Origin of the sequence: Endozoicomonas elysicola (assembly GCF_000710775.1) — a bacterium.
Taxonomy (GTDB): Bacteria; Pseudomonadota; Gammaproteobacteria; order Pseudomonadales; family Endozoicomonadaceae; genus Endozoicomonas; species Endozoicomonas elysicola.
Map to the genome: position 1 here is coordinate 3,448,254 of NZ_JOJP01000001.1, position 57,671 is coordinate 3,505,924.

The following is a 57,671-nucleotide window of genomic DNA, read 5'->3' on the forward strand; positions in this document are numbered from 1 at the left end:
CCGCAGCCAAAATTCTGCCGCCCCAAAAGGATAGAAACGCCCTGATAACGTGGCTGATTCAACACAAACCCCGGATTAAGCGGACGCTTCGAACAATCCTGTCCCGGGTAACCTTCATCCTGATAACGAAGCTCATCAAACAGGTTAACGCCAAAGCCTGTGCGCTTAATGGACTTCAGAAACTGTTTGGGAATGATCATGTCCGTATCAACATTGGCACGATCCAGAGGAGCCACTAATCCTTTATGTACAGTGAAAGCCTGCATGATAATCCTGCCTCCCTTACGCTACTGACTCTTGAACATCAAAAGTACGAACATCCACAAAATGACCCGCAATGGCTGCTGCCGCTGCCATCGCCGGGCTCACCAAATGGGTCCGTCCGCCAAAGCCCTGACGCCCCTCAAAATTACGATTGGAGGTGGATGCACAGTGCTCACCCTGACCCAGCTTGTCCGCATTCATCGCAAGACACATAGAGCATCCCGGCTCACGCCACTGAAGGCCAGCAGCCACAAAAATCTGATCCAGCCCCTCGGCTTCAGCCTGGGCTTTTACCAGACCGGAACCAGGCACCACCAATGCTTCTTTCACGGAGCCGGCAACACGTCGCCCCTTCACAACAGCTGCGGCTTCACGCAGATCTTCAATGCGTGAATTGGTGCAGGAACCAATAAAGACACGATCCACCGGGATATCCGTTACTTTCTGACCTGCGGTCAGCCCCATGTATTCCAATGCCCGGGCATAGCCCTCTTTACGGGTTTCATCTGGAGCATCTTCTGGAGAGGGAACATTGGCATCGACCGGCAATACCATTTCCGGTGAAGTGCCCCAGCTTACCTGCGGCTTGATATTCTCACCGTTAAGAACCACGACTTGATCGAACTCAGCATTATCATCAGAGTGAAGAGTTTCCCAGACCTTAACGGCCTCCTCCCATTGATCCCCCTGGGGGGCGAATGGTCTGCCATGAACATAGTCAATCGTGTTCTGATCAACCGCGACCATACCTGCCCTGGCCCCCGCCTCGATGGCCATATTACACAGCGTCATCCGGCCTTCCATGGTCATATTGCGGATCACATCACCGCCAAACTCAATAGCGAAACCGGTGCCCCCTGCAGTGCCAATTCGACCGATAATGGCAAGAATAACGTCTTTAGGCGTAACCCCAACACCCAGTGCACCATCGACACGCACCAGCATATTTTTCATTTTTTTGGCAACCAGACACTGGGTCGCCAATACATGCTCGACTTCTGAGGTGCCGATACCATGGGCCAGGGCACCAAAAGCGCCATGGGTTGACGTATGAGAATCACCACAGACTACGGTCATACCTGGTAAAGTCGCACCCTGCTCCGGGCCAACCACATGGACAATACCCTGCCGCTGATCCTGCATATTAAACTGGGTAATACTGAAATAATTACAGTTTTCATCCAGCGTCTTTACCTGGATTTTTGAAACCGGGTCTTCAATACCCTCAATTCCGTGTTGCCGCTCATTGGATGTGGTGGGTACGTTATGATCAGGCGTTGCCAGGTTGGCATCCAGTCGCCAGGGCTTACGGCCAGCTATCTTCAAACCTTCAAAAGCTTGGGGTGATGTTACTTCATGGAGCAGGTGTCGATCGATATAGATCAACGCAGAGCCATCATCACGCTGACGAACAAGATGGGCATCCCATAACTTGTCATAAAGCGTTTTGCCTTTAGAAGCCTGGCCAGCCATCGAGCAATCCTCTCTGATCAAACAGTAAATAGACTGTTTTTTGTTTGATTTATAAGCAATTTCACTAAGTTGCTTTCAGCTTATCCTTAACACTGCATATCCTAGTCGCTCACAAAAAATTACTCAAATTCATCTTTTTTATGCTATTGATAACTTTCAGGAATCAGTCAGCTGAAAAAGCGTATTATGGATACCACCAACCTCACGGCCTTTCTGGCCATTGTCGATACCGGGTCCTTTTCCGAGGCCGGCGAAAAATTATTCCTAACACAACCTGCAGTCAGTAAACGCATTGCAGCACTGGAAGAGCAGTTGGGCTGCTCAGTGTTTGACCGGATTGGCCGTCAGGTGACACTCAACGAAGCCGGTAAAGTCTTACTTCCCCGTGCTCGAAGAATGATGGAGCTGGTTCATGACACCAAACTGGAAATCATCAATCTTAGTGGAGAGGTTAAAGGTCCATTATCCATCGCTACCAGTCATCACATTGGTTTACGACGACTACCCGGTATTTTAAAAAACTTTACCCGAGCCTTCCCGGAGGTGAAGCTGGATATTCGGTTCGTCGACTCAGAAGCCTCTTATGAAATGCTGAGCCGGGGTGAAATTGAGTTGGGTATCATTACCTTATCACCAGAAAACCAACCAGCTATTCACTCAGAGAAGCTCTGGCATGACCCTTTGGGTTTTATGGCAGCAAAAGATCACCCTCTGACAAAGCTGAAAAATGTTTCAACAGAACAGCTGAGCCAGTATCAGGCTGTATTACCTGGCAGAAATACCTTTACTTACCAGGTAGTACAGCACCTGTTTGATCAGGAAGGGTTGAAACTACAGACGGCCATGTCCACAAATTATCTGGAAACCCTTCGCATGCTGGCAGCCATTGGCCTGGCCTGGTGCATCCTGCCCCTCACCATGCAGGATAATGACCTTGGCATTCTTAATGTCAAACTGAAGGGTACTGTTACTCCACCCAGCCGGGAGCTTGGGTATATTCTTCACTCGAAGAGAACATTATCTAATGCAGCCAGTGCTTTTGTTGAGTTGCTTCAGCAACATAAAGATGATGCTTAAAAGAAAGTTTAAGCATTAGTTTATTAGGGCCTGTTGACGTTTTGTTGCAAGCTCAGCGGATGAAGGGGTATGACGAGGCGCGGCACTGCAGGAAGAATGCTTGCATTATTTCAGCTCAGTCACTACCACTTCAATAACTCCAGGGCCATCATTTACACAGGCATGCAATTGACCAGGAGGATCAGCATCCAGCCAGTAGGACTCTCCCACTGTCCAGTGGCGAATGGCTATCACCTCACCAGACTCTAAAACAGACTTTAGTGTCCCTCCCCGCAGAACGGTAACAACTCGGGGGTAATCATGGCGGTGGAGTTTCAGCGGCTGGTCAGGCGCAATAATGGTACGCCAGGTACGTACACGATCATTATTGATTTGGGAAAATCGTTCAGACTGAATTCTTGATTTGAGAGGCTGTTCACAGGCCAAAGCAGATCCCTGAAAAACAGTCACCAACAAAAAGAACGGATAAAAATAGAGATTCATAGCTGGTTCTTATTTTTAATCGATCACACACCCCGCCGCCACAAAAAGATGATTTTCTGACTCGTCAGCTATATAAAGCCGCAAGACAAAACAACCGCAAGTTCAGGCAGCAAACACCACAAAACCATAGCTTATATAAGTTTTTTCACAAGTCGTCAGTTGGAATATATAGCCGCAACCTCAACTAAACTGCTCAGCTTAATCACTACGGCACCACAGATTCAAGTCTGTAGCAAGGTGATTTCCATCGTTGAATGAACCAAAGAATAGACATTTAAGCGTGCATTGCTTTTGACAAAAAATACTGCAATCACAACCATTTACCAAAATCTATACAAACTAAAAACAAGCCTCGCCACCTATTCTGTGCAGGAGTATAGTTCACGCTCTTTCCTTTACTATGAGATTGTCGTTTATGTTCAAGGCTCTGGTACTTAATCAACAGGACACAAAAACGGTAGCCTCCGTAGAACAGCTGGATGACACCAGCCTGCCTGCCGGAGATGTGGTTGTCGGTGTTGAATATTCATCACTGAACTATAAGGATGGCCTGGCCATTACTGGCAAGGGCAAAATTATTCGCCAATTTCCGATGGTACCGGGTATTGATTATGCCGGTAAGGTACTGTCATCCAGGGATGACCGTTATCAAACTGGAGATTCTGTCATTCTGACCGGCTGGGGCGTTGGTGAAAACCACTGGGGCGGCATGGCAGAAAAAGCCAGTGTACCTGCCGACTACCTGGTATCCATGCCCGCAGGACTGGATAGTCGTAAGGCGATGATTATCGGTACTGCAGGCCTGACCGCCATGCTCTGCGTCATGGCTCTTGAAGACGCCGGTATTACGCCAGAAAAAGGTGAAATTCTGGTGACAGGTGCCAGCGGTGGTGTCGGTAGTGTTGCCGTAACACTGCTGGATCAGCTGGGTTATCAGGTAGTTGCCGCCTCTGGCCGCCCACAGAACAGTGATTGGTTAAAGTCCATCGGTGCTGACCGCGTGATTGACCGGGCAGAGTTGCTGGAACCTGCTCGCCCCTTGGAAAAACAGCTCTGGGCTGGCTGTATAGATACCGTTGGCAGCAAAATTCTGGCCAAAGTACTGGCCCAGGTCGACTATGAAGGCGCTGTTGCAGCCTGTGGTCTGGCTGGCGGCTTTGATCTGCCGACTACCGTAATGCCTTTCATTCTGCGAGGCGTAAAATTGCTGGGTGTTGATTCGGTCATGTGCCCATTTGAACGACGCACACAGGCCTGGAATCGAGTGACCGAACTTCTGCCGGAGTCTTTCTATACAGAAGCCGCCACAGAAGTCGAGTTGAAGGCCGTACCAGAACTGGCAGAGGCCATTACAGTTGGTCAGGTTACTGGCAGAACGCTGATCAAGTTGTAATACCACCCGCAGCTTCTAAACTTCCCCATGACTTATCAGATGTCATTACCCAATGCCACCTGATGTTTCCCTCAGCGCCTTGAGTCTTTGTTCAAGGCGTTTTTCTCACATACATGTCCTTGAAAAATAATGAACCACCGTCCGGTACTCTATGTAATTGGTCTGTTTCTGACAGCTATGGCCAAGTTTATGCTGATACCTGTCATCTATGACCTGTTGACCGGGGATTCTGATATCTGGGAATTTGTGGCCGCCGCCGCCGTTACTCTGGTCACCGGGGGCGCACTGACCATCAACTTCAAGCCTGAACACTTTAATATGAAGCCCCGGCAGGTTTTTGTATTAACTACCTTATGCTGGATAGCAGTCAGCACCTTTGCGGCCCTGCCACTCTGGTTCAAACTGCCAATCAGTTATACCGATGCTTTTTTTGAAACCATGTCGGGTATTACCACCACAGGCTCAACCATCCTGACAGGTTTGGATCATATGGATCCCAGTGTATTGATCTGGCGCTCACTGCTTCAATGGTTTGGGGGCATTGGTTTTATTGTCATGGCCGTTGCAGTACTGCCATTTTTAAAAGTGGGTGGTATGAGGCTGTTTCAGAGTGAGTCGTCCGACTGGTCCGAAAAAGCCATGCCCCGCTCGGGCAGCATTGCCAAGCGTATCGTGACAGTCTATCTGATCATGACGGCCGCCTGTGCATACTTGTACTTTCTTGGGGGAATGACGGGATTTGAAGCGATAAACCACTCGATGACCACTGTATCCACCGGAGGTTACTCCACCTCTGATGCTTCCATGGGCCTCTTTAAAAACCCTTTCATCATCTGGACAAGTACTCTCTTTATGATTCTTGCCAGCCTGCCGTTCGTACTCTTTGTTCGCAGCATGCGTGGCGAAGTAAACTGCTTTCATAGAGATACACAAGTGCAGGCTTTCATTGGATTCTTATTAATCGTCTGGGTTGTTCTGAGTATTTGGCTCTGTGTTCACTCAGAATATACTTTTCTTCAATCCCTCACTCTGGTCTCTTTTAATACCACATCCACCGTTACAACCACTGGCTTTGCCTATGGTGACTACACGCTGTGGGGAGGCTTTTCCAACCTGACATTTTTCTTTCTGCTATTTGTTGGGGGTTGCTCAGGTTCAACCGCAGGAGGCATTAAGATCTTCCGGTTTCAGATTGGCGGTAAACTGCTGAATATCCAGTTGAAGCAACTGGTACATCCAAGGGCTTGTTTTGTGCAAACTTACAATGGTCAACAGATCAGCAGCGAAATCCTCCGCTCATTGATTGGCTTCAGTTTTTTCTTTATTTTGCTGATTGCCATAATGAGCCTCTTACTGGCCCTGTGTGATCTTGACCCGATCACCAGTATTACCGGAGCCACAACAGCCGTTGCCAATGTTGGCCCGGGTTTAGGCACAATCATCGGCCCTGCAGGCAACTTCAGCTCTCTTCCCGATGCTGCAAAATGGGTATTAAGTGCAGGAATGCTGCTGGGCCGACTGGAGGTAATTACTGTTCTTGTGCTTTTTACCCCTGCGTTCTGGAAAGGGTAACTTATCGCTCTATACTCTTAAGATGCCTCTTCTCACTTGACAGGCTTGCTCGGAAGATATCACCTTTAGTTTTGCATCATTTGCTAACTCGGCCATGGCATTCTTTCTGGTGGTTCGGTTTAGGTTCAACCAATTAGCCAGAGACCGCATTCTATCGCTAATATCCTTGTGTTTAGGATACACATAAGCCAATGAACTTAAGTAAGCTGCTACATTTAATCCCACTCTAGAACAGGGCTTGATAGCAGGATACGTTTTTACTTTGCCCAACCACTCTTCGATATTACCACTAATTGTACTGGGCAAACCGCGTTGGATCTCTGGCAAGTTGCAAAGACATTCATGTAAACCTTTAAGCAACAGCTGAGCTGATTTTTTTTCATTGCCAATAAGGTGGAACCCCCAGCCTGCAGAGTGAAGAACCCATATATCCTGTGAAAAAGCCTCAAATGCCTCCTGAGACAGCTTATCTATATCATCTCGGCACCTGTGTGGTACAAAATAAAAATCCTCAAATAGTTCATTTAATTTTTTGCAATAGTACGAAGAACTCTTTACCTTGATGGTAGACTCATCCATTTCTGCACGATAGTTACAAGCGTCTGACTTAGATGCCCTTTCAGCATCAGCCCTAATAGGTCGCTGCTTTGGCTTACAGCTGTTCTTTTGTATGGCGGCGTCCTGATCATTGTGTTGAGTATGTCTTCTTTCAGGGGGGTTCTCTGAATCAATTGAAGGCTGTGTAACCTTACGACTCACTTCGCACATAGAATCATGCACAGTTGAGCATACCTTAGCTCCGTCAGATGGTAGCTTCGCTTGCATTGAAGAGCGTGACTTCTTCTTTGCTTTTTTTCTTTCAGCCTTTCTCAAAGCATCCCTCTCCAAGGGATCTGACTCTTTTAAATTAGAAGATCCGAACTGCTTCCCATCCAGACTTTTTAGATCCAGCGATAAAACAGCCGCTTTATGAGCATAATACTCTTCTTTTCTAGAAAGGCCTTTCTCACGATAATACTCTGCCGCATCATTACATGCACAAATCACAAGTTCCATCTCATCCATTTCTTTTAAGCAACGTATCCACCGATCAAAAACAGGAACCTGACTTGGACTACATATCAATTCTCGATAAATTTTCTCAGCTTCTGAAAAATTCCCTTTATTTTCCTCAACCCTGGCCTGAAAGTATCTTTTATGAATTTTGGCTGAACTATCCAGCTCTGATTTAAAATCAGAACCTGATTCAAAATAGCTATAGCATTCCAACAATCGAAAATCACTACAATCAGCTTCAAGCATTTTTATAGTCGCTGTATGCAAAACCTCAAAAAGCACCACAGTCTCTTCAAAGCTCATCTGGCCTGATCTAAGCTTTTGGCACCCAGCTTTTACTTTATCAATGACTTCTGATAATTTTACTCCCCGCCTTGTTAGCAATCCGAACTGATAATCCAATAAAGCCAAATCATCCGTAAATCGATCGCCACACATAGAACCATGGTAATCAACTCTATATGACTCAGCATTTCTACCACATAAAGAGAAAATTTTTAAATATACTTTTACCGGTAATTCTGGATAGAAACCCGGGAAACAGCCACTATTTCCTTGAGTCGTACAACAGCCGACGACATAGCGCATATAGTACATACCTAGTGCATCTAGCAATTGTCGTGAAACAAAATCACGCTTAAAAGCCCGACTTTGTATAACTGTATTAAAAATGATTTCGAAAACTTCCGCACACTCATAGCTACTAGCAACATGCTGAACAGAAGTAATATCATTACATGATTTAAGATCTTCAAGGATTTTAAAAAAAAGGAACAAGATAAATTTATAAAAATACTCTTCATTATAAAAATCGGACAATATACTTAAGAATTGATTTACATATTTTTGAACATTACCTTCATCGCCACCTTTAAATTCATCCAGTATTTTTTTATAGAGACACTCCAGCTCTCCACACTTAATCCGCCCTTTGCTTTCAGCCTGCTCTTTTAACCTCTGCAATTCAGCCAGTCTCCCCTTTCTTTTTGATGCAGGATTCAGCTTGACCTGATTATAATCAGGCCCTTCTTCAAATACCTTCAGGGCATCTATAAACTTATGATAAGATTCGGTTCCTGTTTTAAAAAAGGAAACACAAAAAGGAACAGCCGGAGCTAAGTATCGAGTTGGCGCAATAGACTCCATAGATCGATCAGCGACATGAATTGAAATCACTTGATCACCATGGTCAGTTTTCTTCAATACCGTATCAGCATCTTCAACAAAGGTTAAATCTAACGAATTCACACCATCGAACTCATAAGAAGAAGCAGTACTCCCAAGAAAAACAACACTGTTTTGGATCATAAAAAAAACCTTTACCCATAAATAGAACTATTATTATCAATAATCCTTTCCTAAGAAAAAAAGCAACCTATTAAAACAATCACAACCTTTTCAACACCTATTCTTAATTACATTTAAAAAGAATATGGAGAATCGATCATTCTAAAAAGCTAATATTGATGTGTAGGCTTCATACGAATCATGTTCAAATCACTATATTTCATTTAGTCAGAGTTATTTTCTATTTAAGTACTAACACTCAGAATATATGCACATTCACCGCCAGCAACCTTACTGTCTAATGAGTAGTGACTATATTCATTAAGAATCCAGACTTTAGGACGATCTGAGTACTCTTCAGCTGGTTTTGTAAGGTTCAGTACTGTATCACCACTGGCAAGATTCACCACAAAGGTTTCTGAATTCAGTTGTCCTATCAGAAAAGGGTTCGGTCATTAGCTCTTCACTTATCTGAACCTTATACAGTATTACCTTGCCTTTTCTAGTCGACATTTCGGACAACAACCGATGTTTGCTGATCAACTACTCTTGCCATTGGCTTATCCGCCATTAGCTGATGGATATTCTGGGAAGCAGTCCGTTCCATCAATGTTATTCGGCCAGAAGTCTTCAGTATAAGTAAGTGCATCCTGTGATGCTGAGTACAATTCACACGGATGCAGTCATAAGCATCACTGAACACAATGTGCTGGCAAATAAACGGGTAAACAAGCTTGATACAGGCATCATCACAAATTTGCCTCTCGACAGAAAATAAAGTTAAAACATAGCAGAGGAGGACTGTGCACTGAGTACCAGGCTCACTCTTTCATACGATATAAAACAGATTCTGCAGACTCAGTGATGGTATAATCTACAGCTGTTTCACAAAAATGACAGAGTCTGTTTACATCCAGTAATAATCGTTACTAACCGTTACATTTTCCCGCTCTGGATTTAACCAAAAATGATCTGGATCAATTTTGGTATTCCAAGCCATCCTGTAACATCAGGCTTCCATCATTTTGTTGTCTACATTTTCATCCAGCTGTTGAGAATACTTTCTGTGCCGATGAACTCCCCCTTGAACATGCACCTGATCAGCCAGATCCGTGATCGTGCCCAGCGCAGCCCGGAACATATCGCCATGCGCTTCGCCACTCAAAGCTCTGATCAAGATGCTCATCAAAACGAGTGGCAGGAAGTCAGCTGGCATCAGCTCAGTGAAAAGATTGACCAGGCTTCCCGCGCACTGCTGAAACAAAACCTGCGTGTACAGGCGAAAGTAGGTATATGGTCCCAGAACATACCTCAATGGACAGTAGCCGACCTGGCCTGCCTTCAGGCACGACTGGTTACCGTGCCATTGTACCCAACCAGCACAACTGAACAGGTCAAATACATTCTGGATGAAACAGAAGCCTCTCTGCTGTTCGTGGGTGAACAGGCACAATACCAGGGTGCGCTTGAGCTACTGGCTCAGTCATCCACGTTAAAGACCATCGTTATCTTTGACCGATCAGTTGATATTGCAACCTGCCCGCAGGCAATCTACTTTGATGACTTTATCCAGCATGGTGTAGAACAGGCCATTCTTGAAGAAAGACTGGCTGCCCGCTGCATGGAAGACCTATTTACACTGATCTATACCTCCGGTACTACTGGCGAGCCCAAAGGCGTTATGCTGGACTTCGCCAATATGGCGGCCAGCTTCCGAGGTCATGACCAGATCATCCATCTGGACAGTCTGGATACATCGCTCTGCTTCCTGCCACTCAGCCATATTTTTGAGCGCGCCTGGAGTTTTTATGCGCTGGCCCGTGGGGCCACCAATGTTTATCTCAAAGACCCCCATCAAGTCAGTGAAGCACTTAAAACTGTAAAACCAACGGTACTCTGTGCAGTACCCAGATTTTTTGAAAAGGTCTACACCACCATCCATGGCAAAGTCTCCTCCGCTCCATTTGCCCGACGCATGATCTTTAACACCGCCGTTAAAATTGGCATGGCGCATATGGAGCATCGTCGTCAAGGTACTGAAGCTCCAATTTACCTCCAAAAACTCAACAATATTGCAGACAAAATGGTCTTTAGCAAAATTCGAGAGGGACTGGGTGGCCGCATTCGCTTTATGCCCTGTGGTGGTGCTCGTCTGGATGATGATATCAACCGCTTTTTCCATGCTATTGGGGTGGATGTGAAAGTGGGTTACGGTATGACCGAGACCGTAGCAACTGTCACCTGTTTCCGCGATACCGAATTTGAATTTGGCTCCTGTGGTATGCCACTTCCGGGCATTCAGGTTCGTATTGGTGATGAAGGCGAAATTCAGGTTAAAGGCGACACAGTAATGCGCGGCTATTACAAGAAGCCTGAAGAAACCGCCAAAACCTTTACCGCAGATGGCTGGCTGCATACCGGTGATGCAGGTCTGGTTGATGAAAACGGCGCTCTGAGAATGACCGAACGCATCAAGGAATTGATGAAAACGTCAAACGGCAAATACATCGCCCCACAGTATATTGAAGGCACGATAACCAAAGATCGCTTTATTGAGCAGATTGCCATTGTTGCCGATGCCAGAAACTATGTAACAGCATTGATTGTGCCTGCTTTCGAGGCCCTTGAGGAACACGCAAAAGCCCTAAACCTGAAATACCAGAATCACAAGGAACTGATTCAACACAGCAGCATTCAGGAACTGATTCAGGAACGGGTCAACAAAATTCAGGAAGGTCTGGCCAAATTTGAACAGGTCAAGAAATTCACGCTGCTACCCAAAGAGTTCTCCATTGAACTGGGTGAGATCACACCCACACTGAAACTGCGTCGCAAAATTATCATGAAGCGGTTCCGGAAAGAGATTGAGGCCATGTACGTCACCAAGGCAAAGGCCTGACACTCGCCCAAGTGATAGCTCATTGTTTCAGCGTTCCCGTACTGACTCTTAATGACCAGAAAACTGCCTGATCATTAAGAGTCATTCGTCTCTATCTGTGAAAATTCAAACCGTCTCCCACCACTGAGTGCCATGTCCGTTACCTCTTGTTCATATACCCAGCATTTTCATAGCGAATAAGACCTGAACCTTTTACAAACCTCCAAGTCAATATCAGCAAGTGCAAGAATGCAATGGGTATGCACAGAAAGCCAAACTGATACTCCCTTAGTGAGGATACTTTCCAATGCAACCAGAAATAGTCGGATATCCCAGCCCCCCAGGGCCCAATACACCTGGAAGCAGTTTCAGCCCCAACCCTGATCGATTGGAACCCAGTCAGTCAGGGGATGGCAGGGTTAAGCATGCAACACCTGACCCAGCCATGATCCCTCAGGATTCCCCCCAGCCCCACAGCCACAACGAACAAAAACCATTATCAACACTGAAAAGCTCTCCCGTAGACAGCCCCAGTCCATTTATGACGGGTCCCTTGAAAGAAGAGAGCCCTGCCGTAAACACATCACCTCTATCAACTCCAGTTTCATCAGCAACGCCTGAATCAACTGTTTTTTTTGAATTGCTTGACCGACTGGATGAACGTGCCCGGAGCATCCCGCAGCAAACCGCGATTCGCTCCGCTACCCCGAGTGCCAATCTACGTCCGGATCAAGCTCAATGGCAGGAAATCAACTGGCAGCAATTCAAACAGAAGATAGACCAGACCTCCCTTGCATTGCTCAGGCATGATCTGCCGGCACAGACGAAGATTGGGATCTGGTCCCCAAACATGCCCCAGTGGCCAGTTGCGGATCTGGCATGTCAACAGGCAAGACTCGTATCTGTCCCCTTATACCCCACCGACGCTGCCCAGCAGGCCGAATACATTCTGAATGAAACCGAAACTCCACTGCTCTTTGTCGGGGAGCAAACACAATATGACAACACTGTTAAATCACTTTCCAGTCTCCCTGGATTAAAGACCATCGTAGTCTTTGACCCTTCTGTGGACCTTAAGGACTGCCCTCTGGCCATCTATTTTGACGAATTTATCCAACAGGGTTCTGATGCTGAACAGGCAGTGCTTGATGAGAGACGCTCAACCCGCTCAAAAGATGATCTCTACACCCTGATCTATACCTCGGGTACCACGGGGGACCCCAAAGGGGTTAAGCTGGACTATGCGAATATGGCAGCCAGTTTTCGGGCTCATGATCAGATCATCAATCTTAGTCCCGAGGACGTTTCTCTCTGCTTTCTGCCCCTCAGTCATATTTTTGAGCGCGGGTGGAGCTCCTATGTACTCAGAATGGGAGCAACCAACGTCTATCTGAATGATCCGAAACAGGTCAGTGATGCTCTGAAAGCCGTCAAGCCAACCGTTATGTGTACTGTGCCCAGGCTTCTGGAAAAAGCTTACGATGGCATTCATAAAAAAGTAACGACTGCATCCCCGGTTAAACGAATGATATTTAATAAGGCCATGCAGGCTGGTGCAGCCAATATGGAGACACTCCGTGAAGGTTCGAACCCAACCGCTTTCCGTAAACTGGTAAACCGCGTTGCAGACAAGGCAGTGTTCAGCAAGATACGTGACAAGCTGGGAGGGCAAATTCGCTTTATGCCCTGTGGAGGAGCCCGTCTGGATCCAGATATTAACCGTTTTTTCCATGCCATTGGCATCAATATAAAGGCTGGTTATGGCATGACCGAAACCTGTGCGACAGTCACCTGCTTTCCCGACAAAAAGTTTGAATTCGACACCTGTGGAACTTCATTACCGGGGATTCAGATCCGTATCGATGACACCGTTGAGACTGAAACTCCCGGGGCAGGTGAAATTCAGGTCAAGGGTGACACTGTCATGCGTGGCTATTATAAAAAGCCGGAAGAAACAGCCAAAGCCTTCACCAATGATGGCTGGCTACATACCGGAGATGCGGGTTTAATCGAAAAGAGTGGTGCACTGCGCATGACCGGACGTATCAAGGAGCTGATGAAGACATCAACCGGAAAGTATATTGCACCAGGGCCAATTGAAGGCATGCTGGGCAAAAATCAATATATAGAACAGGTTGCCGTTATTGCCGATGATCGAAGTTTCGTTACCGCACTGATTGTTCCAACGTTTGAGGCTATTGAGGAGTATGCCAGAGCCCACAACCTGAGCTACCAAGATCGTAGAGAGCTGGTTCAGCACAGCAAGATTCAAGCACTGCTTAAAAAGCAGCTGGACACTGTACAATCCGGGTCAGATCTGGCCAGTTATCAGCAGGTTAAAAAATTTACCCTGCTGCCTGCAGAATTTTCCATTGAGCAGAAGGAACTTACCCCAACACTGAAGCTGCGCCGAAACGTTATTGCAGAAAACTATAAACAAGAAATTGCAGATATGTATAAACAGGAGGCAAAAGTCTGAATTATCCCCTTCAGGTGAGAATGAAACGGCAGGCTATACCAGATACCCGTTTCATTCTCATGCCATGAGACAGCGTTTAGCGTTTATGCCATGCCTTCATACTTCCTGAAGGGCATCATTTAATGAACCAAAGAACTTCACAACCCCATCAACAGGCTTAACGCCTGCCCGAGCCAGGGTTCTCAATGGCTGGAACTGCAAATCACTGATCAGGAGCCGGGTATGATGCTTGCGGAATTGCTCAATCAATCGAGTGAGTGCAGAGAGGCCTCCAGCATCCAGCAAATAGACATTCTCCATTTGCAAAACAATCGTACTTTTATTCTGACTTAAACGACTGATCTCACCAAACACATGATCAGCGGCAGCAAAAAACAGAGGACCTTCAATTCGCAATACCGCAACATCTTCATCAAGCACTTTGTTTACATAGCGCTGATCATCCTTGATATCTCTGACCTGAATCATTTCCGCCACTTCTTTCATAAACAGTAGTGCAGCCAGAACGACCCCAACACTGATGGCAATCACCATATCGAAGACCACTGTCAGGAAAAAGCAGACCAGAAATACCAGAACATCACTGCGTGGTGCAGTTTTCAGAAGATGAAGGGCTTTAGGTGCCTCACTCATGTTCCAGGCAACCATCAGCAGTAAAGCAGCCATAGCCGACATAGGGATGTAAGAAAGAATGCCCGTTAATGCCACCAGTGCCAGCAGGACAACTAACGCATGAATCATACCGGCAACAGGGCTTTGGGCTCCGGCTTTAACATTAGCCGCGGAACGGGCAATGGCTGCCGTCGCAGGTATCCCACCAAAGAAAGGAGTAACAATATTCCCAACCCCCTGCCCCAACAACTCACTGTTAGCACTGTGTCGTGTTCCAGTCATACCATCCAGCACAACAGCACACAGAAGAGACTCTATGGCTCCCAGCATGGCAATCGCAAAAGCGGAGGGTAACAGCGCCTGAACTAATGACCAGCTAATGCCTAATGGCTGACCATCAGCACCTGCCTGCTGCCAGGGCCATGCAAACTCTGGAAGAACCGGGGGAATCCCCATACCTGAAGAGCCGTCAGGCAACAGGTAATGAAAGCGGCTGCCAATGGTCTCAACATCGATACCGTAACTGCTCATAAACAGAGCCAGCACACTTCCGATGATAACCGCCGGTAAATGAGCCGGCACAGGTAGCCGAAGTCTTGGCCACAACAGCATAACAGCCAGCGTGACAGCTGCGATCGTAAAGCTTGGCCAGTGGCTCGTTGATGCGCCACCCACCAGAACCGCAACTTTATCCCAATAATGTTCTGGCATGGCAGTAACCGTCATGCCAAAAAAATCTTTTATCTGGAGCGTGGCAATCACAACACCAATACCAGCGGTAAAACCCAGCGTAATAGACTCAGGAATATATTGAATAAGCCGCCCCAGTCGCATTAACGCCATCAATACCAGAATGATTCCAGACATTACCGTTGCCAGTAAAAGTCCAGCAAGACCAAATTTTTCAGCAATAGGAAAGAGCAATACCACAAAGGCGGCCGTTGGGCCTGAAATGCTGTACCGGGAGCCACCCAATAGAGCAATAATAAAACCGCTGATAATCGCCGTATAAAGGCCGTACTGTGGCGGAACACCACTGGCAATCGCCAATGCCATGGATAATGGAATCGCAATAATCCCGACGGTTAGCCCCGCCAGCAGATCACTGCCAAAACGTTTGCCAGTGTACTGTTCTGCTTTACAGGCTTGATCCAGGGCGTGGCATAATTTCAATGATAATAGATGAACTCGGTGTGGCACGATAATGGCCTATCATCAGAAGATGAGGAAAAAGGTGTGGTAAGTAGTTGGCCATATGGAATCAAATATTTCTGGCTGAATGGATAGTTACAATGCAAGGCGCAAGATAGGGAGCATAGCCATAGCTATGTGACCGGAGTTGTAACGCCGCAGAGTGGCTGTCCAATAAGTCAGAAAATATGATTTCATTTGGTTAAGTACTTATGTTAGCCCCAATCTCAAATGCATTCTATGCGTATGAAAACCATTGATTTTCAACTCGACCAAATTAGCCTCAATTACTGATCAACATAATTTTCCGAAATACTATGGATCAAGTCCTGCATAACAGGACCAGGTTGATGGTCAATACGCCAAAGCAAACCGACAGGCCAGCGATACACAGCCTGAGGATGGTTAAGAATGACTAGTTCCCCTGAACGTATTCCTTCAATCGCTTCAGATTTTGGACAAACTGTCCAACCAATCCCGCGCTTGACCAGAGCCAGGGCAGACTGGTAATCAGACACCTGCCAGAAGCTATCTGATAAACGTATTTTTGAAGCGTCAGTAGATGGATGAAGACGAGCAGATATTTGCCGGTGGCTGTTCATGTCGGTTATTTCCAACTCGTCATGATTGGACAGCGGATGCTCCCGGTGGCAAACAGCAACAAAATCGTAATGCCCGATTTGCTGACATGTGAACCGGGTTACATCCAGTTGATTAAAACCTGTGTATACAAAATCAAGCTCTCCTGATTCGACCCCGCTGAGCAACTCATCATCAAATCCTTCCTTCATGGTGATGTTAACAGCAGGGTGCTGCCGTTCTATTTCCTGTAACACATCCCATATAAAGCCTTTCTCAACACCGTGATCTACCCCAAATGCCAGACTTTCTTCATCAGGTAAATGTAAACTGGCTACTTTACGTTCCAACATCTCTGTTGTTGTCAGCAACGACCGACAAATCATAAGCAACTTATCCCCCTCATGGGTTAGGACAGGCTTATGACCTGTTCGATCAAACAATGTTACACCCCACTCATCCTCAAGACTGCCAATCCAGTTACTGACCATTACCCGAGGCTTGCCCATTTTTTTGGCTGCCTCAGAAATAGAGCCCGACTCATGAGTTTGTAGAAACGCCTGTACTGCTTGAAGTTTCATCGAATTTTCCGTAATTACACTCAGTTAAATTATCCGTGACTGACACTATGCCTATGAGCTTTTTCGAATACCAATCCATTTTTCAATATCAGATTTGAACCAGTATGAAGTATTGGTGAATGGTATTTTCATCGGCTTTGGCAGTGCCGTGACAATTTGTTTAACTTCAACTGCTCCCGTCAACTGCCGCTTAATCAATCGACCTACCTGATCCAGAGAAAGTAAACTGTCTGCCATCACTACCACTCCATTCTGAACTGTACTTATTTCTACACATGACATTGCTACGAAAATAGCTGTATCGAACTGCAATATCCGATATTGCTAGAGATGATATCTTCAATTATTTGAACACTAAGGCTCTCTTAATTGACTCACCTGAATACAGCCCTATTCTGCTACCGTTCTGTTGCTTAAGTCACATCAGAATCTGTTATGAAATTATGACAGTGCAGAAAAGTTGAAGAATACCTACCCAAACCGTTCTTCTTTATTTGGCTCTTACATACAAGCTCTGGCTGGAAAATATTGCACAACGCTAACCACTTACATAAAATCTGCAGATTTATTTTCATATGGCCTGACGCCGACCTTATATGCCAAACATTCAGCAATACAATTTCACCTATAACGACATTCATAACACCATTCGCAATACAGCAAAAACCATTGCAGAAACCGGTTTTGAGCCCGATTTCCTGCTGGCCATTGGTGGTGGAGGCCTGATACCTGCACGCATCATGCGCACCTACATCAACCGTCCAATTTTGATCGTCTCCCTTTCCCGTTACAGTGATGAGACTGGAACGGCACCTTCCAGCCAGCCTATCAAACTGCAATGGCTGGAAACAGATATTGACCTGACTGGTAAAAAAGTACTGGTTATTGATGAAGTAGACGATGAAAGAACAACGTTGGAGTTTACGCTTCAGCACTTGTTCGAAAGCCATCCCGGTGCCGAGTTTTCTGCTTTTGTAGTACACAACAAAAAGAAAGAGAAAAAGGGTCAGTTACCAGAACAGCTTAAGCACTTCTTTGTAGGTGAAGAGATCGAAGATTACTGGATCAACTACGCATGGGATGCTGATAATATCGATATGTTTGGCAAGTAAACACTTATGAGCAGAAAATAAAAAAGGCTTCCTTATGGAAGCCTTTCTTTTAACTGTATTAAATGACGGGAGCAGGACTGACGACATCTGCATTCTGTGCCCGATGCCTCATAAAATGATCCATCAGAGTAATCGCCATCATCGCTTCGGCAATGGGAACCGCCCGAATCCCGACGCAAGGATCATGACGCCCTTTCGTGACCACTTCAACCGGCTCGCCTTGCATGTTAATGGACTTGCCTGGAGTGGTAATGCTTGAGGTTGGTTTCAGGGCAATATGAGCAATAACATCCTGACCTGAACTGATACCACCTAACGTCCCACCACTATGATTTGAAAGAAAGCCATCTGGCGTCATTTCATCACGATGATCCGTTCCATTCTGGCTGACACTGGCAAAACCATCACCAATTTCAACCCCCTTCACGGCATTAATACTCATTAATGAGTGAGCCAGATCCGCATCAAGACGATCAAAAACCGGCTCTCCCAGTCCTGGTGGCACACCGGTTGCCATCACGGAGACTCTGGCACCAACAGAGTTACCTTCTGAACGAAGACGGGTAATCAGCGCTTCCATTTCTGGCACCTTGCCAGCATCCGGTGAGAAGAACGGATTATTTCTGATTTCCTTCTGGTCAAACTGCTCAATACTGATGTCACCTATCTGGGATAACCAGCCAATAATTTCAATGCCCTGAGATTGCAGAAACTTACGGGCAATAGCCCCTGCAGCAACCCGCATGGCCGTTTCTCTGGCTGAAGATCGCCCACCACCCCGGTAATCTCGAACACCGTACTTATGGGTATAGGTGTAATCAGCATGCCCGGGCCTGAACAGGTCTTTAATATTGGAATAATCTTTGGAACGCTGATCCTGGTTTTCGATCAACAGACCAATGGGGGCTCCGGTAGTTACACCTTCAAAAACACCCGAGAGAATTTTTACCTGATCCGGTTCACGACGCTGGGTAGTAAACTTGGAAGTACCGGGTTTTCGCCGATCCAGATCACCCTGAAGATCAGCTTCAGCCAACGGTATCCCGGGCGGGCAACCATCGACAATACAGCCCAGAGCCAGACCATGGGACTCACCAAAGGTAGTGACCCTGAACAGCTGTCCTATACTATTTCCTGCCATACTTAAGCGATCTCATTCTTATTTTCAGAAAATTCTAAAAAAAGGGTTAAAGCCCCCTTAAAGGGCTTTTAACCGGTTCTTAAACAACGACTGATACTTTCTACAATCCTCAGCGGACAGAACCAGAACGCCATGGCCACCTTTTTCAAAGTCCGGCCAGACAAAAGGTACTTCCGGATACTCATCCTGCAATGCCCATTGACTGTTACCTACTTCCAATACCAGCAATCCCTGCTCATCCAGGAAGTCGCCGGCCTGAGCCAGAATGGAGCGGGCAAAATCAAGCCCATCATCACCGGCAGCCAATCCAAGCTCTGGCTCATGGGTGAACTCTTCCGGCATATCGGACATATCTTCAGCATCCACATAAGGTGGATTGCTCAAAATCAGTTGATACCTGGGTCGTTCGGGCAAAGCATCGAAAAACTCAAACAGATCTGATTTTATTGCCTGAACTCTTCCCCATAGTTCATGGCGATCAATATTAATATTGGCAACTTCCAGGGCATCCTCTGAAATATCCAATAAATCTACCTGGGACTCAGGAAAAGCATGAGATGTCGCAATACCAATACAACCGGAGCCAGAACACAGGTCGAGTACACGACTGACCTCCACATCCCCCAGCCATGGCTGGAACTGCTGAAGAATGAGTTCGGCAATGGGAGAGCGGGGAACCAGAACCCGTTCATCCACATAAAAAGGCATATCGCAGAACCACGCCTGATTGACAAGATAGGCCAGAGGTTTACGACTGGCTGCCCGCTCTTCAATCAGATTGGCAAGTTTGTCACGCTCACGATGCGTTAAACGACTGTCAAGATAGCTGTCGGGAAGATCCCAGGGCAACTGCAATACCTGGAAGACCAGATGAAGGGATTCATCCAGGGCATTATCACTGCCATGGCCAAAGAACAGACCCGCTTCGTTAAAACGGGTCGCTCCCCAGCGTACAAAGTCTCGAATCGACACCAGTCCTTCGCAGGACTCATTGGAACCTGTCACATTTGCTCCTTCGGACTCGATAGAACTCTGTAGTTCAAGATGCATCGAATCCTTACTGCCTCATATAGGTGGCATAAAATAGCATATTAAGTGGTCGCGGTTAACGACTGTTTAAATGTTAACTAGGGGGCGTTCTCAGTTAGCCATGAGACCAGTTGATCACACAAGCACTCAGGCAAGGCGAACGGCGCAGAGCATGGTGATTCCATGTTCAAGTTGTTCAACGCGGCATGAGTGTTTGTGCGATCAACCCGAAGGGCCGTCCATGATTTGCGCCATACCGCGTTACTCACTGCTTGAGGAATAGCCACACCGCGCAGTTCGCGCCTTACCTGACGAAAATCATGGGCGGCTGGCCACATGTCTAATTGAGAACGTCCCCTAATACCATTTTCACCTTCCAACCATGAGCTACAGGATAAAAAACACCTATTTAATCAGACAGATAGTACTCAACGGTAGAAACAACCCTGACTTTCTTGATATGGGGGTTGTTACGGTCACGGGTGCTAATAGAAAACTGCCCCTGGGAAGCTCTTTTGATTTTGCCAAGCTTACTTTCTGAATCAGTAGCAAACTTCTCTGCTACCTCCCTGGCTTTTCGGGTTGCCTCTTCAATCATTTCTGGCTTCACATCATTCAACCGAGTGAAGAGATACTCAGGCTGCGAACCGTAATTGCCACCCGTAAACACAATCCCTTCCTTGCCCAGTTCAGAGAGCCTGCTCATTACTGAGCGCACTACCACAATATTTTGCGAGTAGACCGTAATCGTTTGCAGTGCCGTATAGCGGAACTCGGGACGACTGCTGTTGCCATACTGGTTAGCTGACTTATCCGTAATATCAGGTGACATCAGACTGATTTCATCAGAAGCGATACCACTTTTCTCCAAAAAAGCCTTAATCCTGCCGTTATTGTTATCAATCGAAGCATAGAGAGACTTCAGATCATTGTCTGCAGCTGAGTACTGAATGGGCCAGATGACAATATCCGCCTGATACTCCCGCTCAGATAACCCCTTTACCGTGACACTTCGCTCATACTGCTTGTAATCAATGGCAGCATTCGCCATCAGATACCCCAGACAGGAAAGCCCCAGAAAAACAGATATGCCCAGTATCAGGGCACTGACTCTATCGGTACTCATGGTTGTTACACCTGATGTTTTTGTTTAAAAAATAACGAGCCCCGTCCTTGGGGGCCTTGATATAAGTTTGCCTTGGTAAATTATCAGATTTAGCGTCTATGTCATCTCATTTACCAGATAATCAATGAAACAGCGAAGCTGAGCCGGCATATACCTTGATCTGGGGTACTGAATATTAATCTTGCCCTGATAATTCCCCATCACTTTCCAGTCTGCAAGCACTTGCACAATTTTTCCGTCCCGCAATGCAGGCTCAGCCGTAAAGCTTGGCAACATCCCAATCCCAAGCCCCTGCAGAATACCATTTAACCGCATTTCGGTATGATTCACCGCATACTGACCATCCACAGTAACCCGGACTTTCTGATCCCCGTAAACAAACCCCCACTGGTTATCATCAGTCTTCTCTCCCAGGTAGAGGCAGTTATGTCTGACCAGATCTTTGGGATGCTCAGGCGTTCCAAATTGATGCAAATACTCCGGGCTTGCGCAGAGCTGCAGCTCTACCTGCCCCAGAGAACGTGAAACCAGCCCCTCTGTTGGGCTATCGGTAATGCGGAAGATCGCATCCACTTCATCCTTAATCGGATCCACATAATAATCCGTTATCTTCAGTTTGAGGCGAATATTGGGGTACTGGGCCAGGAAAGGAAAAATCAGGGGTTCGAGAACCTGTTTTCCAAATGCTTTTGGCACCGCTATTCGGAGATAACCTGCAGGATCCGATTCATCGTAACTCGAGGCATGAACGGCCTCTCTGGCTGAGTCCAGCATAACACGACAGTAATCATACGTTGCCTTACCGGATTCACTGATCCCGACCTGTCGCGTCGTTCTTTCCAGCAATTTTATTGAGAGGGCTGATTCCAGTCTCGAGATTTGTCGGCTCACAGCTGAAGGTGTGACTCCAAGCTTCTTTCCAGCAGCAGTGAAACTGCCGCAGTCAACGACTGTGACAAAAACAGCCAGATCTGGCATGAGCGATATCAGTTTATTTGTGTCCATACATCAAAAATCATGTTCTTTTAGAGGTCATTATAAACATGGAAAGCATTAGTTAGCATAAGCATTAAAATTTGCAACCGGATACTGCAAATAAAGTACATCAGGAGTAATGGCATGAGAAAAATCAGAAGTATTCAGGATTTGTCGTTTGTTGCTGACCAGACAGACCATGCACTCACACTTTTCAGCGGCGGCCTTGACAGCACCTATATTTTGAAAGTCCTGAGCACCATGAATATCAAGGTGACGGCACTGGCTGTTGATCTTGGTGACGGTATTGACAGAGCAAGACTTCAATCGATAACCGAGCACTATGGGGCCGACCTAATTATTGAAAATGCCACTGAACAGTTTATTGAAAGTGCAGTCATTCCAGCCATTCAGGCTCAGGCTCAGGCAATGTATATGAATATGTACCCGGTCAGTTCTTCCCTGTCACGCCCGGTTATAGCCCGCATAGCTGTAAAGACTGCAGCTAAACTGGGTTGTGGAGCTATTGTTCATACAGCAAACCAGTCGCAAAACAGTTTGCGCCGTCTTAATGGTGCCATAAAGCATAGTGGTTACCGTGGTTTTTATGGCTCCCCCTACGAATACAGTGCGATTACCCGCACGGAAAAGGCCTCACAACTGTCCATTTCCTGTATGCAGGATCAGCGTCAGGGGGATGTCAGCAGTGACAGTAATCTCTGGTGCAGAGAATATGAATCTGGAGTGTTAGACAATCCAGAAGATTTTATGATTCCAGAGTCTCTGTTTCTCTGGTCACAGGAAAACCCATCGAAACAGATTTCAGAAGCATCCCACCAGGTTCGCATTACTTTCCGTGAAGGGATTCCGGTTTCGGTTAATGAGCAGCCAATGCCCGTAGCTGAATTGATCAAGTTTCTTAACACCCGGGTAGGTGCCTACAAAATTGGCAGATACCTTGGACTGGAACATCTTGATCAGGATGAAAAAGTGTTGGAAATCCGGGAAGCCCCGGCAGCCAGAATGCTGATGGAAGCCTATAAGCACCTGGAAATGGCTGCCCTGCCGACCGGTTATCTGAACTACAAAAATCAGCAGGAGCAAATATGGACAATGGAGGCCGTCGAGGGTCGCTGGGGTAGCCCTCTGCAACAGGCGTCACGGGCATTTATTCAGTCATCAACTGAGAAAGTTTCAGGTTCCGTCACTTACAAGCTCGAAAAAGGCATGGCAACAGCGGTCTCTATCGTTGCCAGAGAAGCACTCTACCTTACCGATCGAGACCTCTGGGAAGTTCAGGCAGCCCGGGAGAGGAGCCAACGCACACTGTCCTGAGCACGTAACAAAACGTCAACAGGCCCTAACCCGATAACACCAATAATAATCAAAGGGAAATAGACATGGGTATCATGGTTGCCCCCTACCGGGAAATCAGGGAAGTCGTTCACAGTCTAAGCAACACGCTTTCTTCCAGGGAATTTATAACATCAGGCGGTTCAGACATCACACGCCTGCTTAATATTACCCGGGAAGATATTCAGCAGTTTGGCGCATTGTGGAGTGACCTCAAGCTGGACCAATACATGGCCGATGGAGGCTTCTACCGTTACCGTAGATATGGTCAGTTTGAGCTGAATCCACACACGCTGGAAAAACATCAACTCCCCCATGAGCCATATTTCCAGCCTGGTTACATCAATACATTAAATGGTGATCTTAAGCGAACTTTTGAACCATTGACTGTGGAGTTTGCCCGTCACCATGTTCTGGACCGACTGATACGGTTTCTGGCGGAAATCTGCAATGGTGCTTCAGGCAGAAAAATCCCCTGGAATGTCCGCCTGCACCCATACCGGATTGTGGCCAGAAAAGGCATAAATGGTATGCCAACACCCGAAGGGCTTCATCGGGACGGCGTTACCTTTATTTCTTCGATCCTGATCCGTCGGCACAATGTTCTGGGTGGTGTTACTACCATTACCGATGCTGACAGAAAACCTCTGACTGACGTCCAACTTACCCATCCATTCGACCTTATGCTGGCAAATGACGAAGCAACCATGCATTCAGTGTCGTCAATATCAATGGCCAATAGTGAACTGAGCACTGCGTACCGCGATGTTCTGGTTATTGCTTTCACCCAACCATAAAAACAAGAGAGTTAGCAGGCCTCTCCTTTAGAAGGAAGGTTTGCAGATTTATTTATGCACGCATTACTCGAATCACGATTTTACAAACGTAAATGGCCAATCGCAGAATGTTCACTCCTGATGGTCGCCATATTCTGGGGAACCAGTTACGGGCTGACCAAAGAAGCCCTTGTTTATGTACCGGTACTGGGGTTTCTAACCATCCGGTTTCTGATGACTTTCAGCATTTTACTGCCCATTCTTTCGAAAGAGTTGAAGACGGGTGCCGCAAAAGACTGGAAATATGCACTGCCTACCGGCTGCATACTGCTCACTATCTTCCTCTGTGAAACCTATGGAGTAGCCAATACCACCGCATCCAATGCGGCATTTCTGATCAGCCTCTGTGTACTGATCACCCCGTTTATAGAATGGGCGGTATTCAAAAGTTATCCCGGTGGTAAGATTTTCCTGCAGGCTACCGGATGCCTGCTCGGTGTATTCCTGCTCTCTTATAACGAAGAACTGGGAGTCACCATCAACCAGGGCGATGGATTTATACTCCTTGCGGCTGTGTTCAGAGGGTTCATGGTCATCGTGACCAAGAAACTGATGATTGGACGACAACTCTCATCCATCAGTTTGACCGCAATCCAGTCTGGAGTTGTCGGCTCCGGTGCGCTGCTACTGTGTCTGATAATCAATCCGGAAACCAACCTTCAGATTCCGACAGCACCGGCATTCTGGCTAACCATGCTCTATCTGGTTCTGTTCTGCACCATCTTTGCATTTTTTGCCCAGAACTATGGTGTTCGCAAAACCTCACCATCACGGGTTGCACTATTGATGGGTACTGAACCGGCTTTCGGTGCAGCCTTCGCTATTCTATGGCTGGGAGAACATCTGGCATGGTTCCAGATAGCAGGAGGAATAATAATTGTTGCCTGTGCCACTTACAGTTCAATGAGTAGAGCCAGCCATTAATCGTAAAGCACTGCATCTCTTAGCAGCCTTGCACAGAAACTGAATCACAATACCCACGGGGCACCGTGGGTAATAATACCACTTCCACCTTCTAACTATGGGCTGCGCAGCCATTTTGAACTACTGGCCTGCGTTGACGCTCCTCGCCATAGCTACGGCTATGACTCGTCGCTTCGCCTTGTCCAGTAGCCAAAAATAGCTTGCTCGCTCTCATAGTTAGAAAGCGGAAATGGTATAATATGACCGGTCACCAATCGGGAGAATGCTCCAGACAACCTTCACTGGGGTTCAGATAACTGCAGGCGTTCTGTTTCTGCAACGATCATCGCTTCCAGCATGTGAATGTTCTGCTCTACCCGCTGAATGCCAATCTGCCCACCTCTGGCAAAAAGCACCGGCATTTTTTCAATCGTCTTTCGACCAGTGGGTGTGCGATAGAAAGCATTCAACTCCCTGAGTTCATCAGTCGTAAACTCTTCGGCATACAGCTTCACCATCTCAGGCTTCAGACTCTCATAACTCATATACTGTTCAAAGAAATCAGCAATGACATGCCGGAATGGCAACAGCGCCGGGTTCTGTTGAACCTGCATCTCCATCATCTGATTCATGGACTGCTCAATAGCCGTCTCAGCCCCCATCACATTCAATAATCTGGCGGCCTCATTCTCTGCTTCACTATTGGCAAAAGCAAAGGAGCTGAATACGAAAAGCATCCCACACACCGTCATACGAGCCAGTTTCATAGAAAGTCCCTGTATTTATAGTTTTTGAAGTCAGAACTCTACCTTTTCCATCAAAAAATATAAACGGCAGTGGATAGGAAGTTTTCAGAACCTCCTGAATGGTATTCTCTCACCTGGAAGAATGTTCCATTTTATAAGCAGCAAGGAAAGCGGCCCCGGAGACAACAGCTTGCCAATGACGCTCTTTGACAAAAGCTGCGTATTTTTTCTGTGTCATTTTACAATCTTCAGTCAGCAATCCAGAATCACCAAAAGCAATAGGCATCTGTTCATCCCATTCATTACGATAGCCAGTGAAATAGTCATGGTGATAATCATAATCCCAGAAAAAACGCCATTGCAGGGTACACCCGGGAATGTTCTGGTCCAGTGCTTCTAACGTTAACAGCGCTGTATTATTAACAAAAAACAGAACCGGATTTTTTTTTATGGAAACACGTCCCCTATTGGATGCAGGGTCGAGTGATATCAACAGTTCATTTGAAAACAGCCGCTGGCACAATGAGTCCCTTTCGGAGAGCTGATTAATCTTTTTTTGGATTTGCTGATAAGCAACAGGCCAGGCGTCCACAGCGTCGTGAATCATTCTCGGGCCAAACATCCCCGTCGCCCCCAACAATAAAAGTGGCGGTAAGGGCCCGTGAAATACTGGCATAACATGCGCTGGCACAGTCACATCTTCAATAAAATGCAGTGCACTACCGGCAAGATCCGTACTGAACCGATCAGCAGCTCTTATATCACTTTCAATATCTTCCAGCATATTTTTCATAGAGCGGTTAATCAGGCCATATCTCTGCCTGCTTTCCAGGTGAGGGTTATAAAAATGCCAGTTAAACATCCTTTTCGGAGCCTTGGTCAAATAGGTATCTTCTCCGGCATCAGCATCAGCAATTTCCAAAGCGGCCTTATCATCAATGAAGAGATTGTACGTTTCATCAGAAAGGCATTGATTATAGAGTTTGACGGACAGGCTTGAGATTAATTGATGCTGAGCAGGCTCATAGGCAAATGACAGTGAACTGAAGCAAAGCTCCAGACAAAGAACAAAATAGACAACCTTCATTGATAATCATGACTCTGAAATATTTATTGTAAGAAGCTGACCAAACAAACTCCCTTTTCTAGTACAGCAGCATTAGGGCCTGTTGACGTTTCGTTGCGAGGGTCAGTGGCTTGAAAAGTGTCATATGAGCGAAAGACTTGTGCAGCTCGTAGTTATTCTACGTCAAGCTAGTCTGACAAAGCAGATGGCTCTTTTCCAAACCACCCGAAGAGCGTATCAGGGCGACCCGATACGCTGAGCACGCAACGAAACGTCAACAGGCCCTAGTCATTAAAGCAAAGAATTTTAATCAGGCAATCATAAATCAATTTCAAAAAATATTGATTCCAGATAGGAAAAACCCGGAAAGTAGTTTTCCGGGCTATCGATCAATGTGATTGGGCAAATTCGTCACACATTCATTAAATGGGTATCAAGAGCATGAAATACCTGCTCAGGCTCTTGTCGCTGATTGAAGCAGTTCTATGCGTCTCTTCATCATATCCTGGTGTGAACCTTCCCGGATCACACTACCCAGAGCCTCAGCGAGATGCTCTTTTAAGTGTTGTCTTAAACTCCCGGGCGTCTCATCGGATGTATATCTGGCAACAATCTGCTCAATGGCAGTCGTTATCAGGCTGGCAGAATTCAGTATTTCAGCCGCAAATTTCGGTTCGCCCGCTTTGAGTGCGGCAATGGCCTGCTTCAATTTCTCCACCACTTCTCTATTCTGCTCATCCTTGGTCTCAGCTTCTCGCCGGGCTTCTTGTAACCGCTCTAAAAACTCAGCATTGGACAGTGCCTCCAGCGACAGAAATACCCCTCTTTGTGTTACAGCGATGCCTTCAAGATATTCTTCCCTTGTTCTTACCAATGGGTTCAGATCAATACCTAACCGCTCAGACAACAGACTTAACCGTACATGTTCTGGTATTCCATAAAGATCCGCTGTATGCAGATCACCGGAGGTCGACTCCCCCTTACTACTGCGATTGAGAGAAACAATATCATCAATAACTCTTTGCAGTACCAGCGAACCTATACTCCCTGCAGACGGTAACGCAGTGGAGGCAATGATACTCAGCGCCTGAAGTGAGGGTGATTGCTCTGCATCAGGCGCCTGCTGGATGGACTCTGCCAACTGCCTGACGTTACTTTCATATATGCCTACCGCACCCTGTACATCCGGATCAGCTGCCCCTGTTACCCCAGCCTGAACCTTAGCCACTACATCTTCTAATGGAGAAGACGAAAGCCCCCTGACATCTGACGATTGTTGAGCCGACTCTTCCAGTGCTCCAACACCATTATTGTCAGAGAAAGCCGGTGCCTGCTCCCGTGAAGACAGAAGCCCCAGCGTATCCCTGGCTGCCTGAGCTTTCGTCTGAAGCCCTTGAATGTCTTCAGATGAAACCGCCGTTGCATCTGGAAGAACGGCTGGCAGTGTTGGAACAGAAGTAGCTGGCGAAGAGAGAATACTTTCAACCGTATCTGGACGACCTTGAGAAACAGAATTTGTTTGCTCAAAACCCAGTTTAACCTTGTCACCCGCCTCTTCTATCATCGCTTTGGCTACGAGTTCCGCCGGTGACAGTTCCAGCTGCTTTGCCTGTAACTCCCCGGATCCTGATACTCCACCCATACACAAACTCCTTTCAGTGCATTGAAAGCTCTGTCATGATTTTTTTAACCCTGATGACATCAGGGCTGCTGATATCTGACTCCCTGACCATTTGCAATGAGGCCTGATAGGCAAGCCCTGCTTTTTGATACTGATGTAAAGCAACATAGCAATCACCCACATAAATCATTGGATGCGGGTTATTGGCATCAAAAGAGACAGCATAAAGGTAGGTATCAATGGCTTGACCATACAAGTTCAACATTTGCTGGCAAGCGCCAAGACCAATGAAAAAGCGAGGGTTCCATTGACTATAAAGACAGAGGTATTGAAATAGACGAGCGGATTTTACGAACTGACCATTATTATATTGCAAATAGGCCAGCTCATAGACGGCCTCCTGTGCCTCATCACTAATATTGCTGGCTTCAGCCAGACTTCCTCCACGATCGAGATAGTCCCCCACAATAGCCATTGTCTGGGTATCAGAAGCGCTGAGCAATGAATCATTCATATACTGCTTCCCTGCAGATTAGAAACACGAGTTATTCTATATAGGTATAGCATTTACCTGTAATAACATGGCTTCTAATGACACTACCCCGCCTCCCATCCCCCCTCTATACAACCTGTAACCCACTGAAAATAAAGACATCTTAAACCAGCATCAAAAAACAGAGGCAAAGTAATGTTTTCAACCGGCTAAGGCTCCATCACCCTCCTCTGAAATTGACACTATTGATGAGTTTTTATCTGATTCGTAAAAGAACACCTAAACCAAACCATATAGCTAAATCCATTAAGTTAAATGAACAGATCTTTTGATATCTAAAAAAACAAAGGAAACTTGTAAGATTAAGAAGAAAACAATGAGGACTTGAAAGGAAATTTGGTGATAAGGGAGAAACCCTAACCCTTGAAATAAAGAAGACTCCATTATATATCAATAGGTTAAAACAGATCAAAAAGTAAAAAAAACCACTGGGGTTGTTAAAAGTGAGCATTGGTCAATTTGGTATCCCGGAAACTTTTGCAACCATAGTTTGTCGTAATAGTAGGTGCGTGGGAATGAAGAGCATAACGGGATTTTAACCCGTAACACCTACTATCCGGCAACCACTTGACTGAAACCAAGCGTAACTTTAGTGGTACTTAGGTAACTTTTTGATGTCTAGGGCTTTAAAAATAACTACTCACACATTTAACCCACCACCGCCAACAAAACAACAAGATGAAAGGAATTAGATTATGCTCGAGGGAAGCGCCTCTCTACAAAGTCCGACAGGTTCAATAAGTCAACCTGTAAAATCTACAGATGCTTTTAATTTAGAATCAATTAGTGAAGCATTAACCCTCAATCTAGGCTCAGTAAAAAAAATTGATGGAAAACCTATCATTCAGGTGAAGTCTGATGAGAGATTGGTTTTGGAAAAATTCCGCAATGGTCAACTGTTAGCAAGAATGCTTTGTGATTACACTAATGAAAAAAAACTCCGTTTCGATCGTCTTATTGATGAAATTAGTGAGCTTAAGGCTATAGGACATAGGAGAGTCTCATCAACAACCTTTCTTGACCCTAGACATGGAATGGATTTATACCGACATATGGGGTTGCTGTTAGATGCTGAAAAATGCCGTGTTAGACATATAAATACTGCCGATGCATCAATGTACCGATTAGGTGATAACAATAAATTTTGTACATGGAATAGGAAGCTTAACACTTATACCTGCTCCCCACATAATAAAGAAAATGAGGTAAGCTTTAGTGGTAAATTTCGAACCGGCGACCGTATGGGATTAAAGATAGAAAGCCTTGAAGTTTTACGTAAAATCCCTCTTGAAAAATTGGCAAGAAAAGAAGAATTAATTCAATTGAATGAAGTCGTTGTAGATTATAATCAAGATGCCATATTAGGTGTTATTGCTACGCCAGAAATAAAAGTAATGTCAATGTTAAAACGTATGCCTTTATTCAATTTAAAACAAGATTGTATCGGGATGCAGTTGGAAGCTGAGAGAAATGGCCTAATTGTTTCTAACTCATTCCTATATGACCCAAAAGCGAATACGCTAACGAGTACTACAGAATCAGAAACACCTGTAAAGCAGCCGGTATGATGCCCCCCTGGAAGGGGTTTCATAAGACTATGGAAAGTTTTTAATTCACTGTTATCCAGTTCAAAAATAACTTAGATTCCTGTTATTTAGTACGGTTAACAGGCTTCCAGATACACTAATCCTGCGCCCGAATCATTTGGTCTAGTCTAACCATGTTTGCCAGGGCGAATAACATCGACAGCTTGCCATCATTTTTCCGCAGTCCCCGATAATGGGCTTTGATAAATCCAAACTGGCATTTGATGATTCTGAAGGGATATTCCACTTTGGCTAGGATGTTGCTTTAAGGTATTCCGTTTTCAAAATGACTTTATTGATTCGAGGATATTTCCTGAGTTTCTTCAACTTGCCTGGTTGTTCGGCTATACGCCACTGTACAGCTTCTGCATTGAGCTCTTTTCGCTTCTCAGCCCCCCTGTAGCGAGCATCGGCAAAGACAAAATGTTTATCACCGTGCAACAAGTTACTGGCTTGATTAAGGTCATTTTCATTGGCGGCTGTTGTCACCAGACTATTGGTCAAACCTGTACGCGCATCGACAACAATATTTGCCTTCATACCGAAATACCACTGGTTACCCTTTCTGGTCTGGTGCATTTGGGGATCTCATTGCCCCGTCTGACTCTTTGTCGATGTCGGAGCTTCGATGATCGTGGCATCGACCAAATTGTTGATCCATGGCTAATCTCCAGTAAGGGCTGAGTAGAGATTAGCTTATTATCGGGGACTTAATCGCAGACTCCCTGGTATGGTGGGTCTGCCAAACTTATATACCCGCTAGTGCAATACAGTACAAACATCATTTTACGTGGATCATTTTTCACACGAAATACATAGAAAAAAGTATCGCTTTGTTGGTTTTGATTTTTATTGGCTAATCCAAAGTTGCTATTTCTTCGTAAGTTGTAATGACGATTTAATGGGGCTATAAAAATGTTTTCGTTCCTCAGAAGTAATCCAGCAAAAAAACTAAAGAAGCGACATTCTGCCTTGCTAGAAGAGGCAATGAATGCCCAAAGAAATGGGAATATTAGGAAATACTCTCAACTGACTGCAGAAGCTGATGAGGTCTATAAGCAGATCCAGCAGTTAGACCAACCTGATAATTAGTAACATTGACCCAATGTTGCATCATCTTGCCGATGTAGCTAAATAGTACGTCGCGATGAACTTACATAACCTAGGCCGGTAACGTTAACTTACAGAAGTCTAAACAGTCCCATATATCCATAAATACCCGTGTTCCAAATTTGGCTCAACCTGTTTTCAGAAAGCAATGAATAAGATAGGGAATCAATGATTTTTGTCGAGAGAATAAGGTTTTTTTTTCGTCGACCTTTCGTTAAAAGAAAAAGACAATGGTCGTAAAAAGAGCTGTTATAGAAAGGGAAATCAGGGACTTACAAAAGGGATAATGGCGGTGAGGGAGGGATTCGAATCCTTGCAACACTGCAAGAACTATTTAAATATCAACAAGTTAGAGTGAATCAGAAAAACAAAAAGTGTCCATTTGGGTTGTTGAAAGTGGTTGTTGGTCAGTTTGGTGGACACTTATTGGACACTTTAATAATTATTTTTCCGGTTAGATATGCAGAGGAGAAGTCCCTGCGTTAAGCTGGATCGCAGTGTCCACTATAGCGGGGCAAGATCATGTGGAAGTGCGAAGCACAGGAACGAATTTGAAGCATTTGTTACATTTCGGTGTGATGTTTTAACCATGCAGTTGAATATGCATATGCTAAATACAGTGTTATTCCAATTAGAGGTAAACTTACCAAGTAAGCTATATTTCCAACCATTTCATAACGTTTAATAAATACAAAGCAAATAAGCACATAAAGATATGGTGATATTTTCTTTGAAAAATAGTTGATAACCCTAAAGAAATCTGACTTTAGTTTTAGAGAAAATAATTTGTTAATTTCAAAATTGTCACTATAAACGATATTTAAACTATCAGTTTCATTGCTCTCAAATTTTGTACTTTCTAAATTGTTTAGAGTAAAAAGGAAAACTATAAACCCATTGAGAATAGTTATCCCAGTTAAGAAAGGTTCAAATCCTGGCTCCCGAACATACCAAATAAAACAAGCTAGCAATGAAACCAGAGAAATTAATATTGATATTTTCTTCATATCCGCCGAATTAAAAAAGATTAATTGTTCTTTGTTAAAAATGCAAAAATTTAATTTTTGATCCAATACAAATACATTCGTATAAAAGATAAGCAAACTTATATCGGTACTACTCGTTACGCTACTATTGCTTTGTACAATTTTCCTGATTTCCAGATATTTTTAAAAATCTACATTATGATTGTTCTTTAGCAACAGGCTCCATTGCAGCCCAAAACCATGCAAAAATTGCAATTAAGGTACTAATTCTAGTATAAGATTCTAAAAACATAACCGAAATGATTGAGAACACCGCAATCAATACACTAATTAATGCTGCAATGAGAATTATTTTTCTATCTTGGGTATATTTATAATTTAAACTATATATTCCATAGAGGTAAGTAATTACAGCTGATATTGATATAAAAACAAAACTAATTTTTGTGGCTGAATATCTATTAACTCCATGCATTACATACAAATGAATCCCTACTGCAATAAGGAATACAAAAAGCCATTTTTTTAAAAAATTGGATTCTATCATATCTGTTTTTTTGAAGAGGCATAATGCTCGCGTGTGGGGCGCCGAAGGCATCCCAAGAGCGAAGCGACGAATACCACACACTTGTTAGGCATATACACGGAATAAATAACAGCAAGAACGCTAACTTTCTATCACTATGACCCCCAGATTTCTATAGTTGCATTGCTACCAGTTATTCTTTCATACATAGGTATTGTTAGTTCATATATATTGTTGTTAGATCTATTTCTATCGGATACCTGTGAAATGCTAAACCCAGGTTGCGCTAGAATAATATTAAAATCCCATAAACTAACTCTGTAATTATCGTACAGCTCATCTAAGCCCCGTTTTGTACCATATACAATGCGTGAGTTCTTAGCATTCGCTAACCTCTGATGTATGCGTTCTAAAAGTATTGGGGAAGAAACCCAGTGAATACTCCTCATTGCTTGAGCAAAAAGTTCATCACAGTCTGATTTTCGGCAACCAGGGCTGTTGCTTCCAGAAAATTTACAGTGTATAAAATTAATGCTTGATTTTTTTTGGTTAAAATAAATCAGGTCGGCAATTTCATGTGCTCCATCATCAAGAAAAATTATATCCTCTTGAGATAATGATGGCCTTAATAACTCAATTGTGTGATTGATCACTGGTAATTGATTTGAAGGGCTTTCTATATACGCTTCATGGCGAATATTACAACCAGCCCAATTTTTTTTCTTCCAAATATATCTTGGTAACTTTTCAATTGATGTGTTTGGCGTTACTTTGTTCTTGCCAACAATGATTGATCCATCTGGAAGTGAAAGTGAAGGAGGGTATTCATTTAGAACATCTTCGATGTTTTTTTCAATTAAAGTATCTTCTCTTCTCTCAGCGAAAACTGTAATATCTTCTGAATTTTCAATTGTCCATGGATTTTCATTGTCGAGGTCAAAAAGAAAGTTCAATCTTAAATCGTCAATTCTAATGACGCCTGTAAGTCTCTTGTTATCTTCTAATGATTGAGGGGTAATAATTGGTGTGAAGTTTCTGATGGGTTTATTATTCGGACTGCTTATAGTAACAGTATGAGCCTTGAAGAAAATAGCATCGGGAATTATTGCCATCGGGATTTCGTTAATAGATGTGGCAGGTTCACTTTTTGCTAAAAATGATAGTCCAGGAAGGTTTGCTATCATTGGCCCATCATTGATCAGTGTACATAATGTATCACACCAATCTTTAAATTCTGTTGCTGTACCTCTTCTCATGGCCCATACACGGCCTTTTCGTGTTGCTATGCCCCAAGTATTATCTTCATCCAACCTTAAAACTGCATGACCAGTAGCGAATACTCTACCTTCGCTTAACCTTATTGATGCCTGTACTGATGATCCCATAAAAGTTTTATAGTCAGGGTGTGAAGAACCAGATGAAGTGGAATTTTTCATTCCTACCATGACATAGTCACTTTGAGAAAATTTAGAAAGTGTTTTAAATAGTTTCCCATGAGTTAATCTAGATAATTTCATATTAATGAGACTATCTTTAAATGAATCAAGAGCTTTTTCACTCGTCGTAAGCTCAAACAAAAGATTGTGTTCGTGGGCATGATATATGATATGTACATCAAGCAGGTCTTCCACATATATCTCTCTTGAAGCCCATTCGATGGGTTTGTTGTAAGCTGTGATTACAACAATTGGAGCATCTTCACTCTCTTGCTCATAGTGTACAATTTTGAATTTATCCGAGTTGCTTGATATTTGATCAAGTAATCTAAAGTTATCTGGAGTTGTATACACTAAAGCGCTGAAGTAAACGCTTAGCTCAGGCATAAGAAAGTCTTCTTCTTTCGCTTTAGTTGAACTGTAGTGTCGTGCAAGCTGCATTTGCTCATCAATGATTTGAGGTATTAATTGGCTCCATGATGAGTCAGATTTGTATAGGCGCCTTACTTCACCACGAACAGCATCTGTATTTGCTATTAATTTGGCTGGGCCTTCTTGGTCTGTTGGAGTTCGGCAAATTCTGCCAAGAAATTGTATCGTATATGGGATAGATCTTGGAGTTGAATGTAAAACGGCGATTTTCAAATTTGGAATATCTAATCCTTCGCTAGCAATTCCTACACACACTAGCCCATCTAGATCTCTATTTTTTACTAGTTGAATTAATCGTTCATTAGTTGATGGGGATCTGTCCGAGTGAATCACATCGACCTTTAAACCTTTGTTATTATATAATTGCATCAATCTTTTAGCTGACTCGATTCTATCTGTTCGTATCAAAATTGAGCTTGAATGATTTAATGTTCTCTCCTCTCGAAATACATTGATTGCGGTTTCGATGAGTGATTCATCTGAATCATGTCGGTGATTGCCAACGTTCTCACCTCTAAATTCAATAGGTCTTAAAATGTTTTTTTCTAATGCTTGACTTAATGAGTAATGATAAATCAACTTTGCCACCATTCTCTTTCTGTCTCGTCTAAACGGAGTGGCGGTGAAGAAAACCTTTAGTTGGTTTTTATAAAATTTAGATAAGGCTAACCATGTGGGAGCTGGTTCGTGATGGGCTTCATCAATGAAAACAGCATCGATAAGTTCGGCAGGAATTGGGGCTAACGCTTCAAAATAAGGAGAAATACTGTTAGGGTGAGCAACTATCACGTCATTCGATTCTAAAATATCTACCCATTCTTGTCTGGTAGATTTTCTATTTGTTACTTCGTATACAGGAACTGACGGAGCATTATCCTCTAAACAACTTGTTTTTTTTAATATCTCAAGAACTTTAAACTGATTTGAAATTTGCCTTCTTAAAATTTTAGAAGGAGTAATGATTAATATTTTATTTAAATTTAATTCAAAGCACGCAGCCATCATAATGGCAGTTTTACCAGAGCCTGTTGGCATACTAATTAGAGATGCAATCTCATTAGTACCATTTGTTTTATAACTCTTTAGAGCCCATATTGCACCTAATTGGCATTCTCTTAATCCTATGCCAGGGTTAGGCTCTAAATTGAATTTGTTTTTATGATCAATGAAATATGGCATAGTGGTTTAAATATATTGCTGTGTTAATCAAATGCTATGACGATAATAAGTTCATCGAGTTGGGAATACACTGGTTATGGCGATTGATACTTATTCAAGCATGCTGGTGTTACCCACGAAAAATGGCGCTTAAATTGCTCCGCAATTTGAGTGACAGTTTTACCTGTCCGCTTGCAGGCACTTGTTGATATGACTTCCGCCGTCAAGCAGGTTGTTTGAACTGAATAAAAAACTCGTTATACAACATGTTTGATACTCGAACCTGAATCAACGACGGCTGACAAGCTGATATACGTGGGCTGGTTACCACTTTTCATGTATCCGTCGTGTGAGCCTGCCTCTCTCTAGGATCGAGGGTTCGACAGTTAACTGCCTTACCTCCTAACAAGACCGAGGACTACTCACAGGCCGGGGTTGCAATATCAGAACAGGTAAACCTCCAGATCTTTGCAGAAGAGCCTTTTTTTACTTCTCCTCTAAGCCTGCTGCCCCGATTCAATCAGCCCTTTATTCACGATCTCCCACATAAAGGCCGAGAGTTCTCTTGCTATGGCAACAACGACAATATTCTTATTTTTAAAACGGGCTGTCAGAGTTCGATACCTTTTACATAATCTCAACTGGGCTCGCCAGGCAATTTCCCTGACCGGCTCTGGCAAAAGCTAGCCCGCGTTTAATTCGGAGGCCAGTTTTTTACCACTCAGCGGGAGTCATAGTGTCTAGAGGTATTTACATACGTAAATGAAGTTTTGAACTAATACAAGTAAAAAACATGAAAAGCCAATAGTATAAAATACAAACATTAATAAGCGCGCCTTTGATCTGAGCACTTTATAAGTGTCAAAAACATAATAATATGTAGCCTTTAAATTTTCTTTAGGTATTCCTGTTTTAATAACACTCATTGGAGTAAGTGATTCTTTAGTTATTTTACTACAATCACCTGTGTATTTGAGATGATGTTTTAAGAAGTAATCTTTAGTTTTGTCACTAATAATATTAGGAGCCATACCCGCATCATCTCTGTACGCAAAAAGAAAGCCTCTAATTAGTGAAGTTTGATCTCTTCCTGATTTCTCCCAATCTTCAAAACTTTCATACGCATCAATCATTTGAGGACAGCGAACTAAATAAATCAAACTTGCCGCTGCGAAACATACGGCACTAAAGTAGAATAAAGACCAACTGAATGGGAGTTTTAAAGTAATTTTGAATGTAGCATTCAAAATCGTTACTAAGATTTCATCCCCAGTAGCTTCAAATACCTTTGCTAGCATTGGCACTAGGAATAACCACCAATAGCTAGATCGAATAACTTTACTTTTACCTAACGACTTTAGAGAATGCCAATTAGGAACATACTTCCACATACCCTTTTATACCTCTAACGCTTTGCTAAGCGGCAATAAAATAGCTGGCTAAAATTAGCGAGGAACGAGCAAAAGCCAGCTGTTTTTGTCCGTTTAAGCAACTTGTTATGTGTTCAGTTCTTGGGCTATTTCTCTAGCTTTAAGCAGTGTTTTAGAAATTGGCTTAGCTAAAGCTGAAAGCAATTCGGATTGTTTGGTCATAAATTCGCGAGTTGGTTGCGGGTTTTCCACACCGTTAGATGATTGTTCTGCGATTAGAAATAAACCATCTGATACCCAACGAGTAAAATCTTCAACAACTTCGGATAGCTCATGATGTTCTACCAATAATTCAGGCAAATATAATGATTGAATCATATTAGCTTTATCAAAACACTGCGAGTCATAATCAACTTTTGCTCCAAACAGTTTTTCTAGCATCTCATTGTTTAGGCTGTTGTTTAACGCGGAAATATGGAGAAAATATTCTTCTAATTTTTGCCGTTTTATCAATTCAAGCTCTTTTTTTCGCCATGTATCATGTTCAATTGCTGTTTTGATTGACTCTGAGGTTTCAGTGGTTATAGCCACCTGTTTTTCAATAGTTTTTAAGCTTGATTCAATTGCTAGATATTTTCCTTTTTCATTACCTGCGCCTTTAAATAATGAAGCTATGTATGCTCCAAGCGCGGACAGCAAAAATATCAGTAAATAGAAATACCAATTGTGAATAATCGTCTCGTTTAAAATTTCTAGTGCTAACTCTTTTGTCATCGAACTTATCGGCTTACTCAAATTTGAAGGAACACATAACGCCCGCATATGGGGCGCGAACGTAGAGAGCGTCCCGCACCATGCACTTGTTATGTGTTTCCGAACCAAAATGTTGGGTGCAGTAGCATATGTGTAACTCCAGCCCCTAAAATAATCATTGTAATTAAACTGTATACAATGAAATCAGAGTAAACCCTTTGCAAAAGCCTTCTAATGCCATAGCCAATAACTGTTAATGAGAGGAGGAACAGGCACAGACCAAATAAAAAGGAGGGGCTAGTGTATTTTCCAAATTCACCAATTATGAATAATGGGCCAATAATTGCTCCAAGCCAACCGACTACAGCAAAGACGGCATTGCCTTTTGCATTTATGAATACTACGTATGGATCTTGATTCATCTTTATTTACACATAACGCTTATTAGTGCGAATTCCGCTTTACACTTTGAACACCAGCACGAATAATTTCACTTTATAACTTTCAACTGATTGAAAATCATCCATTTTTAATACGATACTTAATTAAGCCGTACTAGCCATGTTCTGGTAAAGCGAGAATGGGTATTAATCGAGAATCAAGATTCGCGATAAAGATCCAGAGGCTAAAATTATTTCTCTAAAAACATACAGATAAATTTTTTACCACTATTTATCGATAATTGTGGGTACGCTATATACTCTGGAAATTCAGCAAAATCACCGATTTCTTATTATAACTGTATGCTCATACAGCAGATTGAGAGTGGTGAGCATCAGGCACACTACCGTCCATCACTTGTTCTTCTGCCTTTTACTGACATCAGGGAGCAGGGTATGAAATAGCTCAACAACAACTTTTGTGATGAAATATTTTTCGATGGTGTAAACCGTTGCTAATAAAAACGGCACTAAAGTATCAGGTAAAGCAGTAGAATTAAAGACAACCTTCACTATTAATCCATCGTCTTATACTTATAGCTCATCACTTGGCAATCAAGGCTCTACTCCGCGCTTCCATGTACTGGTTCAACCTTAATCTGGACTATATTCAGGGGTTTGAATCTATATGTCAGGTTTATTCTGAATGCCTACCTCCTGCTGAATACCGGTAATTTTGAACAACACCAGACTTAGTCCAATAAATCTGTTGCCTCTACGGACAAAACATTTTTTGGACACGTCCTTACTTGTCGTTCCTGGACAAATTACATTCAGCAAACGAGGTAAGACATCATGAAAACACTCACTAACTCAATGCTCTGCATCCTGACACATCTGACCAAAAACCAGCTTGAAACCAAGCGTCATGAAATCGCAGAACTGAGCCAATACACCACCAAAGTGATCCGCGAAAGTTATAATTCCGAAGTCGATGAACTGGTTGCCATCCTGGAAATCCTTCACGACTTCCTGAAAAATCAGTCCTCACCGGAGCAACCGACTCGCTCTACCAAGAAATAACAGGTTGGGGTTTATCCCCTTTCTGTTATTGGCTATATGCTGTATCCCATCAGTATTCTCTCTTGGTAGGATTCCCGTAGTCGCTCAATCAGCTAATTTTCTGTCGTGTTATTTTTCTCATAGTGCAAAGCAATATCATCCCAGATCACGCTCCCCTGTAGCTCGCTAAGCACCCTTTTGAACTTCAATCCCTTTCTCGCACAGGCTGACAGGAGGTTGCCTATATAGAGCTGGTAGTTCTTGCCTGAAAAAGACGTAGCTTTCTTATAGTACCGTTTGTAATGAAGGTTTTCTTTGTAGGCGGACTCAGGGTATTTGAAGACGATATCTTCCAGCAGGATTGTCCAGATCGGATCAAGGTAGTTGCTATTGTATTTGAGCTTGAAAGACCTCAGACCATAATTCCATAGTGCCTGTATATGCTTGATGACCTCGGAGTAGGTGTTCATTTTGACGCCAATTTCACCAGTTTCTTTATTGCAGGTTCCCAGGGCAAACTGCTGGATCACGGAGTGGTGGAATCGTACCTCAAACCGGAAGACATCAGTCTCAGGATCATAACCACTGGAACCATCACCAAGTTGAGTGCTCTCTTACTATTTGTGTTACAGAGAGGATCATTGTTCCAGAAAGCAAAGCAGCACATCAGGGACAAGGGAGAGTTCAACAACTACTAGGAATCATTCAGGAGGGCTTTACTGCGCTCTGGAGTCAGAACCGTTCGAGTACAGGTCAGCTATGTACTACTCCATACCTTTGCCAGCCACGTTATGATGAATGGCGGAACCATTCGTGTACTGTAAAGTATCTTCGCTCACGCTGACATCAAGATAACCATGAAATATGCCAAATTCAGCAAAGAGCATTTAAACGACGAAGTAAGAATAGAACTATTAAATAAAATGGAATCAGCAGTCATCGTGAACACCTGAATCAAGAAGATCGAAAGTTGCTCCGTCATAGCTCGTAAAATGAAAAAAGAGCTTTTGTTAATACTTACATACTGACTGAAATGATAGTTAGAGAGAGCGAGTAACTGCATTTTTTTTAAGGGATGCTCATGGAGGAGCAATCTTAATAGCAGACTAGAAATCAGATGTGCAGTTGTACCTAAAGACCAGGCAAACAACACCTCATTGCAGAGTGAAATTTTCCCAGCACAACAGTTAGCACCCATAGGCATTTTGAACTTATGAGTTATGGACAGGTCTTTTTATAGCAATTTAAATCAAAAATGTTGGTTTACCTTATGAATTTGAAATTTTCACAAGATGGTAATTTTTATTGTACCTCAGGCTCTAATCCAGTGCCTCCCTCTTATGGTCAATATGGAACCAATGAACCAGGCGGAACTGAAACCATTGAACATGAACAAATAAACATCACCAGAACTATTCGAACGCAAGGGTTAAGACCGGTTCTGCCTGATTCTCAGCAAAGGCAACTACCAGCAAACCAAATGAAAGATTGGAGCATTCAACATGCTGATGCCAATCAGCTGCATTTTAATCAACAGCCTGTATATCAACCCACTCCTACTAACACCACTCAGAATTGGGTTCCTTTCAGTGCCAATAGCTACCCTCCCCACCATCAGACAGCGAAACAGACTGGTCCCGGGGCATTCACAGCCAGCAGTAAACCATCTATGCCTATACAAATGAACCAGGTTTATAGCCCCCCTTCTACAGAACCTTTTCAAAACCAGTCAGAAAGCAGTTTTCCGCCCCCTGAGAAATGGAATCAAAAACCATTTGAAGCAATAAGAACGGGTCAACGGGGAGAAAGAATGAATGCAGACCCAAATTTGTTGTGGGAAAGCCCAGCAGCAACTGCATTCACTCACATGAATAGTCCTGGAGCAACCTTTATTTCGTACCAACATACTAGTACTTCAGCCGGTCATTTATTTGACCCAAATGTTTCCTTATCAAGAGCGACAGGCTCATACCCTTTACCATCAGCTCAAGGTAAACAGCTCAACCATCAACCTGCGTTTGCACACCCAAGCTCCGGAATGGACAGAAGTACTTTCGCTATGGGATATCCCCATCCGCTTCCTGAACTCAAGACATCAGACAAGTTTATGCATGGAGCCAACCCTCTGTTCCCGCATAAACGCCCACATAGTATGGACCCGCATCATCATACAAATGCTAGATTGCATCGGCCAACAGCCCCACCCCCGTACAAAATTGCCTGCAACAGCGTTCAAAGAATGATGTCAAGTCACCCACCTCAAAGAGCCTTTAACAAGACAAATGAGGCAAGCCAAAGAGCACCTTACAACCCAACTACGCATATGGTTGGAGGACAGACTGGCGCCCCGTCTAGCTGGAGTAACTACTCTCATAATAGACACCTTGCCCCTCAATCGATAGACTCGATAAGAAGCTCAGCACAAACCGCTTCAGCGCGATTTGAACAAATACCTTTCACCAATAATTCAAAACTCGAGCAGACACCCACTCTTAAGCCTTTTCCAAGCAATTACTCAACTAAAGCTTCCTCAAGCAATAATGGACAGTCCGGTTCATCATCGTTAAATGCTAGCATGGATAAAACGGTTTCTTTCGACGTAGCCCCTTTAAAACAAACTGTGGGAATCTCTGATACCAAGATGAGAAAAGCCGGTAATGAGAATCAAGGGCAAACCTCAACATCTGAAGCCCCAAGTAGTGATCAAGCTGATTTTAATTGGCAAGCTCCTGAGTTTGACAGGCAGTCTAAAGAGATTCTGTCATTAATCAGAGAGACCCAAAAGATATTGGGTATAGAAAATTTGGATCTGCCCTGGATTACCTCTGCACACGTATTTGTCATTGCTGCAGATGCAATCGGAGGTTCCATACTAGAAACAACGATGCACATATTGCGGTTAGGGCATTTAAAAAGCCTACCAAATGAACCAGATAATCCATTAGAAAATGTCGATCAGGAGATAGCAGAGGTTGTCAACGGCTGGTATGAGCAAAGTGAAGAAGACATGATAGAATCTGAATATTTCGAACTTTTAAAAACCATCAATAAATACAGACAAAAAGAAAATAAATTATCCTTTAAGACAGATGCTCCTTATAAAAGCATCCTTAAAAAAGCAGCTACTATTTTAAAGTCTGAAAGAACCACAAAGGGAACTGACCATTTACCACCAAAGAATGAACGAGCCAGCCTTCTTGAATTCCTTCAAAGTGCCATAGAAGGCAGTGCAAGAGAAACCTTCAAGGAGCAAGGCGAGCTAAAGCAGCAGGAGTAAACTGACGGTATCCATTGCCTCATTGATCAGCACCTTCAGGGTTGAAATACTTGGGGCAAGTCTTGAATCTTGTATGAATTTAAACGGAATGAAATGCCTCCAACGTTCTGATAAGCCAGAAAAGCACCTCAGTCACTCCGGACATTAAGATGTCCATAAGGTACGTAAAATTCAGCACAGGAAAATTAAGCGACGCCGTGAGACTAAACCCATTAAGCAAAATGGACACATCTTGGACACGTAAGGAAAAACTAGAAATCTTGATGAATTAAGAAGAGTAAAAACAAGGAATTAGGAAGAATATATGGCGGTGAGGGAGGGATTCGAACCCTCGATACGGCTACAAACCGTATACTCCCTTAGCAGGGGAGCGCCTTCAGCCTCTCGGCCACCTCACCGGGAACGAGGGCTATATTACCGTGAACACCTTGAAAAGCAAGTCTTTTTTTAACCAAAGCCGCTGTCGGCGCCTTGGGGTTGTAGCAGGTAGAAGCTCTGCCATTTTAACCCTGCCAAATAGCCAGATTGTTTTCCACTTAACTTCTCCCCCCTGTCTGGCAGGTACAGGCTTTATACCCCAATCTCGAGAGCTGCTCCCATTTATAGCCTTGTATGAGACTTTCGAGCAGAGCTCAATCGTCTGAAAAACAGTATACCCATTAAATTTTCTAACCCCGTTATGAGCATGGTGAGCTGGACAGAAAGACAATACTCGAAGGGCATAAAAGCGAAGTGACGAGTCATAGCCTTATACCCTTGGGTATTTGTCATGGCGAGGAACTTCAACGCAGAATCTCTGTCCAGCTCAGCAGCGTAATAAGGGTTTAGAAAATGCAATTGGTATGACACCATACCCTTTCATAGCAGCGCTCAAGGCACTTTTTATTGGCGGTCAACAGCGAAAGAAATTCACACGGAAGGTAAATCAGGTTTTACAGAATACTCTCATCTCAAACCGTCAGTTCCCTGAAATGCAAATAATCAATCAGCAAGACTCCGGTGTTTATGAGGCCTGCTCAAGTAAGTAATAAATATTGAAGTCAGGTTAAAACTATCAGTGAGGTAAAATAGGAAAGAAGAAATTTCACTGTTTTATAAAAACGAAAATGCCTGACATATTATCAGGCATTTTATAAAAACTGTCTTAAAGGATTATTTACGGCTCAAAAATTCAAACCAGAGATATAAACGACAGTTTTAGAGTTATCAATAAGATTCGTAAGACTCAGATCCGGACTCAGATTCATATCCAGACTCATAACCTTCATCTTCCTCATAAGAGCGACCAGTTCCGCCTTTCTTGTGCTCTTTCTCTTTTTGAATTCTCTGGTAAATCTCTTCCCGATGAACGGCGACTTCTTTTGGTGCGTTGACACCGATACGAACTTGATTGCCCTTTACACCCAGAACAGTGACAGTGACCTCGTCCCCTACCATCAGGGTCTCTCCTACGCGGCGAGTCAGAATCAGCATTTCAATCTCCTTATTTACATCTCTGTTAAGTCAACAACCGTCAATTCTGAGCACGCTGGTGCATTGGTTAGAAGCTGATGAAATCACCCAGATAATCGTGTGATATTATACGACACCAACCCCAGTACAGACACTATCAGATCTAAAATTGCCTGACCTTCAAACTGCTTTAGTACTCAGTTTAAAGTAATGAAGTATATGCCAGCTCTACCGTTCATGCTTAAGAATTATTCAGCAAACTCAGTCTAGTCACCAAGTTCAAGATTTCCATTCGTATTTTTACCTGTCGGAAATGGTTCGAGGGCTTGATAACAATGCTCTCGGCCAATCTTGCACGTTCGGCCTAAGAGCAATCGGAGCCCCTCACGAGGCCCACGGTTTTGATTATATTGACGTTTTAGACCCCATTATCTTCCATTGGTTCCCTGTCCAACTCAAAAGCGGAATGGAGCGCCCGGACAGCAAGCTCCAGGTACTTTTCAGCAATAATCACGGAAACCTTGATTTCAGACGTCGAGATGATCTGAATATTTATCCCTTCAGCAGCCAGGGCTTCAAACATCTGGGTAGCTACACCGGCGTGCGAGCGCATGCCAACCCCCACAATAGACACCTTGGCAATCTTCATATCGCCATCGTACTCACGAGCTTCAAGCTCCTGTACGATCTGCTCGACAACCACGGTGGCCCGGTCATAGTCATTCCTATGAACCGTAAATGTGAAGTCAGTGGTTTTGTCTTCAGCAACGTTCTGAACAATCATATCCACTTCAATATTGGCACGACTGACCGGCCCCAGTATTCTGGATGCCACGCCGGGAATATCCGGTACGCCTTTAATCGTCAGCTTGGCTTCATCTCGGTTGAATGCGATGCCGGAAACTACCGGTGACTCCATGGCGCTACCCTCATCCAGTGTAATCAGTGTTCCAGGGCCATCCTGGAAGGTATGCAGAACTCTCAGATTAACATTGTACTTGCCAGCAAACTCAACAGCCCTGATCTGCAGAACCTTGGAGCCCAGACTGGCCATTTCCAGCATTTCTTCAAAGGTAATCTTGTCCAGCCGACGAGCACCTTCCACCACCCGGGGGTCGGTTGTATAAACACCATCAACATCGGTATAGATCTGGCATTCATCCGCTTTCAGAGCCGCCGCCAGCGCTACTGCCGTGGTATCAGAACCACCACGCCCCAGTGTAGTGATATTGCCTTCTTCATCACGCCCCTGGAAACCAGCAACGACAACAACACGTCCCAACTCCAGGTCTTTGAAGATGCGTTCACTGTCAATTCGTTTTATTCGAGCTTTGGTATGAGCATTGTCAGTAACAATGGCTACCTGACTGCCGGTGTAGGAAGTAGCAGGACAACCCCGCTCATTAAGAGCCATGCTCAACAAACCAATCGTCACCTGCTCACCCGTTGAGAGAATAACATCCATCTCCCTGGGCGTAGGTTGCGACTGCATGGAATGGGCAAGTTCAACCAGCCGATTGGTTTCACCACTCATGGCAGAAACCACAACGATCACGTCGTGCCCCTGTTCACGGAACCCCTTGACTTTGTCAGCAACGCCCTGAATTCGCTCAGTAGTGCCTACAGAGGTGCCGCCAAATTTCTGTACTATTAGCGCCATCTTATTCGTTCTACTTCAATCAGCCATGACCCATGGTCAAGCTTCCCTGTACCAGCTCCCTGCTGTAACGCCCCATTGAATCTTACAGAACACAGACATTCAGGCAGGAGCCGGACAGCGTAAGCTGCCATCTCTATCATTCAGTGGAGGACAGAATGTACCACGAATCGCCACTCGGGTGTATGCCTCGCGGCAATAAATAACGGGCTGCCCTATGCGGAACAGCCCGTTATTACACTTACTTGTCAGAATAGCTAACAGCTCTGGTCAAACTACTTACAATTGACTCTCCAGCCACCCTTTAATAGACGACAAAGCCTTTTCAAGATTCTCAGGCTGGGAACCGCCACCCTGGGCGAAATCCGGACGACCACCGCCTTTACCACCCAGCTGTTCAGCCACCATCTTCAGCAGATCACCTGCCTTGACCCGGCCAGTCAGATCCTTGGTAACACCCGCAGCCAGCGGTACCTTTCCATCCGCTTTAGTTGCCAGGAAAACAATACCGGAGCCCAGTTTGTTTTTCAGCTGGTCCACCATATCTCTAAGGGACTTTGGATCAATACCATCCAGCTCAGTTGCCAGCAATTTAACGCCATTAACGTCAATAGCCTGAGAGACAAGATCAGAACTGCCAGCGCTGGCCAGCTTCTGCTTCAGCTGCTGCATCTCTTTTTCGAGACTACGGCTCTGATCAACCAGCGCCTGCAACTTGGCTTCCAGACTTTCAGGCTTAGCCTTCAACATACGACAAGCGTTGCTTAGCTCAGTAAAACGTGATTGCACAAAGGATTCAGCACCAGCACCGGTCACCGCTTCAATACGGCGCACACCCGCAGCAATACCACTTTCAGCCACAATACGGAAAGAGCCGATATCACCAGTACGGCTCGCGTGAATACCACCACACAGCTCGATGGAGAAGTTGTTTGTACCCATGGTGAGCACCCGCACTTCATCGGCATACTTCTCACCGAACAGGGCCATGGCTCCACTTGCTTTGGCCGCATCCATATCCATCAGCTCAGTCTTGACAGGTGTGTTGGCACGGATTTGTTCATTCACCAGCGTCTCAATGGTCTTGAGTTCTTCGGGCTTGACCGCTTCCAGGTGAGAGAAATCAAAACGCAGACGCTCAGGGTCAACCAGAGAACCTTTCTGAGCAACGTGGTCGCCCAGCACTTGTCTCAGGGCAGCGTGCAGCAGATGAGTTGCAGAGTGATTTAAAGAGGTGGCATGACGCTTTTCAGCATCAACACCGGCAGAAACCTCTTCACCCTGACGGAGCTCACCGGACACCACTTCAACCATGTGCAGGTGATGATCACCCTGCTTACGGGTATCCACGACTCGCAAAGAGCCTGTGGCAAAATTCAACAGCCCGGTATCACCCACCTGGCCGCCAGATTCTGCGTAGAATGGTGTCTGCTCCAGAACGACCGTTGCCTGCTGACCTTCACTGATCAGGTCAACCTGTTCACCTTCCACAAACAGAGAGTGAACACGGGCCTGACCAGCCGTATTGTCATAACCAGTAAATGCAGTAGCCCCTTCAATTACCAGCTGGTTGTTGTAATCAACGCCAAACTTACTGGAGGCACGGGCGCGCTCACGCTGGGCTTCCAGCGCTTTCTCAAAACCTTCGATATCAACTTTCAGATCACGCTCACGGGCAATATCTTCCGTGAGGTCAACCGGAAATCCGTAGGTATCATAAAGCGTGAACAGGGTTTCGCCAGCAATAACATCACCTTTCATGTTGGCGATGCTCTCTTCCAGCAGCTTCATTCCCTTGTCCAGGGTACGCGTGAACTGCTCTTCTTCCTGAAGAAGAACGCGCTCAATCTGAGCTTGGTTCTTCGCCAGCTCTGGGTAAGCTTCGCCCATGACCTTAACCAGTGAACCCACCAGCTTATAAAAGAAGGATTCCTTGGCTCCCAGCTTGTGCCCATGACGGCAGGCACGACGGATAATACGGCGCAGAGTGTACCCACGCCCCTCATTGGACGGCATAACACCATCACTGATCAGGAAGCTGCAGGAGCGGATATGGTCAGCAATAACTCGAAGAGACCCTTCGGTTGTAGCAACACCACCCAGCAAGACAGACGCATCGTTCAACAGAGACTGGAACAGGTCCGTTTCATAGTTACTGTTCACATGCTGCATGACGGCAGCAATACGCTCCAGCCCCATACCGGTATCAACAGACGGCTTGGGCAGTGGCTGCATATCGCCATTGGCCTGACGATTGTACTGCATGAACACAATGTTCCAGATTTCAATGAAACGGTCACCGTCTTCTTCCGGAGTCCCCGGACGCCCCCCCCAGATGTGGTCACCGTGATCAAAGAAGATCTCAGTACATGGACCACAGGGGCCGGTATCACCCATCTGCCAGAAGTTATCAGATGCGTAAGGCGCACCTTTGTTGTCACCGATACGGATAATATCGTCCGCTGAAACACCAATGTCGTTTAACCAGATATTGTAGGCTTCATCATCAGAGGCATAAACCGTGACACAGAGACGCTCTTTCGGTAATTGGAGAGTGCCGGTCAGGAAGTTCCAGGCAAAATGGATCGCTTCTTTCTTGAAGTAATCACCAAAGCTAAAATTACCCAGCATCTCAAAGAAGGTATGGTGACGGGCGGTATAACCGACATTGTCCAGATCGTTGTGCTTACCCCCGGCACGCACACACTTCTGAGAAGTAGTTGCCCGCTTGTAGTCGCGCTGTTCACGACCCAGAAAAGTATCTTTAAACTGGTTCATCCCGGCATTGGTAAACAGCAGGGTCGGGTCGTCATGGGGCACCAGAGAGCTACTGGCAACCACTTCATGACCATTTTCCCTGAAGTATTCCAGAAAAGCAGAACGTATTTCGTTAGTCTTCATATACAGTTCCCACCGGGGGAGTTATCTCTAAATTAAGGCAAACGGGCATTATATAGGAATGGCAGAGAAAAATGATCATTTCACAATACCAATAAAGGGCTTTTATGCTGTTTTCTTCCAGAAAACGTTCTAGCCCCCTTCAAGAATTCGAATCGACCGTGCGTCTTCTTCACGCTTCTGGCCTTTTCGGGCCCACAGATAACGGTCACAGTACACCTGAACGACAGCCTCCAGCAATTGCCGGTGATGGCGCTCTCCCAACTGCTCAAGCGCCTGCGCGGCAACCTCTGCAGTACACAGGTGCTGACTCTGACGGTTTCGTCTGAGGCTGTAGATGGAAGGCTCCTCAGGCTTCAGGCTGAGCAAATCCAGATTTTGCAGATAAGGGCTCTGGCGATACATTTTTCGCGCCTGCTGCCAGGTCGCATCAATAATAATAAAGGCAACCTTCCTGCCATCCATCGCCTGTCGGCTCCAACATGCTTTTTCACTTTGCACTTCAACCGCGTATTCCGCTGGAAAGAGCAGTACTGGCTGATACGCAGGGTCATCCAATAACGACACAAGCTGCTCATCAGGCACGGTGCGACTCCAGTTGAATAACCGGGTATCCGGCATCATGGCTTGAATCAACTTGCCGGTATTGGTTGGCTTATCAAACTCCTTGTCATGAGTAATCAGCCAGAAACAGGCAGATGAATCTGCTCTCGGGATCAATGCACAGATACAGGCATGTTCCGGCAGCCGACATTGCCTGCAGGCACCATCAGTAGAATGTTTTCGAGGCTGACACTCACTTTTCATCGAATTACTTTTATCCAGTTTACTGTGGTCATTAAGCTGATAAACCCAACAAACATCTCACTTTTTTATGCTTAAGTTAGGGGGCGCTCTCAATCCACACCCATGGTGAATAATAATGACTGAAGACGCCAGCACAACAACCCCTTCAAGGGACAGCTCACATGCCTATGCATTATCCAATCGTTGGGAGCGGGCAAAAGAGCGGCTTAACGCTCTGCAAAATGCCTGTGATAAAACAACGCAGTCCTGGCTGGAATTTATCAAACCCGGTGATTACTGCCTCGAAATTGGCCCTGGTAATGGCAGTATGGCTCATTGGACTGCCGACAGAGTCTTACCGAAAGGCCAGATTGATATACTAGATATTGATGATCAGTTTTTATCGGGTATTTCCAGCAGGCAAAGCAATGTTACAGCAATTCACGCAGATATACTGGATTATGATCTAGGCATTAATCGATACGATGTGATTTACATGCGAATCGTTCTGTGCCACCTGGTTGGAGCAGACTATCAAGCACTGATTAGTCGTTGCACTAAAGCGCTTAAAGCTGGCGGTATTTTATTTATTCAGGACCTTATCGACCTGGACTACCTTGATCACTTACCTGAAGTAAGTAATGAATTAAAAACCTATCTCCACAAGCTGGCAGCCGCTGCAAATAAAACAATGGACTTCAGTATTGGCCCAGTCATCCCAAATTTAATGGTGAACTCTGGACTCAAGAGTGTTCGGGCACAAATTCAATCTGACTGGGCCACTGGTGGTTCAAATATGGCAATATTGACCTGCCTGACCTTAAAACAACTGGATGCATCTGGCCTATTTGACAACATCGAAAACCACAACGCCCTGTTCGATGAACTTATGGCATTCTATGAAAACCCAGGATCTGGTTGGTTTGGCACCTATACCGTTTCATCCATAGGAATGAAAGAGCATTAGGGCCTGTTGATAAATGGTTGTCCGCTACAAAACCAGCCAATGATTTCTTGAGATAAAGCGGCTCAGAACAGTAAGATGTCGGCGGCACCGTTAATAACCCCAAAGCCACCATACTTTGATCTTTTAATATTCGGGCCATTCATTTCAGACAAGCTGTTTAAGGTCATATGCAAACTACATACAGATACCCAGTTGGAACCAATGGCAAACCATGGGGAGAACCGGAGCGCAAAGCCTGGCTCGAGCAAACGGCCATCAAACGTGAATATCAGGAGGAAGTGGTTCCCAAAATCAAAGCCCTGGGAGACCGCTTTGACATCGAACAGTACGGTGCACTCTCTTACGATGAAGCACGTTTTCCATTATTCTGTCTGAAAAGTAAAAACTGGGACAGCAATAAGCCAACCGTTCTGATCACTGGCGGTGTACATGGTTACGAAACCAGTGGTGTTCACGGTGCGATCAAGTTTATGGATACCATGGCAGAGCATTACCAGGAACACTTTAACGTTGTTGCTGCCCCCTGTGTCAGCCCCTGGGGTTATGAAACCATAAATCGTTGGAATCCGAACGCAGTTGATCCAAACCGTTCCTTTTACCAGGACAGTCCTTCTGAAGAATCAGCCAGCCTGATGAAGCTGGTTGCAACACTGGATAATGTACTCGTCCATTTTGACCTGCACGAAACCACAGATACAGATGAAACCGAGTTCCGCCCTGCCCTGGCAGCCCGTAACGGTATTGAGTATGTCCCCTGCAGTATTCCTGATGGTTTTTACACCGTTGGTGATAGTGAAAACCCTCAGCCAGAATTTCAGGCAGCCATTATTGAGTCCGTGGCGAACGTCACTCATATAGCGCCAGCTGACGAGAAAGGTAATCTTATCGACTCGCCCATGGTTCAGCATGGTGTGATCCATTACCCAATGGTTAAACTTGGCTTATGCGGTGGTGTCACCAGCTGCACCTACGGGACGACAACGGAAGTCTATCCAGACAGCCCAAAAGTGACCGATGAAGAGTGTAACGATGCTCAGGTTGCAGCGGTTAAAGGCGGGCTCGACTACGTAATCCGTCATTTATAAGTTTTTAATACCAATCGTGCTTTCTAACTCCCGTGATGAGCATGAAGATTTGAGCCTTAAGACAAGGCGGCGTGAGCAGTCATAGCCATAGCTATGGCGACGATCGCCAACGCAGGATTAAGGCTCAAACCTTCAGCGCAATAGGGAGTTAGAAAGTTCGATTGGTATAAAATCACAGAGAACACAGCGTTCACAAAGAAAGCGATTATTGGCCCCACCTACCGCTTCAACCGCCATGATGATGATCATTGAAGCCGCGGGTTAACATAGCAGTGTTTGTGAACATTGCGATTATGAAGAAGAGAAAGATGAGTATATCTGGCTCATTGAGAAGCCCCGCTGGGCCAGAAAACGGGTCTGTCGGGCTCTCTCTTTATTATCCCGGGGAGCAGAGGCTCCAAACTTTCGTTCTTTTACCTCTTTTGCCAGCTCATCCCAATGATCATCCTGCTCCAGCAGGTATTGACCGATCAGCTCGCTATCAATCCCTTTCTGAAACAGTTCCGATTTAATACGAACCGGACCATAGCCTCGCTGTTGACGACTGTAGACGTAGCTCTCAACAAAGCGGTCGTCACTTTGCAACCGCTCCTCCCGGAGACGGATCAGCGCTTCAATCACCAGCTCCTGGGGAAAACGGCCCGCGAGCTTTCGGGTCAGCTCGGTAAAACCATGTTCCCGTCGAGCCAGCAAGTCCATTGCCGACCGACGGATATCCTTAGCTAACTGAGCAGCATCAGCAGACATTCAATTACTCAGCCAGCAGCTCGTCCTGCTGTACTTTTTCAGCAGCATCGGCTTTCTTGCCTGAATCTTTTTTGGCCTCAGCCTCAGCTTTTTTAGCCGCATCTTTCTCTGGAGAGCTCATTAGCTCATCACGAATCAGCCCTTCGATTTCAGCAGCCACTTCCGGATTATCAGAAAGGTACTGGGCAGCATTGGCTTTACCCTGTCCAATCTTGGAACCTTTATAGGCGTACCAGGCACCGGACTTATCGATCAGCTTCTGCTTCACACCCAAGTCAATCACTTCACCCATATGGTAGATGCCCTGACCGTAAAGGATCTGGAATTCTGCCTGACGGAAAGGAGGAGAAACCTTGTTCTTCACAACTTTAACGCGAGTTTCGTTACCAATAACCTCATCACCCTGCTTGACCGCACCGGTACGACGAATATCAAGACGGACAGAGGAGTAAAACTTCAGAGCATTACCACCTGTGGTCGTTTCCGGATTACCAAACATAACACCGATCTTCATTCGAATCTGGTTGATGAAGATCACCATACAGTTGGTCTGTTTGATGGAGCCGGTGAGCTTACGCAAAGCCTGGGACATCAGACGAGCCTGCAGACCAACGTGAGAATCGCCCATATCTCCCTCGATTTCAGCCTTGGGGACCAGGGCTGCCACCGAGTCAACAACAATCACGTCCACAGCACCGGAACGTACCAGCATATCGGTAATTTCAAGCGCCTGCTCACCCGTGTCTGGCTGGGATACATAAAGGTCATCAACATCAACACCCAGCTTTCCGGCATACAGCGGGTCGAGGGCATGTTCCGCATCGACAAAGGCACAGGTCGCACCCTGCTTCTGAGCCTGGGCAATAACGCTCAGGGTCAATGTGGTTTTACCGGAAGACTCAGGGCCAAAGATTTCGATAACACGGCCTTTTGGCAGACCGCCTATACCCAGTGCAATATCCAGCTGCAGAGAGCCGGTGGAAATAGCAGGAATCGCTTCCTGCTTCTGATCGCCCATCCGCATGATGGCGCCTTTACCAAACTGTCGGTCAATCTGGCCAAGTGCTGCTGCCAACGCTTTTTTTCTGTTATCATCCATTCTTTACGCCCTCAGTTCGATTCTGACTTCATCAGGAACAGCTTAAAAAGTAATACTGTATATTTAAACAGATACTGGTTATTTGTCCAGTATATTTATTGCTTCGACAACATCGAATATTTTTTCAGGTTAATAACGTCAGGATCCCCTGCAAAGCCTGAAACACCGTCTGCTCCCGAATTTGGTCGCGGTCACCTTCAAGGTGAAACTGTCTGGCTGCCGTTTCCTGACCCGTACTCCAGGCAATCCATACCGTTCCGACCGGTTTTTCCGGTGTGCCTCCATCGGGGCCAGCAACCCCGGTCACAGCAACAGAAATATCCGTTCTCAGGAGTTTACGAACGCCTTGAGCCATGTTGACGGCAACCTGTTCACTGACCGCACCGTACTTATTAAGGATCACTTCGGGCACATCGAGCAGCCGGCTTTTCACGCCATTGGCATAGCAGATAACGCCCCCTTCAAACCAGTTCGAACTACCGGGCATGGCAGTTAACGCATGACCTATTCCACCACCGGTACAGGATTCAGCGGTAGACAAGGTCCACTCTCTGGACATCAGCAGTTCAGCAATCTCGTAGACAATGGGGGACGTAGCAGAATGCAATGTAGGTTCCATGGTCACTCGCCAATACGGTTATCAGGGGGCAATCGGGAAAGGATGTTATAACACGATCAGGGGAAGTGTTCACAACTAATAGTGAAGTCGCTGTGCCCTGGTTAAACAAAGCACAGCACGGTAATTATTCAAACTCCTTTATACTTTCCACCGTAATGGCATAGACAACGTCAGTGTACTCAGACGTATTGTTCTCGACCCTGATCACCCCTTCCAGCCAGTAGGGTGTATAGCCCGCTTCCGTCACTTTAATACCCTTGTCATAGCGAACAAAAATTGTCTGATTGGGTGGTGGTGGTGGTACATGAACACAGGCTCCCATCGTGGGCACCAGTAACAGCTCTGTTGCTGACTGATCCTTACCTATATTCAATGGCACCAGGTAACCGGGAATTTTAACCCGCTGCTGGTCCATGTCTTTTACAGGAACCTTGCCCAACTTAACAATATAATCAATAGCCTCAACCTGGCTGATTTCACCCGCCTCATACTTTCGGACAATTTCCTCATCCACCGGAGGCATCAGGTCATCCCAGTTAATCTCTTTGACTGGAGGCGCCTTTGGGGGCTCAATCTTTGCCGCCATGGCAAAATCCATCAGCATAAAAGGTACCATGAGCACCAGTGCCATCCAGCCAAAGCGTTGTCTTCTCGTTATCATTATTCGCTCTCCTACAGCCTGACCGTCAGACCATCTGCCAATGAATTTTTATAGGCTCGCCAGGCAGGCACTGCGCCCAGTATGGTCGCCGAAACAATGATGGCGACCGCCAGAACCAGCTCAAATAGCCCCGGCAGCGCAATGGTAATGTGCAAACCCAGCTGCATTTGCAATACTGGCTGAATGGCGAACAGCATTCCATACATCATTACAAAACCCAATAGTGTGCCAGTGATGGCATAGATCAGGGACTCGGTAATCATCAGGGTGAAGATATGCCCGGGTCGGGCTCCTACCGAGCGGAGAATGGCCATTTCTCTTCGCCGTTCATTCAGGGAGGTGAGAATAGTGGTCAACATGCCAACCAACCCCGCAATCACCACCATCACTGAAACAGCCAGCAATGCTTTTTCAGCTGAACCCACCAGCTGCCAGAGTTCTCCAAGAGCCACACCCGGCAAAATAGCCGTCAGCGCTTCCTGACGATACTCATTTACTTCCCGCTGATAACGAAAAGCGGCCACCCGTGATTTCAGGCCAACAAAATAGGCTGTAATACTGGAGGGTTGCAAATCCATAGCTCGCGCCCTGTCGGCAGACACCGAGAAAAGTGCATTGGGCGCCGCTCCATTGACCCAGTCAATGTGCAGCGCTTCAATCCCCTCCAGGGAGATCATAATCACCCTGTCCATAGGAGTTCCGGTAGGCGCTAACACACCAGCCACCCTGAAGGGCTTATCCTGATGTTCCTGCAGAGCTCTGCTTTCCACGCCATGACTCAGGACAATCTCCTGTCCAACCTGGTAGCCGAGAACCGCCGCCACTTCAGAGCCAATGACTGCATCATAGAGATCATCAAATGGTTTCCCATTTCTGAAGCTGATGGGCTGATCATCACCGTAACGAAAGTGCTCGAACATGGTTTGAGAGGTACCCACCACGCGATACCCCTGATGGGAGTCCCCCAGGGCAATGGGTATCGTCCAGGCGACCGCCTTATTGGTGGACAGATCCTGATACGTTTCCCAGGTGATGTTATTGGTCGCATTACCAATATGAAACACCGAGTAGAGCAGCAGGTTAAGCGAACTACTCCGGGCTCCAACCACAAGATCGGTACCAGACACAGTACTGGTAAAACTGTTTCGTGCCTCAACCCGAACCCTTTCCACGCCCAGCAACAGAGCAACGCTGATAGCGATGGAGAAAATAGTCAGCAATGCCGTCGTTTTCCGGTTACTCAGACTTTTCACCGCCAGATGAAGAATCGACATCAAACCACCTCCGATACTTCTGCTGACAATGGCCGATGCTGACTGGCACGATTGATTTCATTCAGGGCAACCGAACGATCAAACAAGGCTTCCAGGGCAGAGTCATGGCTGACGAAAACCAGTGTACTGCCAGCAGCCTCGCACTCTGTGAACAGCAGGCGGATAAATGCCTCACGGGTATCACTGTCCAGAGCAGACGTCGGTTCATCCGCAATCACCAGTTCAGGGCGGCCAATCAACGCTCTGGCCGCAGCTACTCTCTGCTGCTGACCAATACTGAGTTCGGTTACCGGCCTCTGTAGCAGCTGCGTATCCGTAAGCTCCAGGTGATTCAGCAGTCGAATCGCTTCCTGCCCGGCATCAACACCCATGGATTGCACGCTTTCACGACGCTTTCTGGCAAACCCCAGTGGCAGTGTGACATTCTCAATCACTGATAGATAAGGAATCAGGTTAAACATCTGAAAGATAAAACCGATATGATCTGCCCGGAAATGATCCCGCCGCGCCGAAGAAAAACGACCAATGTCATTTCCAAGCACAGACACATCACCGGCAACCGGTGTGAGCACTCCCCCAAGAAGTCCCAGGAGCGTCGTTTTACCCGATCCTGAAGGCCCCCGGATAAACACTTTCTCACCCTGATTGACCAACAGCTCCGGTATATCCAGAACCACAGTTCCCGGCTTCCAGCCAAACTGGACACCCTTAAGATGAATCACCGGTTGACGGAGACTGCTCATATCAGAAGCGCACCTCTGGTCGCTGACGGCTCATTTGCCCTGCTATCTGACCTGAATCGGTAAAACCCTGAACCTTCAACTGCTCACTGTTGCCAAACCGCTGAAACAGTTGGGTCGATATGCTGTTGAGCTTGGCAATATTGGCACATTCATAAACATAAGTGGCGGCAATATCCATGTGCGAAGATTCATGGTGATCATCTGAATCCGCATGTTGCTTG

The 57,671-nt window shown here is 45.3% G+C and carries 49 protein-coding genes, 1 tRNA gene and 3 pseudogenes (2 of these 53 cut by a window edge); 15 read left to right on the top strand and 38 right to left on the bottom strand.

Annotated features, from left to right (window positions below):
• Both leuD and leuC read right to left on the bottom strand, forming a co-directional pair.
• Positions 1-266: the 5' end (the start) of a 3-isopropylmalate dehydratase small subunit gene (gene leuD / locus GV64_RS14875; RefSeq protein WP_020584478.1), read on the bottom strand. The gene continues 379 nt to the left of window position 1, outside the view; only the first 266 of its 645 coding nucleotides appear in the window; its start codon is at positions 264-266; its stop codon lies off the left edge, out of view.
• A 16-nt stretch (positions 267-282) separates the two neighbouring features.
• Positions 283-1,737, bottom strand: coding sequence for a 3-isopropylmalate dehydratase large subunit (gene leuC / locus GV64_RS14880; protein ID WP_020584477.1), 1,455 nt, complete (start codon positions 1,735-1,737; stop codon positions 283-285).
• 186 nt (positions 1,738-1,923) lie between these two features.
• On the opposite strand from leuC, the gene GV64_RS14885 reads away from it, so the two are divergent.
• A complete protein-coding gene (locus GV64_RS14885; RefSeq protein WP_020584476.1) occupies positions 1,924-2,814 on the top strand; it encodes a LysR family transcriptional regulator in 891 nt (296 codons plus the stop codon).
• Positions 2,815-2,919: 105 nt separating this feature from the next.
• Here the strand turns inward: GV64_RS14885 and GV64_RS14890 are convergent, their stop codons facing one another.
• On the bottom strand, positions 2,920-3,297 hold the full coding sequence (locus GV64_RS14890; RefSeq protein WP_020584475.1) for a cupin domain-containing protein: 378 nt from the start codon (positions 3,295-3,297) through the stop codon (positions 2,920-2,922).
• A 415-nt stretch (positions 3,298-3,712) separates the two neighbouring features.
• Here GV64_RS14890 and acuI point away from each other — a divergent pair, with 415 nt between their 5' ends.
• The gene (acuI, locus tag GV64_RS14895) at positions 3,713-4,690 is read left to right on the top strand and encodes an acrylyl-CoA reductase (NADPH) (protein WP_020584474.1); all 978 of its coding nucleotides are present in this window, start codon (positions 3,713-3,715) and stop codon (positions 4,688-4,690) included.
• Positions 4,691-4,819: 129 nt separating this feature from the next.
• Positions 4,820-6,262: a TrkH family potassium uptake protein gene (locus GV64_RS14900; RefSeq protein WP_020584473.1), complete on the top strand. Its 1,443-nt coding sequence runs from the start codon at positions 4,820-4,822 to the stop codon at positions 6,260-6,262.
• 9 nt (positions 6,263-6,271) lie between these two features.
• On the opposite strand, the gene GV64_RS14905 is transcribed toward GV64_RS14900, so the two are convergent.
• A complete protein-coding gene (locus tag GV64_RS14905; RefSeq protein WP_020584472.1) occupies positions 6,272-8,626 on the bottom strand; it encodes a hypothetical protein in 2,355 nt (784 codons plus the stop codon).
• Positions 8,627-9,107: 481 nt separating this feature from the next.
• Complete coding sequence (locus GV64_RS25310; protein WP_157237099.1) at positions 9,108-9,254, bottom strand: hypothetical protein; 147 nt, start codon at positions 9,252-9,254, stop codon at positions 9,108-9,110.
• A gap of 318 nt (positions 9,255-9,572) precedes the next feature.
• Here GV64_RS25310 and GV64_RS14910 point away from each other — a divergent pair, with 318 nt between their 5' ends.
• Both GV64_RS14910 and GV64_RS14915 read left to right on the top strand, forming a co-directional pair.
• On the top strand, positions 9,573-11,504 hold the full coding sequence (locus GV64_RS14910) for an AMP-dependent synthetase/ligase (protein ID WP_020584470.1): 1,932 nt from the start codon (positions 9,573-9,575) through the stop codon (positions 11,502-11,504).
• A 286-nt stretch (positions 11,505-11,790) separates the two neighbouring features.
• Positions 11,791-13,962, top strand: coding sequence for an AMP-dependent synthetase/ligase (locus GV64_RS14915; protein WP_020584469.1), 2,172 nt, complete (start codon positions 11,791-11,793; stop codon positions 13,960-13,962).
• Between the two features lie 96 nt (positions 13,963-14,058).
• Here the strand turns inward: GV64_RS14915 and dauA are convergent, their stop codons facing one another.
• From dauA to GV64_RS14930, 3 genes are all read right to left on the bottom strand, one after another.
• The gene (gene dauA / locus GV64_RS14920; RefSeq protein ID WP_026258554.1) at positions 14,059-15,774 is read right to left on the bottom strand and encodes a C4-dicarboxylic acid transporter DauA; all 1,716 of its coding nucleotides are present in this window, start codon (positions 15,772-15,774) and stop codon (positions 14,059-14,061) included.
• 278 nt (positions 15,775-16,052) lie between these two features.
• Positions 16,053-16,925, bottom strand: coding sequence for a LysR family transcriptional regulator (locus GV64_RS23880; RefSeq protein WP_020584467.1), 873 nt, complete (start codon positions 16,923-16,925; stop codon positions 16,053-16,055).
• A 51-nt stretch (positions 16,926-16,976) separates the two neighbouring features.
• Positions 16,977-17,162, bottom strand: coding sequence for a hypothetical protein (locus GV64_RS14930; protein WP_020584466.1), 186 nt, complete (start codon positions 17,160-17,162; stop codon positions 16,977-16,979).
• 359 nt (positions 17,163-17,521) lie between these two features.
• Between GV64_RS14930 and GV64_RS14935 the strand changes: the two genes are divergently transcribed.
• Entirely contained in the window at positions 17,522-18,037 is a 516-nt protein-coding gene (locus GV64_RS14935; protein ID WP_020584465.1) for a phosphoribosyltransferase, read from the top strand.
• 58 nt (positions 18,038-18,095) lie between these two features.
• Here the strand turns inward: GV64_RS14935 and aroC are convergent, their stop codons facing one another.
• From aroC to GV64_RS14955, 4 genes are all read right to left on the bottom strand, one after another.
• Positions 18,096-19,178: a chorismate synthase gene (gene aroC / locus GV64_RS14940; RefSeq protein WP_020584464.1), complete on the bottom strand. Its 1,083-nt coding sequence runs from the start codon at positions 19,176-19,178 to the stop codon at positions 18,096-18,098.
• A 57-nt stretch (positions 19,179-19,235) separates the two neighbouring features.
• Positions 19,236-20,183, bottom strand: coding sequence for a 50S ribosomal protein L3 N(5)-glutamine methyltransferase (gene prmB / locus GV64_RS14945; RefSeq protein WP_236632957.1), 948 nt, complete (start codon positions 20,181-20,183; stop codon positions 19,236-19,238).
• Positions 20,184-20,616: 433 nt separating this feature from the next.
• Positions 20,617-21,333, bottom strand: coding sequence for an SIMPL domain-containing protein (locus GV64_RS14950; protein WP_020584462.1), 717 nt, complete (start codon positions 21,331-21,333; stop codon positions 20,617-20,619).
• 96 nt (positions 21,334-21,429) lie between these two features.
• The gene (locus GV64_RS14955; protein WP_026258552.1) at positions 21,430-22,338 is read right to left on the bottom strand and encodes a LysR family transcriptional regulator; all 909 of its coding nucleotides are present in this window, start codon (positions 22,336-22,338) and stop codon (positions 21,430-21,432) included.
• Between the two features lie 114 nt (positions 22,339-22,452).
• Between GV64_RS14955 and GV64_RS14960 the strand changes: the two genes are divergently transcribed.
• The 3 genes from GV64_RS14960 (at position 22,453) to GV64_RS14970 (ending at position 25,421) form a co-directional block, all read left to right on the top strand.
• Entirely contained in the window at positions 22,453-23,643 is a 1,191-nt protein-coding gene (locus tag GV64_RS14960) for an argininosuccinate synthase-related protein (RefSeq protein ID WP_020584460.1), read from the top strand.
• A 65-nt stretch (positions 23,644-23,708) separates the two neighbouring features.
• Positions 23,709-24,458 carry a 2OG-Fe dioxygenase family protein gene (locus GV64_RS14965; RefSeq protein ID WP_020584459.1) on the top strand — a complete coding sequence of 250 codons (750 nt, stop codon included), beginning with the start codon at positions 23,709-23,711 and terminating at the stop codon, positions 24,456-24,458.
• Positions 24,459-24,512: 54 nt separating this feature from the next.
• Positions 24,513-25,421 (top strand): DMT family transporter, encoded by a 909-nt coding sequence (locus tag GV64_RS14970; RefSeq protein ID WP_033403596.1) that lies wholly within the window; start codon positions 24,513-24,515, stop codon positions 25,419-25,421.
• A gap of 278 nt (positions 25,422-25,699) precedes the next feature.
• Here GV64_RS14970 and GV64_RS14975 read toward each other — a convergent pair whose 3' ends face one another.
• From GV64_RS14975 to GV64_RS14990, 4 genes are all read right to left on the bottom strand, one after another.
• Complete coding sequence (locus tag GV64_RS14975; protein WP_020584457.1) at positions 25,700-26,167, bottom strand: DUF2059 domain-containing protein; 468 nt, start codon at positions 26,165-26,167, stop codon at positions 25,700-25,702.
• 109 nt (positions 26,168-26,276) lie between these two features.
• The gene (locus tag GV64_RS14980) at positions 26,277-27,233 is read right to left on the bottom strand and encodes a hypothetical protein (RefSeq protein ID WP_020584456.1); all 957 of its coding nucleotides are present in this window, start codon (positions 27,231-27,233) and stop codon (positions 26,277-26,279) included.
• A gap of 433 nt (positions 27,234-27,666) precedes the next feature.
• Positions 27,667-28,854, bottom strand: a complete 1,188-nt coding sequence (locus GV64_RS14985; protein WP_020584455.1) for a hypothetical protein — start codon at positions 28,852-28,854, stop codon at positions 27,667-27,669.
• 13 nt (positions 28,855-28,867) lie between these two features.
• Positions 28,868-29,347, bottom strand: coding sequence for a SycD/LcrH family type III secretion system chaperone (locus GV64_RS14990; protein WP_020584454.1), 480 nt, complete (start codon positions 29,345-29,347; stop codon positions 28,868-28,870).
• Between the two features lie 734 nt (positions 29,348-30,081).
• On the opposite strand from GV64_RS14990, the gene GV64_RS14995 reads away from it, so the two are divergent.
• Positions 30,082-30,954 (top strand): hypothetical protein, encoded by an 873-nt coding sequence (locus tag GV64_RS14995; protein WP_020584453.1) that lies wholly within the window; start codon positions 30,082-30,084, stop codon positions 30,952-30,954.
• Positions 30,955-31,069: 115 nt separating this feature from the next.
• On the opposite strand, the pseudogene GV64_RS15000 reads toward GV64_RS14995, so the two are convergent.
• Positions 31,070-31,620: pseudogene (locus GV64_RS15000) on the bottom strand (IS5 family transposase); the annotation flags it as partial.
• Positions 31,621-31,887: 267 nt separating this feature from the next.
• Here GV64_RS15000 and GV64_RS24760 point away from each other — a divergent pair.
• Positions 31,888-32,064 (top strand): DUF6435 family protein, encoded by a 177-nt coding sequence (locus GV64_RS24760; RefSeq protein WP_020584451.1) that lies wholly within the window; start codon positions 31,888-31,890, stop codon positions 32,062-32,064.
• 581 nt (positions 32,065-32,645) lie between these two features.
• On the opposite strand, the gene GV64_RS15005 is transcribed toward GV64_RS24760, so the two are convergent.
• From GV64_RS15005 to GV64_RS25315, 8 genes and pseudogenes are all read right to left on the bottom strand, one after another.
• Complete coding sequence (locus tag GV64_RS15005; RefSeq protein WP_152554076.1) at positions 32,646-33,155, bottom strand: hypothetical protein; 510 nt, start codon at positions 33,153-33,155, stop codon at positions 32,646-32,648.
• Between the two features lie 109 nt (positions 33,156-33,264).
• The gene (locus tag GV64_RS15010) at positions 33,265-33,615 is read right to left on the bottom strand and encodes a hypothetical protein (RefSeq protein WP_020584449.1); all 351 of its coding nucleotides are present in this window, start codon (positions 33,613-33,615) and stop codon (positions 33,265-33,267) included.
• A gap of 134 nt (positions 33,616-33,749) precedes the next feature.
• Entirely contained in the window at positions 33,750-36,641 is a 2,892-nt protein-coding gene (locus GV64_RS15015) for a DEAD/DEAH box helicase (protein ID WP_020584448.1), read from the bottom strand.
• Positions 36,642-37,117: 476 nt separating this feature from the next.
• Positions 37,118-37,300: pseudogene (locus tag GV64_RS25925) on the bottom strand (IS110 family transposase); the annotation flags it as partial.
• Between the two features lie 60 nt (positions 37,301-37,360).
• Positions 37,361-38,011, bottom strand: coding sequence for a hypothetical protein (locus tag GV64_RS23885; protein ID WP_020584446.1), 651 nt, complete (start codon positions 38,009-38,011; stop codon positions 37,361-37,363).
• A 105-nt stretch (positions 38,012-38,116) separates the two neighbouring features.
• Positions 38,117-38,764, bottom strand: coding sequence for a hypothetical protein (locus tag GV64_RS15030; RefSeq protein ID WP_020584445.1), 648 nt, complete (start codon positions 38,762-38,764; stop codon positions 38,117-38,119).
• 89 nt (positions 38,765-38,853) lie between these two features.
• Complete coding sequence (locus tag GV64_RS15035; protein ID WP_020584444.1) at positions 38,854-39,165, bottom strand: hypothetical protein; 312 nt, start codon at positions 39,163-39,165, stop codon at positions 38,854-38,856.
• A 372-nt stretch (positions 39,166-39,537) separates the two neighbouring features.
• Complete coding sequence (locus GV64_RS25315) at positions 39,538-39,696, bottom strand: hypothetical protein (protein ID WP_157237097.1); 159 nt, start codon at positions 39,694-39,696, stop codon at positions 39,538-39,540.
• Positions 39,697-39,978: 282 nt separating this feature from the next.
• On the opposite strand from GV64_RS25315, the gene GV64_RS15040 reads away from it, so the two are divergent.
• Positions 39,979-40,206 (top strand): hypothetical protein, encoded by a 228-nt coding sequence (locus GV64_RS15040; protein ID WP_020584442.1) that lies wholly within the window; start codon positions 39,979-39,981, stop codon positions 40,204-40,206.
• 92 nt (positions 40,207-40,298) lie between these two features.
• On the opposite strand, the gene GV64_RS15045 is transcribed toward GV64_RS15040, so the two are convergent.
• Positions 40,299-40,715, bottom strand: a complete 417-nt coding sequence (locus tag GV64_RS15045) for a hypothetical protein (RefSeq protein WP_020584441.1) — start codon at positions 40,713-40,715, stop codon at positions 40,299-40,301.
• A 740-nt stretch (positions 40,716-41,455) separates the two neighbouring features.
• Here GV64_RS15045 and GV64_RS15050 point away from each other — a divergent pair.
• Complete coding sequence (locus GV64_RS15050; RefSeq protein ID WP_152554078.1) at positions 41,456-43,462, top strand: hypothetical protein; 2,007 nt, start codon at positions 41,456-41,458, stop codon at positions 43,460-43,462.
• A 305-nt stretch (positions 43,463-43,767) separates the two neighbouring features.
• Here GV64_RS15050 and GV64_RS15055 read toward each other — a convergent pair.
• The 5 genes and pseudogenes from GV64_RS15055 to GV64_RS15080 all read right to left on the bottom strand — a co-directional run bounded on the left by GV64_RS15055 (position 43,768) and on the right by GV64_RS15080 (position 50,276).
• A tRNA-Ser gene (locus tag GV64_RS15055) sits at positions 43,768-43,860 on the bottom strand.
• Between the two features lie 910 nt (positions 43,861-44,770).
• Positions 44,771-44,935, bottom strand: a pseudogene (gene csrA, locus GV64_RS25930) (carbon storage regulator CsrA); the annotation flags it as partial.
• Between the two features lie 397 nt (positions 44,936-45,332).
• A complete protein-coding gene (locus GV64_RS15070) occupies positions 45,333-46,574 on the bottom strand; it encodes an aspartate kinase (protein ID WP_020584435.1) in 1,242 nt (413 codons plus the stop codon).
• Positions 46,575-46,850: 276 nt separating this feature from the next.
• The gene (alaS, locus tag GV64_RS15075; protein WP_020584434.1) at positions 46,851-49,472 is read right to left on the bottom strand and encodes an alanine--tRNA ligase; all 2,622 of its coding nucleotides are present in this window, start codon (positions 49,470-49,472) and stop codon (positions 46,851-46,853) included.
• 129 nt (positions 49,473-49,601) lie between these two features.
• Positions 49,602-50,276: a tRNA-uridine aminocarboxypropyltransferase gene (locus GV64_RS15080; protein WP_020584433.1), complete on the bottom strand. Its 675-nt coding sequence runs from the start codon at positions 50,274-50,276 to the stop codon at positions 49,602-49,604.
• A 115-nt stretch (positions 50,277-50,391) separates the two neighbouring features.
• Here GV64_RS15080 and GV64_RS15085 point away from each other — a divergent pair, with 115 nt between their 5' ends.
• Positions 50,392-51,222: a class I SAM-dependent methyltransferase gene (locus GV64_RS15085; protein WP_020584432.1), complete on the top strand. Its 831-nt coding sequence runs from the start codon at positions 50,392-50,394 to the stop codon at positions 51,220-51,222.
• Between the two features lie 167 nt (positions 51,223-51,389).
• On the top strand, positions 51,390-52,307 hold the full coding sequence (locus GV64_RS15090) for a M14 family metallopeptidase (RefSeq protein ID WP_020584430.1): 918 nt from the start codon (positions 51,390-51,392) through the stop codon (positions 52,305-52,307).
• A gap of 291 nt (positions 52,308-52,598) precedes the next feature.
• Here GV64_RS15090 and GV64_RS15095 read toward each other — a convergent pair whose 3' ends face one another.
• The 7 genes from GV64_RS15095 to GV64_RS26140 form a co-directional block, all read right to left on the bottom strand.
• Complete coding sequence (locus GV64_RS15095; RefSeq protein WP_020584429.1) at positions 52,599-53,054, bottom strand: regulatory protein RecX; 456 nt, start codon at positions 53,052-53,054, stop codon at positions 52,599-52,601.
• A 4-nt stretch (positions 53,055-53,058) separates the two neighbouring features.
• Positions 53,059-54,153: a recombinase RecA gene (recA, locus tag GV64_RS15100; protein ID WP_020584428.1), complete on the bottom strand. Its 1,095-nt coding sequence runs from the start codon at positions 54,151-54,153 to the stop codon at positions 53,059-53,061.
• 124 nt (positions 54,154-54,277) lie between these two features.
• Complete coding sequence (locus GV64_RS15105) at positions 54,278-54,772, bottom strand: CinA family protein (protein ID WP_026258550.1); 495 nt, start codon at positions 54,770-54,772, stop codon at positions 54,278-54,280.
• A 124-nt stretch (positions 54,773-54,896) separates the two neighbouring features.
• Positions 54,897-55,433 carry a DUF3299 domain-containing protein gene (locus tag GV64_RS23890; RefSeq protein ID WP_020584426.1) on the bottom strand — a complete coding sequence of 179 codons (537 nt, stop codon included), beginning with the start codon at positions 55,431-55,433 and terminating at the stop codon, positions 54,897-54,899.
• An 11-nt stretch (positions 55,434-55,444) separates the two neighbouring features.
• Positions 55,445-56,707 carry an ABC transporter permease gene (locus GV64_RS15115; protein WP_020584425.1) on the bottom strand — a complete coding sequence of 421 codons (1,263 nt, stop codon included), beginning with the start codon at positions 56,705-56,707 and terminating at the stop codon, positions 55,445-55,447.
• Positions 56,707-57,450, bottom strand: a complete 744-nt coding sequence (locus GV64_RS15120; RefSeq protein WP_020584424.1) for an ATP-binding cassette domain-containing protein — start codon at positions 57,448-57,450, stop codon at positions 56,707-56,709. The genes GV64_RS15115 and GV64_RS15120 overlap by 1 nt, the downstream gene beginning before the upstream one ends.
• Position 57,451: 1 nt before the next feature.
• A protein-coding gene (locus tag GV64_RS26140; protein WP_020584423.1) for a ZrgA family zinc uptake protein crosses the window boundary here: on the bottom strand, positions 57,452-57,671 show its 3' portion. 452 nt of this gene lie beyond the right edge of the window; only the last 220 of its 672 coding nucleotides appear in the window; its start codon lies off the right edge, out of view; it ends in the stop codon at positions 57,452-57,454.

What these genes read in the sequence shown, in the direction of transcription:
- leuC (WP_020584477.1), bottom strand. Translation starts at nt 1,737, where the DNA reads ATGGCTGGCCAGGCTTCTAAAGGCAAAACGCTTTATGACAAGTTATGG.
- GV64_RS14885 (WP_020584476.1), top strand. Translation starts at nt 1,924, where the DNA reads ATGGATACCACCAACCTCACGGCCTTTCTGGCCATTGTCGATACCGGG.
- GV64_RS14890 (WP_020584475.1), bottom strand. Translation starts at nt 3,297, where the DNA reads ATGAATCTCTATTTTTATCCGTTCTTTTTGTTGGTGACTGTTTTTCAG.
- acuI (WP_020584474.1), top strand. Translation starts at nt 3,713, where the DNA reads ATGTTCAAGGCTCTGGTACTTAATCAACAGGACACAAAAACGGTAGCC.
- GV64_RS14900 (WP_020584473.1), top strand. Translation starts at nt 4,820, where the DNA reads ATGAACCACCGTCCGGTACTCTATGTAATTGGTCTGTTTCTGACAGCT.
- GV64_RS14905 (WP_020584472.1), bottom strand. Translation starts at nt 8,626, where the DNA reads ATGATCCAAAACAGTGTTGTTTTTCTTGGGAGTACTGCTTCTTCTTAT.
- GV64_RS25310 (WP_157237099.1), bottom strand. Translation starts at nt 9,254, where the DNA reads ATGCACTTACTTATACTGAAGACTTCTGGCCGAATAACATTGATGGAA.
- GV64_RS14910 (WP_020584470.1), top strand. Translation starts at nt 9,573, where the DNA reads ATGATCTGGATCAATTTTGGTATTCCAAGCCATCCTGTAACATCAGGC.
- GV64_RS14915 (WP_020584469.1), top strand. Translation starts at nt 11,791, where the DNA reads ATGCAACCAGAAATAGTCGGATATCCCAGCCCCCCAGGGCCCAATACA.
- GV64_RS23880 (WP_020584467.1), bottom strand. Translation starts at nt 16,925, where the DNA reads ATGAAACTTCAAGCAGTACAGGCGTTTCTACAAACTCATGAGTCGGGC.
- GV64_RS14930 (WP_020584466.1), bottom strand. Translation starts at nt 17,162, where the DNA reads ATGGCAGACAGTTTACTTTCTCTGGATCAGGTAGGTCGATTGATTAAG.
- GV64_RS14935 (WP_020584465.1), top strand. Translation starts at nt 17,522, where the DNA reads ATGCCAAACATTCAGCAATACAATTTCACCTATAACGACATTCATAAC.
- aroC (WP_020584464.1), bottom strand. Translation starts at nt 19,178, where the DNA reads ATGGCAGGAAATAGTATAGGACAGCTGTTCAGGGTCACTACCTTTGGT.
- GV64_RS14950 (WP_020584462.1), bottom strand. Translation starts at nt 21,333, where the DNA reads ATGAGTACCGATAGAGTCAGTGCCCTGATACTGGGCATATCTGTTTTT.
- GV64_RS14955 (WP_026258552.1), bottom strand. Translation starts at nt 22,338, where the DNA reads ATGGACACAAATAAACTGATATCGCTCATGCCAGATCTGGCTGTTTTT.
- GV64_RS14960 (WP_020584460.1), top strand. Translation starts at nt 22,453, where the DNA reads ATGAGAAAAATCAGAAGTATTCAGGATTTGTCGTTTGTTGCTGACCAG.
- GV64_RS14965 (WP_020584459.1), top strand. Translation starts at nt 23,709, where the DNA reads ATGGGTATCATGGTTGCCCCCTACCGGGAAATCAGGGAAGTCGTTCAC.
- GV64_RS14970 (WP_033403596.1), top strand. Translation starts at nt 24,513, where the DNA reads ATGCACGCATTACTCGAATCACGATTTTACAAACGTAAATGGCCAATC.
- GV64_RS14975 (WP_020584457.1), bottom strand. Translation starts at nt 26,167, where the DNA reads ATGAAACTGGCTCGTATGACGGTGTGTGGGATGCTTTTCGTATTCAGC.
- GV64_RS14980 (WP_020584456.1), bottom strand. Translation starts at nt 27,233, where the DNA reads ATGAAGGTTGTCTATTTTGTTCTTTGTCTGGAGCTTTGCTTCAGTTCA.
- GV64_RS14985 (WP_020584455.1), bottom strand. Translation starts at nt 28,854, where the DNA reads ATGGGTGGAGTATCAGGATCCGGGGAGTTACAGGCAAAGCAGCTGGAA.
- GV64_RS14990 (WP_020584454.1), bottom strand. Translation starts at nt 29,347, where the DNA reads ATGAATGATTCATTGCTCAGCGCTTCTGATACCCAGACAATGGCTATT.
- GV64_RS14995 (WP_020584453.1), top strand. Translation starts at nt 30,082, where the DNA reads ATGCTCGAGGGAAGCGCCTCTCTACAAAGTCCGACAGGTTCAATAAGT.
- GV64_RS24760 (WP_020584451.1), top strand. Translation starts at nt 31,888, where the DNA reads ATGTTTTCGTTCCTCAGAAGTAATCCAGCAAAAAAACTAAAGAAGCGA.
- GV64_RS15010 (WP_020584449.1), bottom strand. Translation starts at nt 33,615, where the DNA reads ATGATAGAATCCAATTTTTTAAAAAAATGGCTTTTTGTATTCCTTATT.
- GV64_RS15015 (WP_020584448.1), bottom strand. Translation starts at nt 36,641, where the DNA reads ATGCCATATTTCATTGATCATAAAAACAAATTCAATTTAGAGCCTAAC.
- GV64_RS23885 (WP_020584446.1), bottom strand. Translation starts at nt 38,011, where the DNA reads ATGTGGAAGTATGTTCCTAATTGGCATTCTCTAAAGTCGTTAGGTAAA.
- GV64_RS15030 (WP_020584445.1), bottom strand. Translation starts at nt 38,764, where the DNA reads ATGACAAAAGAGTTAGCACTAGAAATTTTAAACGAGACGATTATTCAC.
- GV64_RS15035 (WP_020584444.1), bottom strand. Translation starts at nt 39,165, where the DNA reads ATGAATCAAGATCCATACGTAGTATTCATAAATGCAAAAGGCAATGCC.
- GV64_RS15040 (WP_020584442.1), top strand. Translation starts at nt 39,979, where the DNA reads ATGAAAACACTCACTAACTCAATGCTCTGCATCCTGACACATCTGACC.
- GV64_RS15050 (WP_152554078.1), top strand. Translation starts at nt 41,456, where the DNA reads ATGAATTTGAAATTTTCACAAGATGGTAATTTTTATTGTACCTCAGGC.
- GV64_RS15070 (WP_020584435.1), bottom strand. Translation starts at nt 46,574, where the DNA reads ATGGCGCTAATAGTACAGAAATTTGGCGGCACCTCTGTAGGCACTACT.
- alaS (WP_020584434.1), bottom strand. Translation starts at nt 49,472, where the DNA reads ATGAAGACTAACGAAATACGTTCTGCTTTTCTGGAATACTTCAGGGAA.
- GV64_RS15080 (WP_020584433.1), bottom strand. Translation starts at nt 50,276, where the DNA reads ATGAAAAGTGAGTGTCAGCCTCGAAAACATTCTACTGATGGTGCCTGC.
- GV64_RS15085 (WP_020584432.1), top strand. Translation starts at nt 50,392, where the DNA reads ATGACTGAAGACGCCAGCACAACAACCCCTTCAAGGGACAGCTCACAT.
- GV64_RS15090 (WP_020584430.1), top strand. Translation starts at nt 51,390, where the DNA reads ATGCAAACTACATACAGATACCCAGTTGGAACCAATGGCAAACCATGG.
- GV64_RS15095 (WP_020584429.1), bottom strand. Translation starts at nt 53,054, where the DNA reads ATGTCTGCTGATGCTGCTCAGTTAGCTAAGGATATCCGTCGGTCGGCA.
- recA (WP_020584428.1), bottom strand. Translation starts at nt 54,153, where the DNA reads ATGGATGATAACAGAAAAAAAGCGTTGGCAGCAGCACTTGGCCAGATT.
- GV64_RS15105 (WP_026258550.1), bottom strand. Translation starts at nt 54,772, where the DNA reads ATGGAACCTACATTGCATTCTGCTACGTCCCCCATTGTCTACGAGATT.
- GV64_RS23890 (WP_020584426.1), bottom strand. Translation starts at nt 55,433, where the DNA reads ATGATAACGAGAAGACAACGCTTTGGCTGGATGGCACTGGTGCTCATG.
- GV64_RS15115 (WP_020584425.1), bottom strand. Translation starts at nt 56,707, where the DNA reads ATGTCGATTCTTCATCTGGCGGTGAAAAGTCTGAGTAACCGGAAAACG.
- GV64_RS15120 (WP_020584424.1), bottom strand. Translation starts at nt 57,450, where the DNA reads ATGAGCAGTCTCCGTCAACCGGTGATTCATCTTAAGGGTGTCCAGTTT.